Raw genomic sequence first — 52,376 nt, 5'->3', positions numbered from 1 at the left:
GCGAACTCTCGCGCGATCTCGTAGCGCAGCCGCAGACCCAGTTCGAGGCTGGAGACGCCCGCCGCGATCCGCTGGTCGGGCACGTCCTGCGCGGCGAAGTTCACCTCGATGCGCGGTTGCAGGATCGCGCGCTGGGTAAGGCGCTGGTCGATCCAGGCTTCGGTCCGGGCGAGCAGTTCGCCCTTGTCAGACAGGAACAGCGCGCCCTCGACATCGAACCAATAGGGGGCCAGCCCCTCGACCCCGACCACCGCATAGGTCCGCCGCGCCCCTGTTCCGATATCCTGCCGCACCCCCGCCTGCAAATTCCAATAGGGATCGATCGCCCTGGAATAGAGCGCCTGCACCTCCGCCGTGCCGATCCGGTCGCGCAACGTCCCCTCGCCCTCGCTCTTCACGACCAGCCGGTGGATGTCGCCGCCGAACCAGCCCTCCCCGTCCCAGCGATAGCCGTCGCGTCCGTCGCGGACCTGCACCTCGGCCAGGTTGAACAGGATCTGCGAGAAGCGCATTCCCCCATGCTCCATCCGCATCTGCCGGTCGGCGACGGCCATGGCGGCAGGGTTGTAGAAACGGTCGGCGGCGCGATCGGTCGGGGCCGGAGGGGGTGGCGCGTTACCGACCGCCCCCTGCCCCGGTGTCATACCCGCCATCGCACCATGATCCATGGCCATGCCGGGCATCGCGCTATGATCCATGGAAGCATCCGCATCCGGCGCTTCCTTCGCCGGGGCGGTCGGTTTGCAATGCCCCATCGCCGCATGCTCGGGCGGACAGGGGTCCGCCGTCGTCGGCATGGCCCCCATGCCCGGCATCGCACCGTGATCCATGGCGGCGGGCGCATCGGACGGCGTGCAATGGCCCATGGCGGCATGTTCGGCCGAACACGCCGCCGCCCGGGGCTTGGTCGCCGCTTCGGTCTTGCGAAGCGTACGCCCACGTCTGGCCGCTTTGCGGGGGGGCTTGGCCGGTTTCGCCTTGGGTGTCGCCGCAGGCGCCATGGTCATGCCGGGCATCGTCATGCCGGGCATCATGTCATGTCGGTGCTGCGGTTCGGCGAGCAGCAGCAGCGCAAAGGGGATCATGCCGCCGCTCCCTCGTCCGCGTCACGCCGGACGGTGACGACCTGCATCATTCCGGCATGCATGTGATAGAGCATGTGGCAGTGGAACGCCCAGTCGCCCTCGGCATCCGCCGTCAGGTCGAACGTCGCGGTGCCGCCGGGTGCGACATTGACGGTGTGCTTGCGGGGGGCATGGTCGCCATGGCCCGTCACCAGCTCGAAGAAATGGCCGTGCAGATGGATGGGGTGCGCCATCATCGTGTCGTTCACCAGCGTCACGCGCACCCGCTCGCCCAGCCGGAACGGGATCGGCGCGGTCACGGCGTTCAGCTTCACCCCGTCGAACGCCCACATATAGCGCTCCATATTGCCGGTCAGGTGAATGGTCAGCGCGCGCGACGGCGTGCGGGTGTCGGGATTGACCCTGGCGCTCATCAGGTCGCGATAGGTCAGGACGCGGTGGCCGACATCGGCCAGCCCCTGCGGCGGTTCGCCGGTACGGTCGACCGGCATCGGCGCAACCGTCTGGACCACGGGCGTGCGCGGCAGGCCCGGCGCGTTGGCGAAGTCGCGCATGTCATGGCTCATCGTGCCATGGTCCATTTGGGGCGCGGCACCCGGCTGGCAATGCCCCATCGCGGCATGCTCCGGCGAACAGCCACCCGCCATGGCGCCGTGGTCCATGCCGCCCATCCCCATATCCTTCATCGTCGCCAGCGGCCGGGGGCGCAGCGCAGGGACGGGCGCGGCCATGCCCGCCCGAGGGGCGAGCGTGCCCCGCGCCATGCCCGATCGATCCCAGGTTTCGGCGACCAGCGTATAGGCACGGTCCTCGGTCGGGGTGACGATCAGGTCATAGGTCTCGGCCACCGCGATCTGGAGTTCGTCGACCGTCACCGGCCGCACATCCTGTCCATCGGCCTGCACCACGGTCAGCGGCAGGCCGGGTATGCGAATATTGAAGTTGGTCATCGCCGAGGCATTGACCAGCCGCAGCCGCACCCGCTCGCCCGGCGCGAACAGCCCGGTCCAATTGTCCGCCGGACCATGGCCGTTGACCAGATAGCGATAGGTCGAACCCGTCACGTCGGACACGTCGCTGGGGTCCATCCGCATCCGGCCCCAGTCCAGCCGTTCGCGCAACGGCTGGCCCTTGCCCGCCAGCAGCCCCGTCAGCGTCTGCTTCTGATAGTTGAAATAGCCGCCCTGCATCTTCAACCGGCGAAAGATCGCATGGGGGTGAAGCGGGCTGGGATCGGACAGCAGCACGACATGCTCGCGATCCGACGTGATCGGGTCCGCCCCGGCCGGATCGATCACGATCGGGCCGTACAGCCCTTCCTGCTCCTGAAGCCCCGAATGGCTGTGATACCAATAGGTCCCGGCCTGGATGATCGGGAACTCATAGGTGAAGCGCCCGCCCGCCGGGATGCCCGGAAAGCTGATCCCCGGCACCCCGTCCATCTGGAAGGGCAGCAGCAGCCCGTGCCAGTGGATCGAGGTCTCCTCGTCCAGCGCATTGACCACGGTGATCCGCACCCGCTGCCCCTCGCGCAGGCGGATCAGCGGGGCGGGGGCCGATCCGTTGATGCCGATCGCGTGATAGGGCTTGCCGTCGATCATCATATGCTGACGTGCGATGGTCAGGGTGATGTCGGGGCCGGTCAGCGTGGCGCGCGGCGAGCCCCCATGCTTCTGTGCCCAGGCAGGCATGGCGGCGAGGGTGGTCAGGCCGACGCCCCCGGCCAGAAGGTCACGGCGGCATATCGCGGTCGTCTGGTCGATCATGCCCCTTATACGCATGGGGGCGGCCCTCCCCTCACCCGGCCCCTCACCCCGTCTGCTTGCGCAAGGCGGCACGGGCGCGGCGGATACGCAGCTCGACCGCCTTGCCGCTCAGGCCCAGCGCCTCGGCCGCCTCGGCCTGGCTCAATCCCTCGACCGCGCACAGGATCAGCGGCTCGCGCAAAGACGCGGGCAAGGCATCGAGCGCGGCCAGCGTACGGGCCAACGAATCCCGCTCGATCGCCGCTGCCTCGGCCCCGATGCGGTCATCCGCCACCTCGGCCGCCGCCTCGACCGGCAGCACCCGCGCCAACATCGCGCGCACCCGCCGCCGCCGCGCCCAATCGCGGCATTTGTTCAGCGCGATGCGGCTGAGCCACGCGCGCAAGCTCCGCGTCTGGTCGAACCGACCCAGCGCGCCATGCGCCGCGACGAAACTTTCCTGCACCAGATCGAGCGCCTCGTCGGCGTCACGGACCTGCGCCAGTATCAGGCGATACAGCGCCGCCTTGTGCCGCGTGACGATCGCAGCATAGGCGCCCGGCCGCCCGCCCATGGCCAGCGCGACCAGATCGCCGTCCGCCAGCCCCGCCAGATCGCGCTCCCCCACGCGGCTTCGCTATCGGCCTGTGTCGGTCAGCTTGGCCGCCACCAGCCGGTCGAAGGTCGCCGCCTGGTCGGGGCGAAGGACTCTGCGCATCGCAAAGACATGCGCGAGCGTCGCCTTTTGCAGATCGCCCATGCTGTGATGCACCGCGTCGATCGCCTGGGTGACCTGCGGCCCGTCGCGATGCTCGGCCTCGATCGCGGCGGCCAGCCGGGCATTGTCGCCGCGCAGCCGCGCCTCGAGTGCCGCGCGTTGTACCGCGAACCGCCCCTCCAGCCGGTCGAGCGCGATCCGCTGCCCCGGGTCGAGCGCGATGTCGCGGTGGACCAGCATATGGATGTCGCTCGCCTGAGGTGCAGCGGGCATCAGCAACCGGCACCCGATCGCTACCCCCGCCAGCGCCGCGACGAACGCGATCGCCAGCGTCAGCAAGTTCCGCCGCACCGCCCCGCTCATCGGCCGAGCAGCAAGGTCGAGGGTGCCAGTCCCGTATCGAGGGCCGCTATCGCCACCGGCCGCTCCCGCGCCTCGCTCCGTCCAGCCACCACCCCGCCGCCGACGATCCCCAGCATCAGCGCCGCACCGCCTGCCAGCGCCAGTCCCCGGACCGACAGGCCGCCCGTGTCCGAGGCCCCCGCATCGATCGCGGTGGCCACGCGCCACTCCAGCTGGTCCAGGGTCGCGGGCGGGGTACTGTGCGCCAGTCGGGCGAGATCGCGGTCGAACGGATCGGTCATGATGAACCTATACGCAAAAACGGTGGCCGCCCCTCATCAAGCGGATAGGATCAGCATATGGACATGGCCACGCTTCGCAACATCGCCGCTTTCGCCCCCATTCTGGCCGCGCCCGATTTCGTGACGGGCGCATGGACCGAACCCCGGCGCTCTGCCGAGGGGGTCATCACCATGGCCTGGTTCAATCTCTCCGAGCCTGCCTCCGCCTTCGTCACGACCATAGCGACCGAGGATATCGCGGCCCATTACCGCAAGCCAATGGACGAAGAAGCGCGCGCCGCGCTGATCCGCATGGCCGAGCACCCCGGGGCGATCGCCGGTGCGAGCATCGACCAGATCGCCTGGATCCTGACGTTCCTGCTGCGCGCCGATCGGTTCTCGGAAGGATCGCTGGCGCGAGCGTTCGACACCGGCCTGATGCGCGCCATCGCCGAACGCGCGGTGATTCTCAGCGACAGGGACCGGAAAAACCAAAAACCCCGCTAAGCCGTTGGCCTAGCGGGGTTTTCGATGGTGGGCGTGGCAAGGATTGAACTTGCGACCCCTGCGATGTCAACGAAGGCCCTAGCCCGGATTTCCGCCATTTTCGGACCGGGTGAGGCCCCTTTGACCCCCGTATAAGTCGCAGTTTTGCGTGCGTCGTTACCGACGACGCCGAAAACGCGCCGAAACCCCACGACCCCAATCAAGGCCCCCCAGGGGCCTCCATCATGCACAGCGCGCGTCTGAATAATGCGATTCAGGCGGCGCTTTCGTGCATCCAAATTACTTCGGTTGGGGAAGCCGAAAGATGACGTTCGCGGCCGCGCGGGAGACGCGCCAAATCACTAAGGCCCTGGCAGCAAAGCTGTCCGGAAAAGTGCGAGGAGAAGACCGCACGGTCCGGCGCGACAGCTATGACGTCGACGATAAGCGGGCCAATGTCTGGCGTCCGATCGGCGACGGCACGGTCGGGGGCGCGATGGATTGGCGGGATTCATTCCTCCAGACCGCCCGCGAATATGACGATCATCACCGAGGTGACCGTGGCGTGCGACCGCTCGGCTGGACCGGCATCCGCGTCCTCGAGATGCTGCTCGGCGTGCGTGGCGTGCCGATCTGCTTCAAGACCGGCCGCCTGGAGCCCGCGATCGACACGCTTGCGCGCATCGGCCGATTGTCCAGGACGACGGTCATCCGCGCCCTTGCCCGGCTGAAACAGCACAATTTCCTGCGCTGGGTGCGCCGATCACAGAAGACCGACCGCAAGGGCGAGTTTGCGCCCCAGCGCGTCCAGGTCACGAACGCCTATTTCTTCGACATGGGCAGCCTGCCCAAGAACGTCCGCCAACGCTTCCGCGACCTCATGAGCCGTCGTGCCCAGCGCCGCGCCGCCCACGCCACCCGGCAGCACTCCACGCCGCCTTTGCCCCCTGCGCCGCCGCCAGTGCCGTCGTCTCCGGACCTGCGAGACGCCTTGGCGCGCCTCGGCGCGCAGGTCGAGAGCGCGAGTACACCTAAGGGTCAGTATCCGGCTCAAGGGGTTAGATGAAAAGGAATGGACCCGCTTTGGGCGGGTCCATGCGCAGTTTGTTAGGTCCCCCCCCAGGTCTGACCGGCCTACCCAAAGCACCCGACGGCCAAGAGGCGTCCGTCGGGACCGGGCGGCTGTGCCGCCCGTGGGCTATCGAGGGGGGGACGGCACGAACCGTGCCATTCTCACTCCGGCCGATCGCCCGGCGCTGGCGTATCGAACAGGATTTCCGCCCACCGATCGAACAGCCACCGTCGCCGGTCGAGATGCTGCGCCCGATTGTACGCCGCCTCGACGGCCGACGCCTGGACGTGGGCCAGGGCGCGATCGATGGCGAAGCGATCGTCCGGAAAGCAATCGTTCAGCGCCGTCGAAAAGGTGGCGCGCCATCCGTGAGGCACATGACGCCCGCCGAAACCGCACCGCGCGTACAGCGCGCCGATCGCGCCCTCGCCGATGGGTCGGCCCCCGCGATGAAAGATCAGATCCGCGCCGCCGATGGCCCGCGCCTGGCGCAGCACCGCGACGGCCGCCGCCGACAGCGGCACGAGGTGATCATTCGCCGCGTCGGCCTTCTTGGCGACCGCCATCTTCATCCGCACGGCCGGGATGCGCCACAGCGCCGCCGGTGCGGGCGCGTCGGTCGACCAGTCGACGCCCTCGATCTCGTCCCACCGCGCGCCCCGCACGGCCGCGAGGCGGACAGCGGTCAGCGCCAGGAATCGCGATGCCAGCCGGATCGCCGGGGCGACACGCGCGCGATCGGCGGCATCGAGGAGCGCGCGGGCCTCGCCCAGATCTTCCAGCGCAGGCTGGCGCTGGACGGGCGCGCCGGTCGCCAGCTCGCGGACTAGGCCAGCGGCCGGATCGCCATCGACGATACTTCGGGTACGCGCGAAGCGATAGATTGCCGAGAGGCGCTGCGCGATGCGCCGCGCCGTTTCGGCCGCGCCGGTGCTCGCAATCCGGCCGAGCAGACGCAGCAGCTGCGGCGTGGTGATCGCTGTCGCCAAATCCCCGCCGATCGCCGGGAAGACATGGCGCTCGAGGCTGGCCAGGACGTCGGCCGCGTGGACCTCGGTCCAGCGATCGCGCCGCGTCTCGTGCCAGTTGCGGGCCAGCTGCTCGAGCGTGATCGCCGACTGCGCCAGCCGCTCGGCCACCTTCGCCGCCACGCTCTTCGGCGTCGAACCCTGGATTATCATGCCACGTGCGAGGCGCGCCGACTCGCGTGCATCGTCGAGAGACACGTCGGGCCAGCTGCCCAGCGAAATGACCGCCTCGCGGCGATCGGCCCTGATCCGGACGCGCCATGCGCGCAGGCCGGTGGGGGCGACGAAGAGGTGCAGACCCTGCGCATCCCAGATTTTATAGGCGCGCGGCTTCGGCCGCGCGCTCTTGAGAGCTGCGTTTGTCAGCATACAATACCTTTGAAGGGAAAGAGACCATGGACATGCAGTGGCTGATCGACACCGCAGGAAAGGTCGGTCCGGCTACCGTCGCACTCGCGGTTCTGGCAGCGACAATCGCACAAAATCGATGGAATAATGCCGTAGCTCGCCGGAGCGCAGCGGTTGAAGACCAAAAGGTCAGATTAGCGCTTTTGGAACGACGTCTGCAGGCTATCGCCGACTTAGATCAGTTTCGGACGAAGCTAGATTTGCGTGACGGTATTGATGAGGACGGACTACAGAAATTCAACAATGCAATGGACCTTGCGGAGTTGGTTTTCCCGTCTGCCGAAGAGCATATGCGGAACTGCCACAGCCATGCTTTTGCCTATGAGGAGAGCCATCTTCATGTTGTGCGGGCTGCAATGCGTGGTGATACGGAGCGCTGCGCGCAGGCTAAACAGGTTATGGACGCGCGAAGAAGGGAACTAGATGTGACGCTCAGCCAGATGCGCGAAATCATGATAACGAGGGCGCGCATGGATGACGTAAGCCCCCTCCCGCCGCCCTTGGCAGTCAGGATTGGCCGGGCGGTCTGGGGGCGTCGTTTTTAATATCTGAAAGCACGAATAGATTTTTGATCCCGGTAACTAAGCGTTCACCCCAATGGGCGAGGTTCAAGGGCAAGTTCTGCCGGAAAACGGGGCGGAGGGAGTGTCCGCCCCGGTTTTGCCGAATCGGCAGTTTTCCGCCGTTCCTGCTGGCCACCAGAGGGAGGCTGTTCCCCCGCGATTACCCCCGGAAGTTCGACACGATCAGTTCGCCGACACGTTTCGTGGCTTGGGAGCTGACCGTATACGTCGTGTCGACGTCTTCTATGTGGAAGCGGGAGAAGACGGCCCGTGCGCCGTCGGTCGCATTGATCGACAGGATGAAGCGCCCCCGAATACCAGCGAGCCGGTCGGCCAGGCGCTCGAAGTCGGCACGTTCAAACACTCCCGGGCCATAATCTCCCTCGCAATCCCAATAGGGCGGGTCGAGATAGAACAGCGTACGCGGATCGTCATATCGCTCGATGACGGACGCATAGCCCAAGCGCTCAATCGTCACGCCCGCCAGCCGGTCGTGCAGTTTCCGTAGGAAGGGGCGAAGCTGCCGGTGATCGTACCGGCTCGCCGCCTCACGCTTCACGCCGAAGTTGCGCCCGACGACCTTACCACCGAACGCCAGTCGCTGGAGGTACAAGAACCGCGCAGCACGCTCGATGTCGGTCAGGGTGGTCGGATCGACCAGCTTCAGCCGGTCGAAATCCTCGCGGCTGGCGAGCTGCTGCCGTACGGTGTCGTCCAGCGCGTCGGGATGCCGTTGAGCGACCCGGAAAAAGGTGACCACATCGCCCGAAATGTCATTGATCACCTCGGCCTTGGCGGGCCGAGCGCGGCGGAGGAATATTCCGCCCATGCCGACGAACGGCTCGACATAGGATCGGTGCGGTGTTGCATCGATCATGGCCGTGATACGCTTTGCCAGATTACGCTTCCCACCGAGATAAGGAGCGGGAGTGTTGATAGTCGAAATGAGGTTGGTCCTTCGCGATCACACGTCGGCTACGCGCGCGAGGGTGTACCGCCTGGGCGACGTGCCCAGGCGGATCGTCCGGCGCTCTGTCGCCGGGAGAATATCAAAGCCGGCCGGGCCGTCCCGGCCGGCAGCGCGGGTCAGTCGCCGCGCAGATCGTCAAGCGTCCAGGTGGTGAGCAGTTTTGAGAACAGCCCACGCGAGCGCCGCAGCCATGCTGCATACTCCGTTACCGGCTCCCCGGGTGCGCTCCACCCAATCGGCCAGCCCATCGTCTTCTCGTAGAATCGCGGGTTGGGCGTCAGGCTGCTCAGATAGGAGCCGTCCCCATGCTTCCAGCTCACTCGGACCTGGGGTGAAGATGGCGAGGCGGTCGACGTCGGCTTCCATCCCATCGCCTGCATGGTCGACCACAGGGTCATCCAGCTGCGGGACGCCTCGCTCAATGAGAATTGGCCGCCGCTCTCCGTCGAAATGTCGAACGGTCCCGTAAAGCGGATCGAGCCCGCCTGCACGATCAGGTTCGGCACATACCCCCCGTTCGACGCGGTCGGCGTGGGCCAGGAGGAAGAGCCGCCGGCGCCGGTGGGAAGCGCCTGCTTCTCGCGCTGTGAACAGGCCCGCCTTTGTCGTGTAGCCCAAGCCTTGTAGGCTGGCGACGACGTCGGGGAAGCCCAGCGACAGGTGCCCCTCGACGTTTTCGCAGAAGACCCATTCCGGCGCGACCTCTTCCACGATGCGGGCGATATCGGGCCAGAGATGCCGGGGATCGTCAGCTCCGCGGCGCACACCCGAGAGGCTGAAGGGCTGGCAGGGATAACCGGCAGTGAGGAGATGAACGCGGCCGCGCCATGGTCGGCCGTCGAAGGATCGCAGATCGTCCCAGATAGGTGCCTGACCCAGGGCCTGGTCTTCCATCCGCGCCACGAGAGCGGCCGCTGCATGGCCTTCCCTCTCGACGAAACCCACAGTCCGGTAATGGGGCTCGGCGATGTGCAGTCCAAGGTCGAGGCCCGCGTAACCGGCGCAGAATGACAATCCTCGGAAATCGACGTCTTCAGGTTGGAAGAGGGTACGTAGATCCACAATGTCCGCTCCATAGGTCGCTGGTGGCGATCGCTGGCACGTCGGCTACGCGTGCGGATGGTATTTGCGCCGATCGACATGATCGGACGCGGCCCGCGCCGACGCTCTGTTCGTCGGTGGGGATCTGGGGGCGCTGGCGGGGCCAGCGGCGATTTCATGCGTGGTGGGGCGGTCTCTGCCTATCGCGCCACCCGGCCGCGTACCGGGCGGTTAGCCGCGCGGAAGAACAGAGACCGCGCCCTGCTTATTCCCCCCGGGGGGGTCTTTCATTCAGCAGGCCACCCGGCAAAGCCGGTGCCTGTTCTTGCCGCGCACGGGCTGCTCCTTTCGGCTAGTCCAGAGCAGCAAGTCGGCCTTGCCGTCCGGACCGTCGATCGTCAACCGCCGGTGACGAAGCGGTAATCGGCCGTCGCCTTCTCGGCGGTGCGCAGCGCGTCATTGCGCTCGGCCGTACTGGACGCGCTGCGCGCCGTCGCCAGCGCCTGGCGGACCAGCTCGGCCGCCGCGCGCACCAGGTCGGCACGCTCGGGCGGCAGGAAGCCCAGGAATGGCGCGGCGAATGCCTGGGCCTTGGCGAATTGGTCGCTGATCCGCGCCAGCCGCTGCATCGAGGTGGGCGCGCCGGTCGGGGTGGCGCACGCCGCCAGGCCCAGCGCCAAGCCGATCGCCGCGATCCTCGCGCGAGCACCCATGCCCGGAGGCAGCGTGTCGGTCGCGATGACGTGGGTCGACCGGAAGCGCAGGATCAGCGTCGCGATCGCGACGAAGCCCATGATCGCGCCGACCAGCTGGTCCTGCTCGATGCCAGTGGGCAGGATGTGGAAGGTGGACAGGGCAGCGAAAAGCGCGGCGACGATTTGCAGCCAGATCGTCCGGCTCTGCCACCAGTATTTGATATCGGTCATGGGTGTCTCCAGGGGATCAGGCGGGGCGGCCGACGCGCGCATATTCGGTCAGCGCGTCGAAGCAGGGGCAGGCTTTCAGCCATTCGGCGGGGCTGATTTTGCCGTCGCCGTTGCGATCGGGCGAATAGTCGCGGTGGCCCTTGATGACGGCCGCCGGGTGCGCGCCCTTCAGCTCGGCCAGCAGGTCGAGCAGTGCGGCTTTTTGCGCGGGGGTGCGGGTGTCGAGGGGCTTGCCCGCAGCGTCGGTGCCGCCGACATAGACCACGCCGACCGAATGGGCGTTGAAGCCCTCGACATGGGCACCGGCCATCGCCTTCGGTCGACCGATCTCGATCGTGCCGTCCAGGCCGACGACGAAGTGATAGCCGATGTCCTTCCAGCCCTTGGCCAGGTGCCAGCCGCGGATCTGCGCGGCGCTGACCGCGCGCCCGGCCGGGGTGGCGGTGCAGTGGACCGCGATGCTGCTGATCGAGCGGGTGATGGGCGCGCGCGCGGCCGCGCGCCACGGTGCGAGTGGCGTCGTCATAGGTTTATCCAGGTGATGGCGCGGCCGACCGGCCGAGCGGGTTACAGCGCGGGCGTTTCGCCGGTGTGCAGCTCTTCGCTGACGCGCTTCATGAAATGCTCTCGGACCAAGCGGACCAGGCGGTCGGAACAAACGGCCGCCAGCGATCCAACCAGGACGCGGTAATCGGTGCCGACCGTCACGCCTACAACCCGCGCCGCGCCGTCACTGATGGCGATTGCCAGAAGGCCCAGCATCCCAAGTAAAAGCAGATCCGCGAGCACGCCGCGCCACGTCAATATGCGCCCTTCGGACAGAGCCAGGCCGTACCGTGCGGCAGTGCCGATCGCCAGTCCGGCGATCGTGGCACCGTATTTAGCTCCAGCGACGCTGGCGATGCTCACGGGCTCTGTCATGATACCTCCAGACAATCGATAGACGCGGAGATACAGTCGGTGACGTCGCCGATGGTCGCGCTGGGGGGCATCATCCACAATATGGCAGCCGTGCTGATGACATGGGCGAGGGCGGTCATTTACGAGAACCGCCCCTGCCCGGCTGCCAGATCCGCCGCGATTAATTCGCCGATGGGCTTCGATCCCGCGACGTCGAGACGCTGGAGCATCACTCGGCCGATCGCGCCCCGCATGGCGTCGGGGACAAAATTCCAATACTGGCCCAGCTTGGCCGGGCGGTCAGGCTGGGACAGCGCACCCGCATAGCCCACGGCAGCGGTAAAGCGCAGCGCGCCGTCAATGTAGAATTCGATCATCGATGCAGTCGCGGAGGTCGCACGCCAGCGCAGCGCATAATGGTGCGCGGCCGCATCGTCGGGGAATAGGGCGGCAGGGACCACCGGTCCTTCGTTATTGAGGCCGAGCTGGAGGCCGGACAGCTGGCCGGTCGCCGCGTCGTAGAGGACGAGGAAGCTGTACTGAATGACACCCCCTGAAGCGCAGCCAAGAATCTGCGTCGACTTCTGACCTGTTCCGCCGCTGGGATAGCCCGAGCGCGGAATGCGCCCCGTCATCGAAATCGCGAAATCGGTCGTCGACGGGGGCAGCTTCCATTCTGCGGGCAGCGTGATCGACTGACCCAGCCCGTCGAATTTTACCATCCCGCCCGACCACGGGATGGCGGCATCCGCAACCGCGATGCCGCCGTCACGGTCATAGTTGCGTAGCTGCGCCCCCGCCGCGACCGGGCCGACCTGGGCGAGATAACCCCAGCCGTGACCGAAATCGAACAGGCCAATGGTGCCGTCGTCCACCACGCTGTCACGCTGGAGCTTGGGCAGGTCGGTACGGCCCGAGGAATAGCCGACCAGACGTCGAAAGATGCCGCTCATGCTTGGGTCCATCCTTTCGCGGTGATGAAGGGTGCATAGCCGTACTGGCCCGCGATCGACCGGCCGGCTGCATTGAGGTGAAGGAAGTCGGTGCGGAGCGAGCGGGGTGTGAAGCCAGCTGCGATGTCCGCATTATCGCCTGCGCTGCCGTCGCCCCGCGCTTGCAGGATTGGCAGGAGGTCGAGCGAATTGTCGGGGAAGGCCGCCTTGATCGCGGCGTTCATCGCCTCGATGCGCAGGCGCCGCTCGCTGCCGGTCGGCTCGATCGGGTTGACGACGCTGCCGTCTTGGGCATAGCCCACCGGCAGGACGAGTGGGATGATGAAGCGCTTGGACAGCGACGACAGCGTGGAGACGAGGTCCCGGATCGCGGCGACATTCGCCTCGATCGTATCGAAGTTGTTGCGGCCGACCTGGATGATCGTGACGCAGTCGCGCGGGAGGTCGACCGGGTCCTCGTTGCCAAAGCGCGAGCAGGCAACGGCGCGAGCAAAGACGCTTGAAGGCACCGCCACCGCCGCGCCAGCGCTATCACGGGTCAGTGTGTAGGCGCCGCTGCCGTTGGTATCGCGGGTCAGCGTCATCCGCACCCCGGCGACCGAATAGCGGACCTTGATGTCGGGCTGTCCACCCGTGATCGGGTCGGCACCCAGAACGAGCACATTCACCACGGCTCCGGCCGCTGCCGGGATTTGGCCGCCGACGATGAGCATTTGGACGCCGTACAGGCGAGCCGCAGTCTGCTGCGCCGATTGACCACCGACGCCCCACTGATTGGCATAGGCCCAGCCGAGCTTTTGGGCAGCGACCAGACCCGCGCCGGTCCCGTCGTCCGCGCCCATGCCGACCTGGCTGTCGCCCCACATGGCGATGGCGAGGTACGGCAGGACCGACACCTCGGCACCGCCAGCGACGGGCACCGCGAAAAGTCCACCGGCAGGCTGCCGCGCGCGATCGGACCGATACAGCGCATTGCCGCGCTCGACGCGCACGAGGGTATGATTCGACCCTGCTGGCGAAAGCTGCATTCGCGCGCCGTTGCTGCGCCGTTCCGAATAGACCTGGCGTCGTCCAGCGGCATCGGTTTGCTCGACCACCATGTAATCGGCCGCGTCGGCTGCCACTGGGGCAGGTGCCGACACCGGTCGCGTTCCGGCCACGACCCGCCAGCCTCCATCGACATCCGCAAGCAGGTAGCCCGACCGATCATACTCCAGCGGATCGAGCGCCAGATGGTCGAGCCCGACATTGCGGGCGGTCAGCTCGAGCAGCGTGAAATCGCTATCGACCAGCGCATCGACCGCGCCGGAGCGCTCATACTCGAGGCTGCCCAGGTCCTCCACCAGCTGACCGCCATAGCTGACCGCGATCATGCTCAGCGTCGCGCGAGACACCCCTTTGATTACCCGGGCCTGCTCGTCGATCGTCGCTTCAAGATAGCCCGAGCGATCATATTCGAGCGGGTCGAGGTCGCGCGCCGTGATCGCCGCAAGCGCTGCTTCCGCGCCGCGGCGCGCTGCCTGTGCTGCCGCAACTCCGTCATCGATGCCCCCCCGGGCATCGTCGATGATGAGGCCGAGCAGATCTGCGCCATCGATTACCACGCGGGCATCGTCGCCGCTGTAGGTCACTCGAGCATTGGTCCAGGTGGACGTCTGGCCGCTCTGCCCGCCTTGCGACCGATTCGCGGGTGCGCTGTCCATGCCATACACGGTCGGCAGCGCCGTGAAGGTGCCGTAGACCAGACGCCGATTGTCCTGACCGAATGTGGCAATCAAATCGTAGCACAGTGTCGAGGAGCTACCCTGCTCACCAGAATATGGGACCTTAGCAGCATCCCGCATCGTCGATTGGGCGATACGGATGACGACTTCGCTTGTCGGCACGCCTTTGGAGCGAGTCACGTTGACGACGCGAATGCCCTCTGCATCCGCCATCGATACATTGCCGAGCGAAATTGCCGCAGGGCCGGGCGTCTCGGGACCAAGACGAATTTCCATCGCCAGCTTGAGCCCAAAGAGGTCGAGGCCCTCGAAGAAAATGGTGCGGACGCAAGGACCCGCCCGATCTGCCGCTATGGGCAGACAAGCCGCAGTTGCCATTCGATATGCTCCCGAATTGTAGGGGTTACGGCTCTTGCGAGGCGTCCTCGAGCGCCTTCACTCGAGCCGTGACTTGGCTCAGCGCATTCTGCTGCTGCTGAATGAGTTGCGCCTGTTGGTCGATCGTTCGGGTCGCCTGATTGAGCTGTTCGGAGCTGGCGGCGGCTGCGATCGCCTGCGCTATGGGATCTAGCGCGGGATTGAAGCCGTAATAGGCCCCGCCAGGAACGGCCGCGCGATCGGCGATCGGCGCATAGATTGCCGCATCCTCGACCGTAAGGGTCATCTGGCAGGCACCACCCTCGGCATATTCCTGCTCAGTCACACGGAAGAGCTTTCGGTCGAAGGCGAGTGCTGAAAAGGTAAAGGGAACCACCGCCCCTACCGGCCAGCGCCAGGCGCGAATGTCGAACAGCGCGGTGAAGGTCCGCGCCCGCTGCCGCCGTTGCAGGGTCTGGGATGCGATCTGCTGGGCCTGACGCGGACTCTCGACGATCGGTAGATCCAGCGACAAAGGGCGATCGATCCCGTCTGGGCTGGGGACCTCTACTTCGGGGAAATCCATCATCTGGTACAGACCGGCCGGGGTCGCATCGACATAGCGCCCACGGACGACATTGGGTGTGGCGTCCAGCGCCGGGTCCGGGTTCCAGGTGAAGGACCCGATCACGTCGTCGTCCATCAGGCCGTCGTCGGTCGCGGCGGCAGCCAGATCATTATGGGCGAGGATCAGGTCCAGCTTGCCACCGGCATCCATGATCCGCCCGCAGCATCCACCGCAGAGGGTATCGAGCATTTCCTTTCCGCTCGAGCCTTCGGATAAAACACCGGCCCCCTGGTAGCGCGGTTCCGTCCCTCCCCCAGCGACGCGCGGCACCTGCTCGTCGGCATGATTGGCAGCGACGATGAAGGACGGCCGACCGATCCGCTTGATCGGCAGACCCATGCCCACCGCCAGCTTTTTTGCCCCCGTCACCGGATTGGTGATCCGCCAGCCCAGAAGCACGCGCAGGATTTGAAGGGGCAGATTCTCGCCGATGACCGCGCCGTCGTCAGTGACATAGCGCCAGGTGCTCTGATCGTCCGCCCGCATTGGCCCCGAGCCACCCGGCACAGTGCTGTCACGGCGTGGATCGTATAGCATTGCTCCCCGGCCGATGATGGTGATCCGGCTGGGCGGTCCACCGGAGAAGGGACTATCGGTGCCTTTGGAATTGCCCGTAATCTTGAATTGCAGGTGGCACCAGGCGCAGCCGGTCAGGCGATGCGCCGCATTCCATTGGCCCGAGGCAAAGGAATAGCCGACGCCTGCCCATCCCTCGGTGACGATGCGCGGCACGGAAAAGTATCCGGCGAATTTCGACGTCACGCCGCGAACGGTCGACCAGGCCAACTCATCGTTCAGCCAGATCTCGTCGACGGCGTGGATCGCGTGGCTGGCAAGTGCGACGATCCACGAGCAGTAATCCTGCTTCGCGCCGTGCCACTCTTCATACCGGATATCGGTCGCCATGGCCGTCTGGCCCAGCACCGTCGTCCGGAACGCGCGCGGGTCGATCGTCGCCGAGAGGCGCTGCGTCTGGGACGCGGGAACGTCGGTCTTCTGCAGCAGCGACGACGCAATCGACAGCCCGGCACTGGCGAGGAACAGCGTCTGCACCGATACCCCGGCGATCGCCAGCGATCCGGCCAGGCCACCCATCGCGATCGCGCCGACGCCGGTCGCGAGCAGCGCCGCGCCACCTAGCACCATGGCACCGATCTTGAGAGCCTTTGCCATCCGTCAGGCTCCGTAGGGCACGCGCCAGGCGCGCGGGTCGCCCCAGCTCCACCGCTCGATACGGATCAGCCCTTCCCGCTCGCCTTCGCTGCCGACCGCGAACATGAAGTCGGTCCAGCAGATCCCGAGCAGGCCATGCGACATGACGACATCGCCGCGCTGGGCCAGGGCGGCCGGTATCGGCTCCAGCTTTCGATCTATCGTCGCTTCAAGCGTGCCGGCACCATAGCGCTTCAAGACACGCGCCGCGCCGATCGGCGTCGAGTACCGGCCGACAAACTCGCCCATCAGCGAGGTGTCCGTCATTGCGACGATGCCACCGTCCGTGAAGACGCAGCAGTCATATGTGCCCCAAGGGCCGAAGGGCCGAAGGCGCAGGGGTTCGAGGTAGGCGGCAAGGCGCGCCTCCCAATCGGGCTTGCGATACATAAAATCTGCCCCGTCAGGTGCGCTTGCTGGCGCCGTTGGCGATGGCGATGGCCAGCTCGGCCGAGCGATCGCCCGGATCGAAGCTGGCCTGATCGAGGTACGTCCGGTTCGACGCCTCGCCGAAAAATGCGAGGTAGCTTTCCACGTCCAGGCTGATCGTCTGGCTTGTCTGATCGCCAACGACCTTGGGCACCGACATTACGCCGGTGTAATAGCCCCAGATACTCAGGATGCGGGTCGGGTCGCGGGGATCGAGCAGCGCCTTCCAGAGTCGCACATCGCGGCCTTGGTACAGTGCCTTTGTGCTGATCTCCTCGAGCAGCTCGGCATCGATGCCGGGCAGACCTGACAATTCCAGCGTGACGGTATCGGTGCCGCCATCCTTTTTCCGGACCGCGCTGACCGACACGACGCTGTTGTCGACCGCGTCGAAGGTGAAGCCATCCAGGTCCTCGTCACCCGTGCCCGCAAAGCTGAAGCTGTACGGCGCATTGGTCACGCGGACCGGATCACCCGCGATATCGAGATAGCAGAAAGTGACGGGACGACGCAGCGACGCGGCAAGCGCCATGTTGCCCGCCGCATCCGGCCCGCCGATCACAGCGCCTCCACGACGGGGAATGACACCTTGTATTGCTGTCCGACACCGACGGTCCAGCCCTGCTCGTCGGTGTCCAAAGACATCAATGCATAGGGCAACCGCACCTCGACGTGTGCGCCGTCTGCCAGTCCCTCGGGAATGGTCGGCAGGACGGTGACGGTCAGCTTGCCGTCCGCGCCAACGATCGGATGATCGCCGATGACCTGCAAAAGCCGGTCCCCGGCGGTGATGAACATGCCGTCGAGCAACCGCGCGCCTGGCTGCCATCCGCGCGTCTTAAGCGTGCCGCCCTTCTGGCCCGTGCCATCGATGACGACCACCTGGTGGAATTTGAATTGCGGCCCCTCGACGGCGACCAGCTTGAAGGCGTTGGCCCGCCCCTGGAGCTGTGCGAGGAAAGACCGCCAGGGCCGGAATGAAGCCTCGCCCCGAATGACCGGCATGTCGACCTCGGCCGACCAGCGCGCGGCCTCGGGGAGGATAGTCGTGCGCCGCTTTCCCTTCCAGCCACGATTGGACTGGCTGGGCTGCTTCAGCTTCCACGGGATCTCGCTGGCCGCCGTGGGGCTTGTCGGCATCGGTACGATGATCATCCGGTGTATCCTCCCGGCAGAGTGGGGCGGCGCATCCGCGTCATCGTGCGCATTTCCGCGCCGGCCATGATCGGCTCGGCCGCCGCGCCGACCGTCCGCATCGTCGTCTCTTCGACCTGGGCCATCAGCAGCGGCGACGCTTCCACCTTCGTCCGGACATTGACGTCGACGCGGTCACGCCCACCCGCCCGCAATCGGGTCATATTCGGCCGGGGTTCGCGCAGGCTTGGAAAAGATGGGGTCGACAGACTCAGCGACCCGCCATCCGCGAATTTGCGCAAGCGCCCCGAATTGATCGCCGCCAGCTCGGGCAACCATTCCTTGGTCGCGGCCGCGTTGACGATGAATTCCCGGTTGGACAGGCGCACCGCCCCGCCCTTTCCGCCCAGCAGGGCGAGGATGCTGTCCGACCGTCCCGTGCCCGGCCCCTGGATCAGGCCACCCAGCGACCCGCCATCGGCCCGGCCGGGGATATCAGCGAGCGAGCCACCATCGGCGAACCCGAAGAAGCTCCCGCCGATCGAGGCAACGATCGCCTTCTGGATCGCCAGCCGGGCCAGGTCCTGGATGACGCTCCCGACCACGTCGGCCGCCGCACCCTTCAGCCCCAGCAGGTCGGTGACGGCCTGCGCGGTGGCGCGGCTGCCCTCGTCCTCCAACTTGCCGAAGCCCTGGACGGCGATGCTTTCCAGCGCGGTCTTGGTGTCTTTCGACACCTCCATGACGCGCTGACGATAACGATCGAGCGGACTAGCGGTCTGCTGCTCGAACCGCCCGCTTTCCGCCTTCTCGACCTCCGGCAACCGCGCCAAGTTGTCCTTGGCACGCTGCACCGCCTGGGGATCGTCCGACGTAGCGGCGACGCGCTCCAGTGCCTGACGGCGCAGCTGCTGCTCCAGCTCCAGGATCTCGCGCCCGATGCGCTGGCGATCGCGCTCGGTGACGGCGCTGTCCTGCTGGATGCGCAACACTTCCAGCCGCGACGAATTGGTATCGGCAACGCTGTCGTAGCGCTGCTCGATCAGGCGGCGGGCCTTATCGGCATCGACATTGGCCAGCCGCTGCTGGCGCGTCGCTTCGTTGACCGCGTGCAGCTGCAATGCCTGGGCGACAGTCAGGTCCCCGGATTGAAGCCGGTTGCCGGTGCGGGTCCGCTGCGCATCCGCCTCGGCATTGATCTCCTCTCGCAAAAGGATGTCGCGCTGTTCCTCGCTGGTGGCGCTGCGGCCGGTCGCTTCCAGCAGGCGTCGGCGGGCACCGAGAAAATCGTTCGTAAAAGCCGTATCGTCCGCCAGGACCGCGCGCTTGGCAGCATCCTGGCGACGCTGCATCGTCTCGGCCGAGGGGCCGCGACGCGGGGCCTGGCCCCATTCGACATGATAGACGCGCTGCGTCGGCTCGTTGAGCACCTTGCGCAGGCGAACGCCAGCATCCTCGAACGCCTTGCGGATCGACGCGACCGAAATTCCCGGACCGTAGGCGACGTCGAGCGCCTGGCCGCGCTCATGCGCGCTAGTGCCGGGGCGGGCGACCGGCCCGATATGGCGGCCCGCCTGGGCATCGGCGAAGATCCGCTCCTGTTGTGCGCGTGAACGCGTGCCGCTGGTGACGCGCCCGCCGATCGAGGCGATGATCGACCGCGCGCCCGCCTCGTCGACGTCCCGACCGAATTGGCGGTTGGCCGTGCCTGATCGGCGCTCGGCGCTAACACGCGCTTGCGCCTTTTCGACTTCCTTCTTCTTCTCGGCTTCCAGATCCTTCAGTCGCTGAAACGACGCCGCGCCCACCTGTCGGCCGAGCTTCGCTTCCTGCCGTTGCAGATCCTTCACCGCCTTGATGCGGTCGTCGTACAGCTTCGTGACGGCCCGGACCGGATCGATCGCGATTTGCGCCTGCTCGGCCGCCAAGTCTACGCGTGTGAGGTTCAGCGCCGCCTGCGCATCGTCAACGGCCTTTTGGGCAGCGGTGGCATCGACCTGCAGCTTCGCGACCTTGCGGTCCAGGGCAGCGCGGGCCGCGTCTGCCGTGTCCGGGCTGACATTTCCAAACCCGCCATCCTCAAAGAGCTGACGGGCAGCCACCGCGTCCGCGAGCCGGGCGGCGGTCTTGCGGCGGATATCCAATGCTTCCTGAGCATGTTGCTTTGCCGCAATATTTGCCCGCTCGGCAGACGTCCGCTCCGCTTCAGCCGATTCCTTGAGCGCGTTCGCCTGATCGCGGATCGCCGCCGTGACGCCTTCGATGGTCGATTTGAAGCGCTCTTTCGCTTTAGCGGTCGTCTCGGTTTCCCGCGCATCTTCCTGCAATTTTTCGAGAGCGTCGGCGGTCTTGTCGCTAAACAGGTCCAGATTTTTGGTCAGCGCGCCCAGGACAAGCATCCCGGCGGTGATCGCGAGCCCCCAAGGGCCGAGCATGAAATTGCCGAACGCCTGCGCCTTCCCGGTCATGAGCGTCATCTGTCCGGCCGCCTGCGCGCCCTGGATCGCGACGACCTGGAACAGGTTGGCGTTCATCGACAGCTGGGTGAAGGTGTCCTGCGCCTGATAGCCCAGACCCTGCATGGCGATGCGGTTCCGGTTGATCTGCGCGATCGCCTGATTCTGTGCCTGGGAACCCGGGCCAGCGACAGTCTGGGCATAGGCACTCAGGTTGTTGCGGGCGAGCTGCTGGGCCGCCGCATACTCGCGCATCGTAATTGCGCCGCGCCGGAACAAGTCATCGGCGCGGTCCATCTCCTGGTCGAACCGGAGCTGGGCGACGTACATCGGATCAAGCGCGCCACGGACCTGCTGGACCGCCAGCACCAGCTCGCGTTCCTGCCGAGCCGATTCACCGATGGCGAGGGCGTGTTGCCGCTCGCGATCCACGGCCCCGCTGACCTGGGCGGCATGGGCCTGAAGGGTGGCGCGCGCCAAGTCCTGCGCCGCCTGATACTCGCGGACGCTGATCGTCCCGGCCGCATACAGGGCCTCGGCGCGGTGCAGTTCCTCGTCGAACCGCTTCTGCGCCACATACATTGGGTCGAGCGATGCGCGCAGCACGTCGGCCTGCGACGCCAGCTCGCGCGAGGTGCGGGCAGCCAGGGCCTCAGCTTGGGCCAGGCGCTCGGCTTCGGCCGCTGCCTCGGCGACGCGCTGGTGACGGCCAACGAAATGCTCGGCCGCCTCGGCGCTCTGCATCAGCTCGATCTGGACGCGCTCCAGCGCGCCAGCCTCGGCCAAGAGGGCTTGCGCCTGCCGCTCTGCCTCGATCCGTGACGCGTTGGACGCCTGGATGAAAAGACGGGTCGCTTCGGTGGTATCGCCAACGGCGCTGGAGGTACGCTGGGCGGCCGCGACGATCAGCTCGAACGACCGGGCGCGGTTCTGAGCCTCGGCCGCCTGGCTGCGCAGATCATCCACGCCCAGGTTGACGCGGCCGTCAACGGTCGGCCCCTTGATGGCCTGGGCGGCGATGCGCTGCACCTGGCTGAAGCTGCCCTCGAAGCTCGCCTGGGCGCGCTTGGCGGCATCGTCGGCAAGGCTGGCGAAGGCTCCAAACTTCGATCCCATCCGGCCGATCGAACGGTCGACATTGTCGGCCATCCGATCGGCGCGGCGCTCGAAACGGTCGAGCGGCTGCTCGGCCTCGGTGAGGTGGCGGCGCAGCAGCTCGGTCGCGGCATCGACCTGCAACAGCAGGCGTTCGGTGACGTCGGCCATGCGCGCCTCCCTTATTCGTCAGGTACGGCGTGGAAGCGCTCATACCCCTCGATCGCCGCCCAGAATTCGGACGGCGTCGCGGACCAGAATTCATGCGGCCGCCACGACAGCGCAGCGGCCGCCAGCCCCATCAGCCGACGACGGGGGCTTCCTCGGTCGTCGTGATCGTCGTCGGCTTCGGATTTCCCTCGGCGTCATAGCCGCCGGTGACGGCGACCGAGAGGACGCCGGACAGCTGCTTCTGCACGACGAGCAGACCACCGTCCGCCTCCAAGATCAGGCGACCAATGCGCGCCGCGTTGGCACCGGAGAGGTTCTTGTCGGCAGTGGCCCGGCCAAAGGCGCGGACCAGCCCGCAGACGATCTGGGCGACGGCCGCCAGCTTCAGCTTCAGGTCGATGGCATCGCGCGCCAGGTCGACCAGGCCGCGATCGAGCGTGGCCTCGATCTCCTGGATCGCCTCATAGCTGGGACGGAGGCCCATCGACTCGCCGCCAAGGATGAGGATCGATTCACCGCGGTCATCGACCGCCGGGCGGGTGGTGGTGTCGGTCATGCAGCCTCCGGATCATGGGTCGCTTCGGCGACGGCCTCGACAGGCTCGGTCGCTACGACAAGGGCCACGGCATAAAGCGCGCGGATCAGGCCAATCGCTGCCGGGTCGGCTGCGATCAGGCGGGCCAGCTCGACATGGTCGACCGGCTCGGCGAGGAAGGGCTCCAGCGCCCGGGCGGCCCGATCGGGACCGGATACGAGCAGCTGCTCCACCTCATGGGCGGAGCAGCCGGTCATATCGATCAGCCGGGCGTTCAGGTCGGCGGGGACCGGTGCCAGTGCGAGGGTCGCACCGGCAATAGTCAGGGACGTGACCATCGATCAGGCCAGCGTGTCGACGGTGGGCTGGGCGGCGGGCTGGAAGGTCAGGCTGGCCTTCAGCGAATTGCCCTGCTCGAAGTCATTGTTGTCGAGCGCCGTGTACATCGAGCACTCGAACACGACATCGCTATTGGCGAAGGGCTTCTTGCGGACCTGGATCACCTCGGTCGCATTCGACTTGTCCAGCGTCTCCAGCCGGGTGTAGCCGTTGGCGTCGGGCAGGTCGGGCACGATATCCTGCTTGATCGAGATGGTGCGCAGGCCGGGCGTCTGGGTGTCGACGCCCTCGGTATCCTTAGTCGCCGAGGAGCTGAAATTCTTCGAGCGGTTGATGGTCAGGTTGCCTTGCCCGCCGGGCTGGTTGAACGCCGTGCCGTCAGCCGCGCGGACGAACAGGCGGTAATCGCTGCCGAGCTTTTTCGCCATGATGGGGTCTCCACAAATGAAAAGGGCCGCGCTGGCGTGGCGCGGCCCGGGGGGCATTCGGATGGGTCGGGGGCGTCAGGGGGCCAGCGCGATCGCGTCGAAGGCGCTGATCCCGGAATAGGAGCCGCCACCTTCGTCCAAGACCGCGTCGTCGTCCTTGAACAGGAAGGCGACGGTCCAGCCCGCCTCGGTGAAATTCTGGCCATCGAGCGCCTTCTCAATCTGACCCTGGAGGGACAGGAGCGGCGCACGCTCTTCGGCGACGACCAGGGAAATAATATTGATCTCCACCCGGCGATCGTCGCTGTTGCCCTTCCCGCCCATCGAGAAGCTCTTCAGGTCGCCCAGGATGACCAGATCACCCTTCGCATTGACCGGCGCGTCCTGATAGACGGTCGCCTTGCTGATCGCGGCCGCCAAGGCGCGGAACGCGACCGCCTCGACGATCGCTTTCGCATCACTCATCACCGGCTCCGATCTTGGCGAGCGAACGGCTGAAGATACCGCGCATATTGGAATTCAGGGCCGCTCGAAGGTCCGGATAGCGGCCGGTAATGAAGCGCTTCGGCTCCATGGCAGGCACCTTCATGCGATAGGTGGCCACGATGTCGGCCCGTTCCTTGCGGCCGCGCGCATCGGTGCGGAGCGTCGAGTAGGTCGAGCCGTCGCGTCGTGATAGCGACACCCGGCGACGGCGCTGGACCATCACGACCTGCGCCTTGCGGCCCAGATCTTGGATGCGGCCATAGAACAGCTTCGCGCGCCCGGCAGGCGTGCCGATCAACCCGATCTGAAGCCGCAGCGAGGTGGGCAGCACCTTGGATTGCAGCCCGGCCCGCAGCTTGCCAGTCAGGTCCGGCGCGCGGGCCTGGACGGCGCGCAGCATCTCGCGTCCGGTGACGTGCAGCTCGACGAGGATCTCGCCGCGCACGGCATCGGGCAGGCGGCGCAGCAGGCGGCGAAAGCGGGCAATGCCCTTGATACGCTGACGCGCCATTACGACGCCTGCCCACTCTCGCACGAAAGCACCAGGCCGTCGCGTGCGTCGGTCGGGGCGATCGCGGTGATCGTCAGGATCGAATCGCCGTACACGATGCGGTTGGCGATCGTCAGGCCCGATCGATTACGGATCGTGACCTTCCAAAGCTGGCGCTGGCGCTCGACCAGGTGCTGAAGCGCGCGATCGCCGCGCAGGGCAATGACCTCGGCGGGCACGCGATCGGCCAGCGTCTTCCATTTGGCCTGGCCAGCGGGGGCCGACCGGCCACCCTTGCCGTTGTCGACGAGATTGGGCTCCTCGATGCGGACCCGGTGGCGCAGCCGACCGGCCGACAGGCGTCTCATTCGACCGCCCAGGACGCGATGGGGTCCAGCAGCCAGGTAACGCCCAGCGGCAGCTCGGCCCCGCCCCGGCCGTCGACGATCACGCCCTCGGGTATTGCGTACCAGGCCGCGACGATCAGGCTGATCGCCTGGCAGGCCATGGCCAGGTCATCCCCGGTCATGGTCGGATTGGGTCCGACAATCGTCCGGCGGGTGCGCCGCTCGACGGCCCGGCGTGCGGCGGTGATGAGCCGCAGCAGCCGGGCGTCGTCGTCCGTCGCGCTGACGTCGAGCCGCAGATCCTGCTTGATCGCCTCCAGCGTGACGGGTTCGGCCATTACGCCACCTGCCGTTCAGGCTGGGCGATGGCGCGCACCGCTCGCATGAAGGCGTCCTCACCGGCGGTTGCCGCCAGTGCGACATGGCGCTGGTCCAGCGACGGGGTGGCGCGCAGACGATCGATCAGACCGTTGAAGCGTGCCTCATAACCCTTCACCTCGTTCATGAGGCCGATCTCGGTTTCGGAAAGCTCCCGATACCCTGCGATCTTGCGATGCTGGTTTTCCATTACGCGGCCAGCGACTTGGCGTAGGCGACCGCCTCGGGATGGCTGTCGATATAGCCCTCGCGCTCGAGCTGGTCGACGCGATCGGCGCGGACCTGCACGACCTCGTTGACCACATGGCCCTCGAATTCGAGCGTCACGCGCGCTTCGACGACCGAGCCAGTGACGACCGTCTTGATGCCCGTCACATTGCCGTCGCCGTTGAGCGCGAGTTGTGCGGCACCGCTGTCGCCGGTGCCGTTGTCAGCGCCGGAGGCGTTCGCGTTCGTGTCGGACGGGGCATTCGTGCCGTTCGTATCGGCGGTATCGGTGCCGGTAGCACCGGCGGGGGTGGGAGTGCGAGCCATGTTCGCTCCTGTCGTTGCGTGGGAAGGGGGGCGGGCGGCCGGTCAGCCGCCCGGGGGCGATCAGCTCGCCGACTGCTGGAAAGCCTTGTAGGGCTTGCCCGCGCTGACCTTCTTGCCGTCGCCGCGTGCCCAGGCGAGGAAGCCGACCTGGCCGCGCGAGGTGTAGACGCTGTCGTCGAAGCGGAAGAGCGTCACTTCCATCACGTCGCGGATGAGGAAGCTCTTCAGGTCGCCGAACAGGATCGACTTGGCGTTGGCGGCCTGGACCGGCATGTCCTGGTTGATCTGATAGCGGTAGCGCAGGAAGGTGTCGGGGTCCTTCGCCGACAGGCCCGGCAGCCACAGCGGATGGCCCTGGCTGTCCTTCAGCTTCTTCAGGTTGCGCAGGGTGGTGTCGTGGAACATCCAGCCCACGCCATCAGCGGTGCGATAGGCCGGGTCGATCGAATGCTCCAGGTCGACCATGTCGTCATACTGGACGAAATTGGTCTGCCCGGTCGCAGCGACCTTGCCGACCTCGGCCCCGGTCACGATGCCCTCCGGCTCGCCGATACCCGAACCGACCGTGTACTTCTGGTTCTGGATGCGGCCGATGCGCGTGGTGGCCGAGCGGCGAACGAACGCCTCGACATTCATGCCCGGCCCCTGGTCCTGGAGCAGCTCGAACGGCAGGGTGAAGATCTTCGACGACCACTTGTAGGCACCGATCTGGGTCGTGCCGAACGACGGGTCCGAAGTGGTCGCGGCCTGATTTTCCGGCACGATCTCGCCCATCTGGCCGGTCTCGTCCACGGTCGGCCACGGCAGCGCAGCGCCCGAGCTGGTCTGGATCACCTCGGCGACCTGACGGATACCGCCGAACGCCTTCAGCGCCTCCAGCAGCTCGCCGCCGAAGCCGGTGGGGACCAGGAAACCGCCCGCCGAGCCGGTCTGGGCCGACGATGCGTTCTTCGGCTGGCCGGTGCGGAGGATTTCGACATCCTCGCGCGTCATGGCGGCGACACCGTGGATCAGGAAGTTGCGGAAGGCGGCGCTGTACCGCTGCTGGCGCTCGCGCGCCTCGGGCGACAGGTTGCGGACCTCGCCCGCGCCGCGCGCTTCGATCTCGCCCTCATTCTCGGCCGCCGACAGCTCGCCGTCGATCTTGGCCTGCTTTTCCAACCGATCGATCTGGGAGTCGATACCGTCGATCTTGCCATAGATGGCGTCGACCTGGGCCTCGATATCCTTCGACCACTTGTCGCCGGTGTTGGTGTCGAGGAGGTTGCGGGCCTGCTTTGCCAGATCGGCACGCTGGTCCCGGAGCGCCTTGATATTCATCGGGGGATTTCCTCAAAAGAAAAGCCCCGCCGGATGAGGGCGGGGCTTTGGGGTGCCGGGGGGACCGGCGCGGGGGATGCGCGGCCGTCAGGCGGCCGTGCGGTCGTACAGCGCGAGACGGGCCATCGCCCGGTCGCGGGTGCTGGCATCGATCTCGGGCGGACGTTCGGTCAGCGCCTTGGGCACATTGGCGAAAGCAGAGAGGTTGAAGGCGACGGCCCGGGCCTTGGCGTCGGACTTGGCCTTCTTGTCCTGGACGGCGACCATGCGGTCGACGAAACCGGCATCGATCGCCTCGGCCGCGTTGAACCAGGTCTCCGCCTTCATCCAGGCTTCGACCTCGGCCGTCGTCTTGCCGGTCTTGGCGACATAGCCGTCCGCCAGCACGCCATCGATCTTGCCCAGGAGCGACGCCGTGGCGGTCATGTCCTCGGCATTGCCCATCGCAAAGGTCCAGGCGCGGTGGATCATGTAGAAACCGCCCTCGGCGATCTCGACGCTATCGCAGGCCAGAGTCAGCGCAGTCGCGGCCGACGCGGCCAGGCCGTCGATGACCGCAGTGAATTCGGCCGCATGCTCGCCGATCGCGGTCATCATAGCCCGCGCCTCGAACACGTCGCCGCCTGGCGAATTGACGCGCAGGCGAACCTTCGGCGTGGTGATCGCCGCGATTTCCTTTGCGAAGTCGGCCGCCGACACGCCCCAGAAGCTGTCGATCACGTCATAGACATACACGGTGGTGGTGTCGGCGTCCGTGGCCTCCGCGCGCAGGCCGGAGCCCTTGCCGCGATTGCCCTGGGCAAGGTTAAGCAGCTTGCGCGTCATCTGCGGCATCGTCGTCGGGCTCCATCGGGGGGCCGCCGTTGTGGCCGATCGGGGCCGGTGCGGGCGGGAAATAGACCTTGTCGGCATCGGGACCGGGCAGCGGGGGCAGATTCTTCATCCGCCGCACCTCGTTCTGCGTCATCCAGCCGGGCAGTTGGTTGCCGCCCAGGGCGGCCTTGAAATAGTCGGCCTGCGACCTGCTGTCGCCGACCTGCATCGCCTCGACGTCGAAATCGACGAAGAAGCGCGATGGCTTCGCACCGATCACGGGGAACAGCTTGCGGGTCAGCTCCTTGGCGAACCGGCGCACATGCGGGACACAGGTGTAGAGCTTGAAGCCCACGGTCATCTGCTCGATGCCGGTGCCCCAGGTCGTCGCGGCCGACGTCTCGCCGATCATGTGCGGGGGCGTGCCGAAGATCCGCGCGACGTCGACCACGGAATATTGCAACAGCTCGAGCAGCTGCGCGTCCTTGGCGCTGACCGAAACGCGCTTCCACTCGCCGCCATTCTCCAACAGCAGCGGATTGTGAGCATTGGCAACGCCCTGCGCCTTCTTGCGCAGATACTCTTTGAAGTCGGCGCGCTGCTCCTTCGATATCTTCGTCCCCTCGGGGAACGAGAAATAATCGTTGGTCAGCAGGCCCCGCTCGAACTGGCCGCTGGTATATTCCCGGCTGGCCAGGTTGATCCCGATCGCCTGGGCATGGTGCGCGATCGCCGACAAGGCGCGGATGCCGTTGGTGTCGCGGCCCGGCCCCCGGAAGTGGATCACATAGGAGCCGTGATGCGTCTCCACCGACCCGTCGAGATTGGTGAACTGATACCAGACGGTATCGCTCGACCGGAACGGCAGGACGCGCGCCGGGTGGTAATAGTCGATCGAGGTGATCGTCCCGTTGCGAGCCTGGCGCATCAGACCATAGCCGTTGCCGCGCAACAGCATCGCCATCGCCTGAAGCTCGATGAACTCCGGGCCCGACATCTCCTCGTTGGGCTCGACCTGGAGGAAGCGGTTGTACGGATGATCGGCGACATACCGCCGCCCGCCGTTGGGCAAATGCTCGTACACGCCGAGCGGGGCCGACATCATCGTCCCGCTGATCAGCGTCACGCACCGCCACACCGCCGAGGAGCGCATCGCCGTTTCGGGCGTGACCTCCACCCCGGCCGCGCGCTGCCCCCAGCTCATCCATTCAAACTGCCCGAAGTCGCCGACGACGGCCGCCGTGCTGTCCACGGCGTTTTGCACGGGCGCGCCCAGGCGCGCGGCCTCGGCCGCAGCGGCACGATCCGACAGGCGATAGGACGATATGCTCATGCCGCGTCCTCCTCGCTGTCGTCGTCGTCATCGGCGTCTAGGTCGACGATAAAGCTGCCGGTGTAGGCGTCCTTGCCTTCAAGCGGCGCGTTGTCGGCCGCGCCCACGCCCATGGCGGTGGTCACGATGCCGTCGATACGGCCGCGCGATCGCTTCTTGTCGAAGGCGCGGTTCTTTTGGCCGTCCTCGGTGATCGCCGCGTTGGCCGCGCAGCTATAGGTGACGGGCGAGCTGTCGATCACGATCGTGTCCTTCAGGATGCGATCCTCGAGCCGCTCGATCGAGCGGGGCATGCAATATTGCCGGTCCTCGAACATCACGCGGGTGCCCTGGGCGTGCCGCACCATTTTCAGGCCGGAGCCTGCGGGCTTGTCCGGCCCCTCGAACTTCCAGGCGTCGAAGCCGATTTCCTCGCAGGCGCTCTCGAAGTCGGCGAACTGCGCGGGGTCGAACACCAGCTCGACGACGTCATGCTCGGCGCAGATCTCGGCGACGCGGGCGGCGACGAAGGTCTTGTCGATCGTCGCGCCAGGCACGGCGGTCAGGTGGCCGTCCGCGACCCATTCCTCGTAAGGGGCCGAGTCCCGCTTGGCCCGGTCGGGCAGGCCATCGGCGGTGGTCCAGTACCAGGTCTTGCACCACAGGATGCCGTCGCCATCCCGCCACACAGCGGTCAGCGCCGTCAGGTCGTTCTTCTTCGACAGGTCGAGCGACAGCCAGCATTGGCAGCCGCGCAGGATCTGCATCGCCGCGTCGTCGATCGGGGCCAGGATCGCGGCCCATTTCTCCTCGTCGATCCAGAAGTCGGCCGCGCCGGTCGGGATGCCAAAATACAGCCGCTTTACCGAGCTGGCGGTCGACAGCCGGGTCTGGGCGGTCTGCACCTCCTCGCGGATATTGGCGACCGGATAGGTGATGCCCAGCGCCGGAAGGGCCTTTTGCCAGCATGCCTCATTGGTGAAGACGGTTTCGCGATCGCGCTTGTCGACGCGCGCCACGAAGGCGAATTGCGTGTCGTCTCGCTTTTCGCCCTTGGCGATCAGCTGGGCTGTCTCCGAATAGGAGGTGCCGACGATCTGCGAGGTGGCGGGCGTGTTGGTGCCCAGCACCATCATCGCACTGCCCGCCACCTTCGTAATGGCCCGTCGCCAGATCTCGATCTGGGCGTCGGTCGTAAATTCGTGAATCTCGTCCGCCAGCACCAGGCGCGGTCGCGGTCCCGATTGCGCCGATCCGCCCGCCAGCGGCAGGAAGAAGGATTGCGAGGCGGGATGCTCGATCTTCCAGGTGTTGTCGCCCTCGCCGCGCAGGACGACGTGGCCCAAGGCCTCCAACGTGTCGCCGTCGTCATAGCCGGGCACCTGCGCCCGGCACATGGCGGTTCCGTCCTTGAACAGGACGTTGGCGGTCTGTTTGTTCGCCGCGATCGAATAGACCTGGCTGCGAGGAAAACCGCACCAGCCCATGACGTACAGGCCGAGGCCCGCCATCATCGGCGACTTGGCCTGCCCCTTCCCCGTCTCGACCCAGGCAGAGCGGAAGCGCCAGCGGCCGTCGGCGTTGACCCACCCCATGAGGGAGCCGACGACGAACACCTGGTAGGGCAACAGGGTGAACGGCTTGCCCGCCGCCGGGCCGTCCGTGATCGTGAACACGGACGGGAAGAAGTCCAGCGCCCGCTGCGCCAGCTCCGGCCGCCAGAAATAGCCCCGCTTGGCCGCGTCCCGCAGGTCGCGGAGGTGACGCTCGCAGGCATAGCGGACCAGGTCGCCCACGACGAAATCGCCGCGGACCGCCGCCTCGGCCCAGGCCGTGGTCGGATCGCTCGCCGCTGGGGCGCTAACCCTTCGGCCCAAGGAACGCGTCCGCCCCGGCGGTGCGCTGGCGCTGCTTGACGACCTTGCCCACCTTGCTGCGGCGGCCGGGCGACAGGCCGAGCTGGGCCTCCAAGCGCTCGGCCGTGCTCTCTGCCTCGCGCATCGCCTTGTAATAGATCGACAGGCGGTCGATCGCCTTGGCGTTCTCGGGGTTGGCCTCGGTCACAAGGCCGTTGCCAGCGACCTGGCGCGAGCAACGGTCGTACACGATGTAGGCCAGGACCAGGCGCTGAAGCGCGTGTCCGTTCGACGACGACAGGATTTCCCGCGTGGTCATCTCGTCGACGATGCGACGCCAATGGCCGCGCGCGACCATCTGTTCGTCGGCGTCGGTCAGCAGCGCCGACCAATCGGGCTGGCCGACGATCGTCTCGTCCACGGTCGGTTCGGCCACGGCCTGCTTTGCCGAGGTGCGGTTCGGTTTCCTTGCCATGGCACCTCACTTCCGCCCGAACTTTTTACTCTGGAAATGCTCGCGCAGCGCATGAAGGGGACCGCCGGTGTCCGGGGCGCCGCCTCGTCAGACTTTTGACCCCCCGGGGGGGGTGGGCATCCGCCGTCGCAGGATCGGGGGAGCGCGACCGGCTGGCTGGCAGTTCCATTGATGGCCAGCGTTGGTCGGCCGACCGTCTCGGCCGATGCCCTTCGCGCCGATCGGCGCGGCATGCCCGAACTGCTTAGCCGTCACCTCATGGTGGCACGGCTGGCAAAGGTTACGCGTGTTGTCGTCGACATCGAGCCCGCCCAGCGCCAAGGGCTGGATGTGGTCGACGACGACTGCCGCGACAATCAGCCCTGCAGCCTGGCAGCGCTCGCAAAGCCCGTTGGTACGTCGCAACCGGCGGAGCCGCTGACGCTGGCCAGCTCGGCCGCGTAGCCGCTCCGCCTTGCAGAAGGCCAGGCTATGCGACCAGGTCGGTCAGCTTGCCGCTAACCCGACCGATTCGGGCACCCTTGGCATCAGCCGCATCGGCTGCGTCCATCAGGGCCTGCGCCTGCTGCCGGAGGCCCTTGGCCCGTTCGTTCTGCTTCGCCTCCTCGGCAGCCAGGCGCTCGGCCAGCTTACCCAGGAACGACACCACGCCTTCGACCTTGGCGGTCGGCAGCAGCAACGCAAGAATCAATGCGATGAAATCCATATGCACCTCGTTACGAGCTGGGTTCGTCGCCACCCAAGCCCAGCTCGACGGCTGCGGGGGCAATGACGTCGATGAAGAAATCCTCGGTCTGCTTCGACCGGAAGCCCAGCGAGGCGAGCGGGGTAGCGGGCACATCATCCCCGACCAGCAGGCCCTGCTCGTCCAGCACCTTGAGGATCGCAGGCTTGTCGAGCGAATGGCTGACGCGGATCGTGATCGCCTCATAGGGCGTGCCCATGAGCATGGTGACGGCGTCGCCATCCTTGCCATGGTCATGAACCACCTTGGGCGGGCTGATACGATAGCCCAGCACGCAACCGCCAAGCTCGATCGACTTCCGCTTGCCGCCGGTCAGATCCTCGATCGACGCCGCCCACCAGGGCTTCAGCTGCTTGGCGATGTCCTTCAGCTCGGCCGCGATCGGCACCAGCAGCGCATCGGCCGCGCCGTTGACCCGCGCCATCAGTGCGGCGCGGCGCGCATCAATGGCATCGACCTCGGCCGACAGGACCGCATAGCGGGTCGCCAGCGCCGTGGCCTGCTGGACGGTCTGGGGCGCCCGCTGGGCGGGTGAGCGAAGCCGCGCCATTATGCCTTCACCGCGCCGCTACCGCCGCACGGCACGGGGATCGTGAACCGATCTGCGGCATAATGGTCATAGTCCAGCTTAACGGGCTGGTCGCCGCGCAATGTGGCCAGCTCGTGCCACACTTGGGCCAGCCAGCGGCGCGACACCGGGACATTGTCCAGGGGAAGGCCAGCATCGGCCACCCGCTTCAGCGCATCAAGATCGAGGGCCATCGTCACCATCCTGCGGAGCGGCCGTCCGGGCTGACCCAGAGCGGCGGATTGACGGGGCGGGCGTCAGGCCCGCGAAAGGGTTTGACCAGGTCGCGCGCGATCTGATGCGCCTCGGTTTCCTGGTCATGAAAATCGGCTTGGGATCGTGCGCCGTGACGAACGCGGCGGATCAGCCCTTCAAGGCGATCGCGTGCGGCTTCCAGATCGTCGGCCGGGTGGCGCCGCTGCTCGCCTCGGGGGAGGACGGCAGCGGCGCGGCCCGCGCAACCGGGGGGCGTGCTACGGTTGGGCTGGGCCATCTCGGCATCTCCAAAACGCGAAAAGGCCCGCCTCTCCCGGGGGGGTGAGAGGCGGGCCATGCGGTCGGGTCGCAATTCGCGCGGGGTCGAAATGGCCCTAAATGTGACCGTTTGTGCAGGGTCTATTTTGGTCCACTCACAAAATCCCAGCATGCGCAGCGGCCAGGGTCGCGGGGTCGACCTCATGGCGAGCTGCCGCCAGGGCGCGGGGCCAAAGGTTTAGTGCCACGATCAGCAGGCGCTTAGCGCGCCGATGGGCCATGCGGTTCCGCCGGGCGGCGACGGTGAAGCCCAGGCCCCCAACGATCATGTCCAAGACGACGGCCGGATGCGCAAGCGCCTCACGCCACCGGGTATAGGCGACCTCCGTCTGCACAGCGCCGAGCGCCTCATAGAAGCTGCCGTCACCCTGCGGGGATCGATCCACCCGCGCCTCCAGGCTGGCGATCGCAATGGTCACGTCGCCCACGACGCGCTGATGCGCGGCCGCGATCTGCTCGGCCGCCGCCAGCTGATCGGCGTCGACATCGCCGGTCGCATATAGCCGGGCAAGGCCACCCTCGGTGCGCGTGGCGACGTCACGCAGCGTTTCCGGCGTCGCTTCCTTACCCGTATATTGCCGATCGTCCTTCAGCTGCTCGGCGTGTCGGCGCGCAACCAGGTGGCGCGCGGCTTTACGTTCCTGCTTGTTAAGGCCCGCCGTATCGACGGGCGGCATCGGACGCGGTCGGCCGAGTACCAGGCGATTTACGCGGTCCGCCTCCCGCGCGCGGCTGCCCGCGATTGCTGCGAACGGATCCACATAACCACGGCTACTGGCGGGCAGTGCTGCGAGCCGCCGCGCCGCTTGTTCATTAAGCCCTGAAACCCCTGTCATGCAGAATTTACCCCTGTGTCACCCAGGGTCGTAATCCAGCTCCGGGGTCAGCGGCAGGATCGGAAATGGTCCGCGCACGATATCGTCGTCGACGACGTATCCGGCCGCGCGCAGGTCCCGCACGGCTTCGGCAAGACGGTCGGGCAGCATGATGCCCCGCGCACCAGGCCGCCGGACGATTTGCTTTTCCTGCTCGAGCGCGCGGAGGGCTGCCTGAACGCGGGTGCGGCTGGCCCCAATTCCCTGAGCGATTTCACCAATGGAGGGCGATCCGTTCCAACGATGGACGTAGGATCGGATGAAGGTCAGCACCAGTAGCTTCCGGCTCACCATGGCCGGTTGCAAGCGCAACGTCTCGTCCATTGATTTAGAATGTCCCCTGCCCGATTAATATAGGAAGAATCAGGGCTGTAGGAAAGCCATGGCCGATCCGGGCTCTCCATGCGGTCGCGTCGGATTGCCTATTTCCTACACGACCGCGTTCCGCTTCTGTTCGCGCATGGACGATGCCGAAGAATTAGTGGCGGGGTATTTCCACTTCATGCGGTCGCAGCGCCGCAGAAAGCCGGTCGAGTGGACGCCCGACGGCCAACGCCTGATGCGCGCGATCGAACTGCGCGCCGAGAATGAGCGCCGACGCGCGTTGCGCCAGGCGCGCCTCGAATGGGCCGAAGATCGCGACGCTTGGGAACACCAGTGGCGATAGCGGTTACGCTGCCTCCGGCTGACGCACCCGCGCGTGCAGCTCCAAGTCCAGCGTCCCCAGCACCTTCAGGATGGTGGAAAGGGTGGGATTGCCGCGCTTGCCCAGCGCCTTGTGCAGCGCCTGGCGCGATAGGCCGGTCTCCTCGGCGACCCGAGCGATACCGCGCGCGCGCGCGATAGTGCCGAGTGCAGCGGCGATATACGCGGCATCGCCTTCCGCCAATGCGTCGCTGAGCAGCTCGGCGTGATCCTCGGTGGAGGTGAGATATTCGGCTGCGTCGAAGGGAATGGTTTTGGTGGTCATGGTCGCTTCCGTGGTGGGGTGGGCGGTTGGCGCGGCCTATAGGCCGTCTGCCAATTCCTTGGCCTGCCGGATGTCCCGCGACTGGCTGGACTTGTCGCCGCCGCAGAGCAGGATCACGATCTCGCGCTGGCGGATGGTGAAATACACCCGATAGCCCGGCCCGACATGAACCCGCAGTTCCGACACACCCTCGCCGACCGAGGCCCAATCGCCCAGCAGGCCAGCTTCGACGCGGACCAGGCGCTTGGCAATCGCCTTCTGCGCGGTCCGGTCGGTGAGGCTGGCCAGCCAAGCGGCGAAGTCTTCGGTCTGGCGAACGGTGTAGGTCATGACGTAAACTATAGTTTACGTAAGGTCCAGATTTTTCCTTGGGTCGTCGCGAGGAGGTTGCAAGGTCAGCAGCTTCTGCGACCATCCGCCGATCGTCGATACGTGCAGAAATTCGATCAGATCATCAAAGGGTAGCGGCCTCCGGACCCAGAAACCCTGTAGGTCATCGCATCCCAGCGTCTTGGCGAAATATGCCTCAGCGCTCGACTCGATCCCCTCGGCCGTGACACTCATCCCCAACGAATGACCAAGGTCTATCACGGACTTTACGACGTCGGCGCCCGGGCTGCTGTTTATGGAGCCGATGAAGCTCCTGTCGATCTTCATCTCCCGCGCGCCGATATCTCTTATTTCGGAGAGTGACGAATAGCTGGTGCCGTAATCATCAATCGCGATGTCGACACCAAGTGGCCGCAGCTTGAGCAGGTTTTCTAGGAAGGCATCGCGATGGATCGCGATGTCGGCCTCGGTAAATTCGAAGCGGATGTCTGCCTTCTGTCCGGCGAGTATCCGCATACAGTCCTCGCAGAATGCCCTGTTCGCGACCGACGCAGCTGCCATGTTCACCGAAATCCCGATGATCACGCCGAGCTCCCGCATTTTGCGCTGGTCCTCCACCACGCGTTCAAGAAGCACATGGCCAAGGCGATCTAAGCCGCCCAGCTCCATCAGCATTGGAATAAACGTGGAGGCCGGAACCGGCCCACGGGTCGGATGGTCCCAGCGTGCAAGCGCTTCGACCCGTAGTATCATCGCCTCCTTCACCGACAAAATCGGCTGGTAGACGACCGTGATTTTCCCCGACGCGAGGGCCCTAGACAGATCGCGAAATAGGTCTTCGTCCCAGTATGGCCAGTCGGAATCTCGACGGCTGATCCAATCGGCGTCGTCCTCATCGAGCAGCGCCCGATCTAGTTTGGTGGATAGCCCCAAATGGGCGAACCGCAACCCGGTCCCACGGAGGTCGCTCCCGCTGAAGTCGAAGCCCTCCAATTCGGCATCTAGGAAATTCAGCGCCCGCAGATCCCGGTCGCGGAAATCGTCGGTCGGCCGCAGACCTGCCGCGCGAACCAGGGCGTGAAATCTGCCATCGCTTTCAGCGTACAAGGCGGCAAGTCGGGCTTCCAGCTCCTCACGCGCGGCGCCAGACGGCGTGTTGAAGGAATTGGCCCCGTGGAACAGGTCGTCCCGGCTCAAAGCGGCATCTCCTCGGCATCGTGGGCGGCCGAGCAGCGCACCGACACGCTGGCCAAAATCACTTCGGACAAAGATTGGCGTTCCCCGGTCTCGATGCACAAAGCGGCCATTCGATCCTTCATCGCAAGCACGGCACTTTCACGCTCGTTAGGTGAGGCTCCCGCTCCGTCCTCCCGCTCCACCCGAAGCCCGTCGCGGGTCGTTACATCCAGCAGGATCACGCCATCGCTCGTTCCTCGGGGAAATTGAACCAAGCAGCTATGCGGATGCCCCTCAACCTTGCGCGCAAAGTACGGGCCATCGAGCAACCCGCCGTCTTTCACCGGATCGCCGAACACCTTGTCTCCTACTCGCCAGCCCCCAGGCACCGCTTCGACTTCGTAAATGTCCCGGGTCGCCGCGATAACGCGCTCGGTCGTGACCTTGCCCTGCCATTGCGAGGCGGATCGAAAGCCAGCTTCCGCGGAAAGAGAGCTTTCTTTGGTGCCCGCTTTCGCGCCGAAGCCAGCGTTGCCGCTGACATCCTGCGTCGAGGCGGTCGTGTCCGACGTGTTACGCCGATCCGAATAGGTGCCGATCTCCACCGCGCTGCGATACTTTGAGCTGGTGGGGATGCTGACCCCTTGGCATTGGTAGCGGACATAGCAATGCTGCAGCCGAACGCGCAGCCTGATCGGGGTTGCGATCGGTTCGCCGCCACCCAGAAGCGGACTGGTCAGTCGCTGGAACAGGCCAGCTTGCCGACCGATCGTAAGCCAGCATTCGTCGACCTCGAGCCTGATATCCAAAGGGAAGGCGCGTTCGATCCTGTTCGCCACCGTCCTAACGTCCAATTGAACCAGGCCAGGAAAAATGCAGTTTTCCTGAGCGCCGAAATACCCGTCGGGATAGGTTGCGGGAGCAGGAAATGGTTCATCGCTCACAAATATCACCTCCCGTTTGTCAGCGTGGCAAATGCCGAACTTCACGCCATTACCTGATCTAAATCAGATTCCGCCTTCCACATCTGTAATGATTTTACGGATAGCAAACTCCATTGCATGGCGCTGAGCAGGGCTTTTCCCTGTCGCAGATACTACTATCATGCCTCTCGCAAACTCCGAAACAATGGCTTCTGGATATCTATCCAGAATTCGATTTGTTACTTCGGTAATTGCTATAGGTAGGACATTAAAGACATTGCTCAAGGCAACTTCAGAATTAGGGGCATAAAGGTCGACTTGCTTATCGCTAACGACCAGCTTGTCGCGAATGGTGTTTGGTAGACTCTGTTTCACTGCCCGCATTTCCGCAGCCAGGGTACTCAATTGGTCCAAAACAGCCTTACCCAATGGAACGGACTCATTTCCTGGCGCGCCAAGCTCTATTGGCCCAAAAGTCTTGATGTATGGGCGGTAATTTCCCTGCTGCACGACAGATTTAACGGCCTCTATCTTTGCGGCGAGCCGTACAACGAAATCCTCCGCGACTTGGAAATGAAGGCTCCTATCATAAGGCACATATTCTGCGGGGCCAATATCAAACGGGGCTCTGATAACGCCATCATTTACGATGATAGTCGGCTTGCCAAATGCCAAACGAATACCAAGCTCAAACATCACGTTTGGGTTCAATCCACTGACGTCGCAAACAGCATATGGCTGTTCGTACAGATTACGGACGATCCGCTCTTGTATCACATCGGCCGGACCGTTCGCCCAAACCGGCTGAGGTTTCATACCGGCCTTGCTCACCCCACGCGAAATCAATTCCAGCATCGCCTCCCAATGGCCTGCTGGATAATCCGGCATAGTTGCTATCGGCATGATGATCCCACACTCGGCGCCGATGTCTTCGCCCCCCTCAGCCCCTTTTGCTTCGTTCTTCGCCACGGGCATCCCCTTCAAATAGAATCGTAATTCGCCAGCTTCCATTGGTCGGCGAGAAATCTGTGACCATCCTATCGGCCTTGGCACCGCCCCACGCGGTTTCCGACATCCCAATCGGGCCTGTATCGTGCCTGTCCGCGCCGCAGCTGAACGCACGACAAATCCTCGCCACCGGCCGAAACGAACGCCAGTGTCCGGCCATATCTGTCGCGGCCGACGCGCTCGATGACGATCGGCGCAAACAGAGCGTTCGCCAGGCTGTCTCGAGAGGCAAAGGGGTCGCCAACCGCGCAGAGCCGTCCAGGGCGGCAGTGACCGGGCATCTCCGGCGCGTCGATACCAATCAGCCGGATGCGCTCACGGCCGCAACGCAGCGTGTCGCCGTCGATCGCACTACACCGGGGTTTTGCAGCGATCGCGGGCATAGCGAGCAGAAGTGATATGGTGATCGCCCTGATCATTTGCTTGGGGTAGATGTCGTATCTGGCAAAGCATCCATGTTGTCGGGTTCGATGCTATAAGCAGGGTCTTGCTCATTGGCTGGCATGATGCCCCCGACTTGCGCAGCACGGTCGCAAGTCGTTTCGGCGATCAGCACCTCGATCCGATAATTGTCGCCGTCCTTGGCATCCTCATAGGCTTTGGCGAGGGCTCGCTGTGCATCGCATAGCCCACCGACAGTGCCATGTTCTTCCTGAAACTTCACATTCTCCTTGGCCTGTTCCACCTTGCTGGCACAGCCGCAGAGCAACAGCACTCCTAACGTCAGAATAGCCTGCCTCATAGTTTCCCCCGTCACCGTCCCAGGCGGTTAACCCACATGAGTTAGTTCGCCGCCGCCTCCCGTCCGGCCACCATCTGGAGGCCACCTAATTCGTGAATGAGTATCTGTTGTCGAATCCCGCCTGCCCGTTGGCTTGCCCTGAATGCCCCCTAAGATGCGCCACTATCGCGAGGGTGCTGAGCGAGCGCCATGCGACGCTTCAGCACCTTCTTCATGCTTCACGGGCTGGTAGGCCCGATGCGACGGCCGAGCGGATCGCGCGAGCCCGAGCGCTTTGGGAAGCTGCACTGCTAACTCGCGAGCGAGTTCGTCCGTCGTCATCCCCTCCGATGCTAGAAGAAGCCCGGCGAACATCTGCTCCAGCGCTGGCTGGCTTGGGAACATGACCTCAAGCGTCAGGGGCTGAAAGTCCGGCTCAGGCGGCGGTGGGGCTGTATTTTCATCAGGATCGTCGGTGACGCCGAGCAGCCATTCGACGGTGGTCTGCAACGCCGTCGCAAGCTTCGGCAGATGCGGGGACCAGCGACTCGGACCGTTGATCAATCCGCTCAAGGTCGACTGCGGCATACCCGCGCGCCTCGCCAGAGCACTAATGCTTGGGATTTTGAGCGTTAATCTCCGCTCCTCTATGCGCTGCCCTAAGGTCACAAACCCGGTTTAACGACAGGTCGATAGATTAGAATAACGACATGTCGTTGACTGTCTAACGACATGTCGTTAGACGTGATTCGCATGGCGCTTCACCACACGTCAGATTCGGCATTGGCCAAAGCGGTTCGCAAAGCTGGCGGACAGACTGCGCTGAGTCGTCTGATCGGGTGCCCGCAAACGACCATCAACACATGGCTGAAGCGCAACTGGCCGGTAGCACCAGAGTATGTGCTGAAGACGGAGGAGTTGACCGGCGTATCGCGTCATGATCTTCGCCCCGATCTGTATCCGCTCGAAGATGCGACCCCGACGCCATCCGCCCCGCCGCTGATCGGCACCGATCACGGGGCGGACGCATGAGCCATGATCTCCCCCCTGCGGGCATCGCTGCAGACGCAGCGTTCGTCCGTCAGGCCCTCGTCCTGCTGGCCGACAGCGAATGCGCTGGCGCGGCCGAGCAGGCCCTCCGCGATCTGGAACGCGACGCGTCGGACGAATGCCTCGCCCAGTTCTGGAAGCTGACGCGATGACCGGGACACAGCCTCGCGACGTGTGTCCCGGCACGGTGGAATTGCGGTCGTCAGTTACCGATGGGCGCACCCTGATTTCCTTGGCCGTCCAGTCGGACGTACTTGGTGCCCAGGATATCGACGTAACCGAAGGCCTTCCCGAAGAAGTCGAGCAGCCCAAGGGTCGCTTCGCCACCTGCAATATCAAAGGTGACGTTGCCGTCCACGCGCATTCCGCCCCGGAATTCGAAGGGGCCGCCCTCGTTGACCAGCGTACAATTCCTGAAGAGGCAGCGCTCGAAAGTGTTGTGATCCAAGACGACGCGCTCGCCGTCAAAGGTACGCTCGATATAGTGCAATTTCCGACTCCTGTGGGTGTAGGCAACACCACAGTAGCCGAAGCCGGGGGCGCGTCCAGCGCCCCCGGTGGAGGGCACTGACATGCTATCCGGGGAGATTTTCTTTTCCAGTCTCGCGCCCCAGTCGGGTGGCGAGCGCCAGCAGCACCTCCAACGGGGGTTGGTACAGCTGCTGGCGACCTGTTTCGCATCGCGTGGCGATACCGCCGATCTCGTTGCAATGCCTTTGCGGTCGTCGAGCGCTTCCGCAATTCGTCTCGGCGTCCGACGGGGCGTCGTGGGTCGGCGGTGGGTAAATTCATCCGGGGCTGCGCGCCGCCGACCATGCCCGGGCGCGGCACGATGACCCTCCCCCGCGACCCCATGTCTTTCGAATTCGCGCTCCAGGCGATCGAAAAGCGTATCGGCAGCGATGCGGTCCGCCAGATTGCCAGCCGGGCGCAGCGGACCATCGACGACTGGCGTCATCCAGAAACGCCGCGCACGCCGCCGATCGAGACGGCGCTGGCGCTGGACCGCGCCTGGCGCGCCGCCGGTGGCGCTGGCGCTCCCATGCTCGACACCTATCGACGTCTGTTCGAGACGTCGGCGCCGATCGTCGTCGGCATCGATGACGGGGACCTGCCCGACCTGACGGTGATCGCGATCAGGGAGAGCGCGGATGCCCATGCGGCGCTCCTCATCGCCATGCAACCGCAGGCCAGCGAGCGCGATCGTCGCGCCGCCGTCCGTGAAATTGCCGAGGGCATATCCGCTTTCGAAGCCACCCTCCCCCATCTGATCGGGCAGCTGCCCCCATGACCGCCGCCGCCGACCGTACTCCCACCGATCGTACTCCCTACAACCAACCGACCCAAAGCCGCCCCCGCCGATCCGACGTGATCGGTGGAGCGGTGAATTTTTGCCCGGAGCTCAGGCCGTCCCATGCTGTGTGATCTCGACGAACTGAACGTCGCACTCGCTGAAATGCGGGTCGCACGCGACCGCATTGCGCGGCAGCTGCCAGAAGGCTGCGTGGTGGATACGCCCGAGCAGACGGCTTTGCTCCCGCAGCTCAATGAGCTGTTCCTGAAGGCGTCGCGGCTGACGTTCGATCTCCGCAGCTTGCTGGACAGCCAGCAGGTGCAACGCCCGATCGTCGTCGACATCACGCCGGAGCGGCGCTGGTGATTACGCCTGGCGCTTATCTGAAGGCCCTGCGTCGCGGTCGCCGCATGTCGTTGAACGACATGGCAGCGGCGATCGACACGGTGCCCCACCTGACCGATTTCGAGCGCGCCGAATGGCTGCAGCGGATCGAGGCCGATATCGTGCCGATGGACCTCAGCACGCTGGCCGTCCTGAGCCGTGTCTATCCTTTCGATATCGCGCTCATCTACGAGCTGGAGCGGCATCGCTGCGGCATCGAGGCGGCAACCACGCCGATCTGCCTCCTTTGCGGCAAGACCGACCGCGCGGAATGCGCCGCCTTGGGCGTCTTGGCCCCGTGCATCTGGACCGCGCCACCCATGTGCGCCGGAGCCGCAGCATGAGCGCCGAGCTGCGTCACCGCGTCACCATGACGCTTCGCTTCGTCCACACCGCCTCACTGGTCGTCAACGGCTTGGCGATGGGCCTGCTGCTCAAGGGTTTCATGCGCGCGGCCATCGCGTCGCTCATCCTGACCCTCTTCCTGCAGATCGTCTCGGCCGAGACGGTCCGCGCCTTTGTCGTCAACCTGGCTCGGGAGCCTCGCCGATGAAAACGATCGCGCCCTCGTCGCTGCACGAGATGTCCTGCCGCTGTTCCGACTGCCGCCCGACCACCAGCTCGGCCGACAACCAGCTTTCGCTGAACACCATGGCCATGATCACGATCGCGGGTCTGATCGTCGGCCTGATCCTCGCCGAGCTGGTCGACTGGTGGATCAGCGGCCCCGGCGTCATTCCGGAGCTGGGCCTGTGAGGGACATCGAACGCAAGGTCGAAACCATGCCCGTGCTGATCACGAAGGCCGATGTCCTCGATCATCTGGCGGGGATGTGCGCCAATATGGCTAGTGGCCTAAAAATGGCCTCGCTGATCGTGGATCTGCCGTTGCCAAGCAACGGCGGTTACAGCGATCTGATCGCAGCTTGGAAGTCCAAGCTGCCCGCCCCCGACCTTCAGATCGCGGCCGCAAATGATGCGGGAAAGCTGCTGCGACAGCTTGCCGCTGAGGAGCGCATCCTCGCCGCCCGCGCCGCCGCCAACCAGACAAACAAGGAACCTAGCCGTGGCTGACGCCTTTCGCCGCGCCAAGCGATGCTTTGCGCTGGCGCGCTCGACCACGTTTATTCCGGAGCGTAACACCGCGATCGCGCGTGGCATGGCCATTGCCGAGGCGGCGGGGATCGACCTTGATCGCTTCGACATCCCCGGCCGCGCCCAGGCCGCGCCGAAGCACCTCCCGATGGGTTTCCGGTCCCAGCCCGCGCCCGAGGACTACAGCGTCAACGAGATTGGCGACCTGATGCGCGCCCATCGTCGCCACATGGAGGAGGCCCGCGCATGACGTCGTGCGTGACCGACCGCTTGAAGTGCCGCGTTCCGAATTGCCGCAGAACGATTACGGGTTGCTACACGAACTGGATCTGCATCCCCCATCGCAAGCTGATCGCACCCGCGACGCGGCCTGCTTGGGCACGCTTGCGCCGGTTGGCCTGCTGCTCGCCCGAACCGGCGATCAGCCAAGCCCGCTTCAACCGATTATGGCGACGCCTGGAGCGCGCCGCCGGTGTCACCCCCAACCCCAGGAGAAGGATCTGATGCACATTGTCGAACTCGACCGACGCGTTTCGCGCGCGTCGATGAACGGCCGTGGTGTCGACCTGACTGCCACCGATCTGGACTTGCTGGTCAGCCTCGGGCTGATCGCGATGCTCCACACGGCAAAAACTGAATATTTGGGGGAACAAGCACGATGCCGCCACGCCCGGCACCACTCTATCGCAGAGGCAAATACTGGCTCGACAAGCTCCGCCGGGAAGACGGAACGGAGCGTTCGCGCAGCTGGTACATCTTCTGGTACGATCCCGACGCGCGACGCGAAGCAAGCGCGTCAACGCGTACATCGGAAGACGAAGCTGCAATCTGCGCGCTAGATCAGCGCTATCTCGCGGATCGCGGGGAAGCCGCCGCCTATTGTCATGCCTGCGGCCAGCCGCTGGCGTCGGCCGCTGCCTACCTGCTGACCGACGCGATGGCCGATTATGAGATTGAGCACGGCGCGCTGAAGGATTCGGCGAGCAGCATTTCCGCACGGTTGAAGCACATCGCGGACTTCCTCGACGCCCAAGAGGCGGCGGGCGGAATGTTCGGCATCGAGACGACATGCGCCGTCGCGTGCGGGACGCCATTCATCGAAGCGTTCAGAGCCTGGTCGAAAGACCAGCCTGTCGTCTGGCGTAACAAAGATGGCGACATCACGGCTTCGCGGCCCCGAGCGGCTGCGACGACCGAGGAGTCGGTGTTGCAGATCGCGGCCGCCTTGAATCACGCGGCCGACGCCGATCCGCCCAGATCGGAGCGCAGGCCGGTTTACAAGCCGAAGCCCCGCAAACAGGTGTCGCGCCCGCGCAAGGTGCGTATCGATGTCGCGGCGATCGCCGACATGGTGGCCTATGCGGCCGAACCGGAGAAGAAGCGCGCTTCCCTCCACTCGTTCCTCGTCGCCTCGATCTGTACGCTGGCGCGCCCCGATAGCGTCGTGGACATCTGCGTCGCTCCCGAGCGGGAGCAATGGTATCGTGGATCGGCGACGCTCGACCTGAATCCCTTCGGCCGGGAGCAGACGAACAAGCACCGCCCCGTGATACCCGTCGTGCCGATTCTTCAGGAATGGCTTGCGGCCGAGCTTGACGCATATCAGCGCCTCGATGCCGACAAGCGCAAGGGTGCGGGCTTCCTGGTCAATTACTACGGGCGATCTGTCCTAGACGTCGACACGTCCTGGCGGACCATGCTCCGCGCGCTGAAGCTGCCCACAACGCGCGAGTGGAAGCCGTATGTGATTCGCCACAGCCTCGCGACGCTGCTGCGCGATCGCGGCGTGCACAAATGGGATCTGGAGGGCTTCCTCGGTCACGACGCCAACAGCACGACCGAAATCTATGCGGTCGGCCGCTTTGGCTCGGTGGCGAAGGCTCTCGAGGACATTACCGGGGAAATCGATGTGCGATCTGACGGCGCTATGCGCCGAAAGTGCGCCGAAAACATCGCTATCCGGTCCCTCCGGGGTGGGAGGTTTTTTATGACCGGATAGCAACGTTTTAGGGTGGTGGGCGTGGCAAGGATTGAACTTGCGACCCCTGCGATGTCAACACAGTGCTCTACCACTGAGCTACACGCCCGCCGGAGGCCGGGCAATTAGCAGTTTCGGCGGGGCTGGCAAGCCCTAAATCGCACCATCGGCCGATTCTTTTGCAAAAAGTCGGTCTACCTCCATCACCAGGTCACGCAGGTGGAAGGGTTTGGACAGGACGCGGGCGTTGGGAACCGCCTGCCCCGCCTTCAGCGTGACCGCCGCAAAGCCGGTGATGAACATCACCCGCAGGTCGGGGACCAGCGAAGCCGCGCGCTGGGCCAGTTCGATGCCGTCCATTTCGGGCATGACGATATCGGTCAGCAACAGGTCGAAGCGCTGGCTCTCCAACAAGGGAAGCGCCGCCGTGCCGCGATCGACCGCCGTCACCCTGTAGCCGGACCGCGTCAGCGCCCGTGTCAGATATTCGCGCATGACCTCGTCGTCTTCGGCCAGCAGGATATGGAACATCACGTCATCCCGATTCATGTTGAAGGGCAGCTTAGCGGCGGCGCGGTTAAGATTTCCAGACCATTGCCCCTGTCCGATTGCCGCCATAGGATCGCGGACAATGGCCAGCCCGAGCTTCGGCGCATCCTTTCAGAGCTTCGGCGATCCGGTGCCCCTGGGGCCGGTGGTGATCTCGGTGCCGCATGGCGGGCGCGCCTATCCGTCGGACCTGGTCGCGGCGCTGCGGGTGCCGATCGCCGCCGTGATGGGGCTGGAGGACCGGCTGATCGATAGGGTCGGCATGGCGGCGCGGGGTGACGAGCCGATGCTGGTCCAGCATATGCCGCGCGCCTGGATCGACCTGAACCGTGACGAGCGCGAACGCGATCCCCTGATCGATGAGGGCGCGCGGATGGTGCCCCGCGCCTCGGCCAAGCTGCGCAGCGGGCTGGGCCTGGTGCCGCGCCGGGTGGCGGGGCATGGCGATATCTGGATGCGGCGCTTCACCGATGCCGAGATCGTCCAGCGGATCGAGGCGGACCACCGCCCCTATCACCACGCGCTGGCGGAGCGGCTGGCGGCGGCGCGGACGCGGTTCGGGGTGGCGGTGCTGCTCGACCTGCATTCGATGCCGCCGCTGGGGGCGCCGGGGCTGGTGCCGCGCATCGTCATCGGCGACCGGCATGGCACGACGGCCGCCACCCGCTTCGTCCGCAGGATTGAGGCGGAGGCGCGAGGCGGAGGCTTTCCTGTCACCCGCAATGCGCCTTATGCCGGGGGTCATATCGTCGAGCGGCATGGCGATCCGCGACGCGGCATTCACGCCATCCAGCTGGAACTCGACCGCTCGCTCTATCTCGATGCCGCGCTGGAGGCGCCGGGGCCGGGCTTCGACGCGACGGTCACGCTGGTACGCCGCATCCTGTCCGCGCTCGCCGCCGAAGCGCTGGGCCAGCCCGCCGCGATGGCCGCGGAATAAAAAAACCGCCTCGCGCAAGGGGGAAGAGCGCGAGGCGGCCAAGGTTCAGGGAGGAGACACGCTGAAAGCGTGTCATACGACATCGCGAAAGGGGGGACACGACGTCGTACAGGATATAAATAAGAAGGGGCCTATTTGGTTCAACCCCAGCACGGGCGTTTCGTCATTTTTTCGTAACGGGTGGTGGCGGAACCGATGAACGCCCCCTCCGCAGGCGTTGGGGCGGCCCGCGATGTCGCTCCGTAAAATCCGGTCCTTCCCGTTTGCCCGTCTCCGGCCCGTCATTTTGGGAAAGGGCAATCGGGAACGGGTATTGGGAAAGGGCGTGTCTCGGACGGCTTTCACCATGATCGCCTCAGGGGCCGTCCCGCCATGTGTTCCCAATCGAGACGGCGAGTGCAGACCAACTTTTGCCGTTCAACGCCGCGGGCGTTAAGGACCGCTCCTGCCGCAACCAGCCATTGCTGCCCCATCAAGCCCTTCCGCCGCAGCGTGCCAAATGTTTCGATGCAAGCACATTCTGTTGCAGTTGATTCAAACTGCGAGGCGCTTTCTGTGCTTTTCGATTGCGGCAATGACCTCACCCGAGAAGGGGAGATGCGTCTTCTCCTGCTCCCAAAGCTCGTCAAACCGCTCTACTGTTTCCTTCGCTGTCGAGATCACCAGATGCGACGGCAGCCGCGCTTTGTCGGCGATCGTCCCCAGTTCGCGGTAGGTGAAGGACTCCCATGCGCGTGACCGATGAAATTTGAGGGCGGCATCCTCCTCAGGGATATAGGCGACGGTCGAGAGAAGATCATAGGCTGGCGCCAAGACAGGTCGGCGCTGATCGGGATAGATGAGTGACCAGTTCTTCAGATGCATGTCGCCATTGCCGATCAGCACGGAGTAGGTGAGCCGGCGAATGAATTCGACCGAGCTTGCCTCATCGGCTGCGATTGCGAGCACCGACAAAATTTGGCGGTAGCTTGCATTCTCATATTTGTCGTCGGCATAGACACCGTAGACTTGCGCGAAATCCTCGATGTGGACGGGTCCGGTATCGGTCCGGTCGAAACGGCGTATGGCATAGGCCGACGCCCCGTATCGGGTGATCCCATCGGGCAATCCGTCGATTGTTTCGAGCGGCAGAAGATCGATGTCGGGGACATCGATCCCGAGCTTGGAGGCCAAGCTCATGGCGGCGAATTCGTTTTCCGGAACGTCGGGGTGACGGGCTGACGGCAGTTTGACGATCCAGTCGCCGCCCGTGCCGCTCACCGGAATGGTGAGGCCACCATTCTTGCCCCTGTTCTTCAAGGCTGAAAATTTGAGCTGAACGCCAGCGAGCGAGAAGCGCAGTGCGCGTTTGGCTTCCGCTGCAACGCCTTCTTCGTCTGCGTCTTCAGGCTGCACGTCACGCGCCTCGACGGGCACGGCCTTGACTGCGCCTGGCAAGTCTCCGCCAAGCTGCGCGAGAAGGAGATATTCGCGCACGGACTTAACACCGGCGCGGCGCGCAAGATAATCGCGCAGGGTTCCTTCGGGCAAAAGGTTCGAGAAGAACGGCTCGATCTGTGTTTGATAGGCGCGAGGCGCATTGATGATCGCGCCATATTGGTCACGATAGGCAAGCGAGAGCGTCGGGCGATCTTCGTCGGCGAGATAGGCCTCGTCGAACGTGAAGATGCTGCGATCGCCATCGAGGCGCGCAAGCGTCCCGATACGGCGATCATGCAGAAGTATGGCGAGAGCGGCTGCGTCAATCATGCGTCATCCTCCTCCAGCCGGTAAGCGGGAAGCTGGCGTGCAGCCTCGATCAACGGCGCATGATGCACCTGAATGTTGCGGAAATGCCGGAGAGCCGAAGTCGCCTCCTCGATGCGTTTGGCGAGAGTCGCCACCCCGCCCTGCGTATCGATGATCGTCTTCAGCCGCTTTGCCGGCTGCAAGGCCTCGTCGAGGGCTTTGAGTTGGGCTGCATCGAATTGCAGTCTGGGGATGCTCCGGATCGCATTCTGGAAGCCGTCAAGCTGAGGCAGGTCTGGGAAATTTGCTTTGATCCGTTCTGCGATTTGCGCCTGTTCGTTGAGTAAGCGCACTGCGCGGCTTGTTTCGACGGTCGTGCCATGCGCGCGCACCGCTCCCTGAACGGCGGGCAAAGCCTTGCGCGGCACGAGCGTGATCTCAAGGTCGAGCGCGCGCGCGATCTCGACAAGGCTTGAAAGTTTGAGATCAACCGTGCCTTTTTCGATTTTGGAGATATGGCTTTGGGGTAAGCCAACGCGCTGCCCCAGCTCCTTCTGGGTTAGTGCCTTTGCGATACGTGCCTCACGGACACGCGCTGCTATCTCCTCAATTCCCGCACTCATTTATATATCCTGGCATATATTTTTATAGTGTTATATGCTTAAGCATATCAAACAGCACGGCGAACGCAATCATATATATGCTTAAGCATATCCTCTTTGAGGGTTATATGTTTCAGCATATGTATATTGCCGTTTTGCGCGGCTTTTGCCCCGCCTGACCAATGATCCGGAGAGAAGTAGAAGCCGTTAGAGAGGGCTTGGCTCCCGACGTAGCGGAAATGGCAGCGCGGGGCTAAAGACGCTTTAGAAGTGACCGCTTTCGGCATACGCGAACGATCCCAGTTGCAATGCGGAACGGCAGCTAGAGTCGAAAACGATCAACTCTGCTCACCCCTCCCCTGAAGGGGAGGGGCTAAAACCGTGCAATGCTGATCGCTTTCAACTCTAAGTCCCACATCACGCCATTCGGGATTATGGAACGCGTCCCGCTATTCCATCCTTTCCGGAATAGACTGGGGCGCTTTACCAGAAGCCCCGATTAGGAATTTCAGCCCCGCCGGAAACTCATCCGGGCGAGCAGGCCGTCGCGCAGCAGGAAATGGTGGCGCAGCGCCGCCGCGACATGGATCAGCACGAGCGCCAGCATGACCCAGCCGAGGATCTCATGCGCCTCGTGCCCGAGGCCGGCGGCGGCCTTGCCGATGGGCAGGGGCGGCACGTCGAACAGCCCGAACCAGCTGACGGGGCGCGGCACGTCGCGGCCGGAGCCCATCGCCCAGCCGGTCATCGGCATGGCGATCATGAGGAAATAGAGCGTGGCGTGGAGCGCATGGGCACTTCCCCGCGCCCAGCCCGGGATTTCAGCGGGCAGCGGCGGCGGGCGGTGGCCCATGCGCCAGACGATCCGTGCCGCGGTCAGCGCCAGCACGGTCAGGCCGATCGCCTTGTGCAGCGGAATGGTGCCGGGCAGCAGGCTCTCATGGAGCAGGCCGATGGCGAGGTTCGCCGCAACCAGGGTCGCGATCGTCCAGTGAAAGACGATCGCGACCTGGCTGTAGCGCGGACTGGCGGAAACGACCGGCCCGCGCATCGGATCAGCCGACCGGCTGAAGCTGCGGCTGCGGCATCTTGCCCAGCTGCGCCTGACGGGCGAAGATGTCGCGCATCAGCGAGAGCGAGAAGAGGTGCGCATAGAGCAGCGGGAGCATGCCCGACTGGCTCATCTTGCGCAGCTGGTCGCCGCGCAGGTCGACCAGCTTTTCCTCGTTGATCATCTGGAAGCCGCGATAGACGAAGGGCTGCTCGGCGCCGTCCGGCTGGATCGAGACTTCGCCGTCCATCAGCAGACCCATTTCGCCCAGTTCCTTCATGAAGTTCTGGGTGCGGGCGCCCGCCTGTTCGAACGATTCGTTGAACTGGAGGATGTTCTTGGTCAGCTCGCTCGGCTGGTTGCCGTCGAACAGCGCGTCGCCGTCGTCGAACGCGCCGATCGTCGGCGAGGTCGGGTCGAAGCACAGCGACAGCTCTTCCGATTCCGGACGCAGGCGCGCCAGCATGTACGGATAGCGGCGGATATAGGCGGGGACGTAGAAGTTCGTCTCGGTCAGGCGGCCTTCGTCATCGACGAAGACGTTCACCCCCTCGTTCAGGCCCATCAGCGCCAGCGGGATCGGCTGATCGCCGACCGAAAAGACGATCGGCATGAAGCGCTGCACCAGCGGGAATTCGTCCACGGTGACGGGGATGGCGTGCTGGCCGACCAGGAAGGGCGCGGTCTCCTGCGGGCGAACCTTGTAGTTCGCATGAGCCTCGCTCGAAAGCGGCTCCAAGCCGTTGTAGAAAAGCGGAAGGGACGGCGCGCTCGCCATGATATTCTCCAAAAAACTTGAACCACACGAGCCCCCCGGCCGCGTGTCCTGGCCCCGTGTCTATGGGCCTAGCGCCTCATGCGCAAGCGACGAGCTTGCCGGGATTGAACAGACCGTGCGGATCGAGCGCCGTCTTGATGGCGCGGATCGCCGCGACCCGCTCGGGCGAGAGGCGGGCGAGTTCATCGCGCTTCATCTGGCCGATGCCGTGTTCGGCCGAAATCGTGCCGCCCGCCGCCATCACCAGATCATGGACGAAGCGAGTGATCGTCGCGGCCTCCTCGGCATAGAAACGGTCGCGATCGGCACCGGGGGCGGCGCGAACGTGGAAATGGATATTGCCGTCGCCCAGATGCCCGAAGCCCGAGGCATGAGTGCCGGGGAAACGCGCGTCGCACGCCGCCGCCGCCTCGACCATGAAGCGCGGCATGGCGTCGACCGGCACCGCGATGTCGTGCTGCACCGCCGCACCCAGCGCCCGCTCGGCATCGGAGAGCGAATGACGGAGCAGCCAGAAGGCCTGTCCTTGTGCTTCCGAGGCCGCGATCACCGCATCGGCGGCGACTCCGTCCTCCAACGCGCGGGCCAGTTGCGCCTCCAGCATCGCGGCGGGGTCGGCATGGGCATCGCCCGTCACCGCCTCGATCAGGACGTGCCAGGGATGCGTGCCCTCCAGCGGCGCACGCGCGCCGGGCAGATGCGCGACGGCGGCGGCCAGGCTTTCGGCGGGCATGATCTCGAAGCTCTCGATCATGTCGCTCGCCGCCTGCAACCGGCGCAGCAGGGCCAGCCCCGCCGCCGGATCGGCCAGCCCGACCCAGGCGGTCGCGCCCCGCACGATCCCCGGCGCCAGCCGCAGCGCGGCGGCGGTAACGATGCCCAGCGTCCCCTCCGCGCCGATCAGCAGCTGGCCGAGGTCATATCCGCGATTGTCCTTCTTCAGCGCCGACAGCCCGTCATAGAGCGACCCGTCGGGCAGCACCGCCTCCACGCCCAGGGTCAGCCCGCGCATCGTGCCGAAGCGCAGCACCTGCGTCCCGCCCGCATTGGTCGAGACGAGACCGCCGACGGTCGCATTGCCCTTTGCCCCCAGGGTCAGCGGAAAGCGCGTCCCCTCCGCCTCGGCGGCGGCGTGGAGGTCGGCCAGGATCACGCCCGCCTCGGCCACCACCATGCCCGCCCCCGCGTCGATCCGCCGGATGCGGTTCATCCGCCGGGTGGACAGGATCATCGCCGATCCGTCAGCGGGCGGCGTCGCGCCCCCGACCATCGAACTGTTCCCCCCCTGCGGCACCAGCGGTACGCGGTGCTCGGCCGCCGCGCGCAGCACCGCCTGCACCTGGCCCGTGTCGGCGGGGGCGAGGATCGCGGGGGCATGGCCGGAAAAGCGGCGGCGCCAGTCCACTTCCCATGGCGCGATCAGCGCGGGGTCGGTGACGATGCCCTTGTCGCCCAAAATGGGGCTCAGGGCCTGGAGCATTGCGGTCTGGGCGGGAGTCATGACGTGGGTCAGTTAGGTCAGGTTCATAAAGCGTTCAATCATCGGCCCTATGAAGGGACTCTGCTGACATGCTGCGCCGCCATCGAAACCTTGCTGCCATCGCGCTGATGACACCCGCCCTGCTGGGCGCGAGCGATCGGCGCGAATCCGTGCATTATGCGCAGGTCGTCATTCGCGAGCGCGTCGTCATCCGCGTCCCCCGTGCCGCATCGGCGCCCGTCACCCCGATCCGTTGGAAGGAGCGCAAAGGCCCCCGCTGCATCGCCGCCCAGGATCTGGCGGGCGCGCTGCCCGCCGAGGAGGGTGCGGTCGATATCGTGCTGACCGGCGGCAAGCGGGTGCGCGCCCGGCTGGTCCGCGCCTGTCGCCAGCTCGATTATTATTCCAGCTTCTATATCCGCCCCGGCCCCGACGGCCGCATTTGCGCCGACCGCGACCCGATCCGCACCCGTGCGGGCCGTACCTGCGAGATCGAGCGGTTCCGTAGCCTGGTTCCGGCGCGCTGAAAAAATCCTACGAACCGCGGCACCTCCAGCCATT

General features: G+C 65.4%; 72 protein-coding genes and 1 tRNA gene (1 of these 73 cut by a window edge). 16 read left to right on the top strand and 57 right to left on the bottom strand.

All coding sequences use genetic code 11. The features are described from left to right. The 5 genes in view from SP5_RS06390 to SP5_RS06370 are tightly spaced (at most 43 nt apart) and all read right to left on the bottom strand, a layout consistent with a single transcriptional unit that may run on beyond the window. Nucleotides 1–1,085, bottom strand: partial view of a copper resistance protein B gene (locus tag SP5_RS06390; protein ID WP_042485686.1) — the 5' portion only. It extends 91 nt beyond the left edge of the window; 1,085 of the gene's 1,176 nt are visible here — the first part of the coding sequence; the start codon lies at nt 1,083–1,085; its stop codon lies beyond the left edge, outside the window. Further along, on the bottom strand, nt 1,082–2,851 hold the full coding sequence (locus tag SP5_RS06385) for a copper resistance system multicopper oxidase (RefSeq protein WP_084220590.1): 1,770 nt from the start codon (nt 2,849–2,851) through the stop codon (nt 1,082–1,084). The genes SP5_RS06390 and SP5_RS06385 overlap by 4 nt, the downstream gene beginning before the upstream one ends. Nucleotides 2,852–2,894: 43 nt before the next feature. Beyond that, nucleotides 2,895–3,458 (bottom strand): RNA polymerase sigma factor, encoded by a 564-nt coding sequence (locus tag SP5_RS06380; protein ID WP_369386069.1) that lies wholly within the window; start codon nt 3,456–3,458, stop codon nt 2,895–2,897. 9 nt (nt 3,459–3,467) lie between these two features. Beyond that, entirely contained in the window at nt 3,468–3,911 is a 444-nt protein-coding gene (locus SP5_RS06375; RefSeq protein WP_042485682.1) for a periplasmic heavy metal sensor, read from the bottom strand. Then, nucleotides 3,908–4,192, bottom strand: coding sequence for a hypothetical protein (locus tag SP5_RS06370; RefSeq protein ID WP_042485679.1), 285 nt, complete (start codon nt 4,190–4,192; stop codon nt 3,908–3,910). The genes SP5_RS06375 and SP5_RS06370 overlap by 4 nt, the downstream gene beginning before the upstream one ends. Nucleotides 4,193–4,255: 63 nt before the next feature. Here SP5_RS06370 and SP5_RS06365 point away from each other — a divergent pair, with 63 nt between their 5' ends. Next, the gene (locus tag SP5_RS06365) at nt 4,256–4,678 is read left to right on the top strand and encodes a DUF6508 domain-containing protein (protein WP_157013607.1); all 423 of its coding nucleotides are present in this window, start codon (nt 4,256–4,258) and stop codon (nt 4,676–4,678) included. A 304-nt stretch (nt 4,679–4,982) separates the two neighbouring features. Next, nucleotides 4,983–5,723 carry a hypothetical protein gene (locus SP5_RS06360; protein WP_052811435.1) on the top strand — a complete coding sequence of 247 codons (741 nt, stop codon included), beginning with the start codon at nt 4,983–4,985 and terminating at the stop codon, nt 5,721–5,723. A 167-nt stretch (nt 5,724–5,890) separates the two neighbouring features. Here the strand turns inward: SP5_RS06360 and SP5_RS06355 are convergent, their stop codons facing one another. Next, nucleotides 5,891–7,126 carry a tyrosine-type recombinase/integrase gene (locus tag SP5_RS06355; protein ID WP_042485672.1) on the bottom strand — a complete coding sequence of 412 codons (1,236 nt, stop codon included), beginning with the start codon at nt 7,124–7,126 and terminating at the stop codon, nt 5,891–5,893. Nucleotides 7,127–7,158: 32 nt separating this feature from the next. Here SP5_RS06355 and SP5_RS06350 point away from each other — a divergent pair, with 32 nt between their 5' ends. Continuing rightward, nucleotides 7,159–7,710 (top strand): hypothetical protein, encoded by a 552-nt coding sequence (locus tag SP5_RS06350; protein ID WP_157013606.1) that lies wholly within the window; start codon nt 7,159–7,161, stop codon nt 7,708–7,710. A gap of 178 nt (nt 7,711–7,888) precedes the next feature. On the opposite strand, the gene SP5_RS06345 is transcribed toward SP5_RS06350, so the two are convergent. The 34 genes from SP5_RS06345 to SP5_RS18440 form a co-directional block, all read right to left on the bottom strand. Beyond that, complete coding sequence (locus tag SP5_RS06345; protein WP_369386070.1) at nt 7,889–8,665, bottom strand: DNA adenine methylase; 777 nt, start codon at nt 8,663–8,665, stop codon at nt 7,889–7,891. A 168-nt stretch (nt 8,666–8,833) separates the two neighbouring features. Then, nucleotides 8,834–9,760, bottom strand: coding sequence for a DNA cytosine methyltransferase (locus SP5_RS18730; RefSeq protein ID WP_217995681.1), 927 nt, complete (start codon nt 9,758–9,760; stop codon nt 8,834–8,836). A gap of 377 nt (nt 9,761–10,137) precedes the next feature. Continuing rightward, nucleotides 10,138–10,665: a hypothetical protein gene (locus SP5_RS06335; protein ID WP_157013605.1), complete on the bottom strand. Its 528-nt coding sequence runs from the start codon at nt 10,663–10,665 to the stop codon at nt 10,138–10,140. Nucleotides 10,666–10,681: 16 nt separating this feature from the next. Continuing rightward, nucleotides 10,682–11,191, bottom strand: coding sequence for an N-acetylmuramoyl-L-alanine amidase (locus SP5_RS06330; protein WP_042485658.1), 510 nt, complete (start codon nt 11,189–11,191; stop codon nt 10,682–10,684). Between the two features lie 41 nt (nt 11,192–11,232). After that, a complete protein-coding gene (locus SP5_RS06325; RefSeq protein WP_042485655.1) occupies nt 11,233–11,586 on the bottom strand; it encodes a hypothetical protein in 354 nt (117 codons plus the stop codon). Between the two features lie 119 nt (nt 11,587–11,705). After that, entirely contained in the window at nt 11,706–12,518 is an 813-nt protein-coding gene (locus tag SP5_RS06320; RefSeq protein ID WP_042485652.1) for a hypothetical protein, read from the bottom strand. Next, the gene (locus SP5_RS06315) at nt 12,515–14,620 is read right to left on the bottom strand and encodes a hypothetical protein (protein WP_157013604.1); all 2,106 of its coding nucleotides are present in this window, start codon (nt 14,618–14,620) and stop codon (nt 12,515–12,517) included. Before SP5_RS06315 ends, SP5_RS06320 begins: the two co-directional genes overlap by 4 nt. 25 nt (nt 14,621–14,645) lie before the next feature. Then, nucleotides 14,646–16,400, bottom strand: coding sequence for a phage tail protein (locus SP5_RS06310; RefSeq protein WP_084220588.1), 1,755 nt, complete (start codon nt 16,398–16,400; stop codon nt 14,646–14,648). Nucleotides 16,401–16,403: 3 nt separating this feature from the next. Then, complete coding sequence (locus SP5_RS06305; protein ID WP_052811432.1) at nt 16,404–16,829, bottom strand: DUF6950 family protein; 426 nt, start codon at nt 16,827–16,829, stop codon at nt 16,404–16,406. A gap of 13 nt (nt 16,830–16,842) precedes the next feature. Then, on the bottom strand, nt 16,843–17,430 hold the full coding sequence (locus tag SP5_RS06300) for a hypothetical protein (RefSeq protein WP_042485644.1): 588 nt from the start codon (nt 17,428–17,430) through the stop codon (nt 16,843–16,845). Further along, nucleotides 17,427–18,023: a hypothetical protein gene (locus SP5_RS06295; RefSeq protein ID WP_042485641.1), complete on the bottom strand. Its 597-nt coding sequence runs from the start codon at nt 18,021–18,023 to the stop codon at nt 17,427–17,429. The genes SP5_RS06300 and SP5_RS06295 overlap by 4 nt, the downstream gene beginning before the upstream one ends. Beyond that, nucleotides 18,020–21,724 carry a hypothetical protein gene (locus SP5_RS06290; RefSeq protein WP_042485638.1) on the bottom strand — a complete coding sequence of 1,235 codons (3,705 nt, stop codon included), beginning with the start codon at nt 21,722–21,724 and terminating at the stop codon, nt 18,020–18,022. The genes SP5_RS06295 and SP5_RS06290 overlap by 4 nt, the downstream gene beginning before the upstream one ends. Before the next feature lie 11 nt (nt 21,725–21,735). Then, the gene (locus SP5_RS18725; protein WP_083706499.1) at nt 21,736–21,855 is read right to left on the bottom strand and encodes a phage tail assembly chaperone; all 120 of its coding nucleotides are present in this window, start codon (nt 21,853–21,855) and stop codon (nt 21,736–21,738) included. Then, complete coding sequence (locus tag SP5_RS06285) at nt 21,855–22,280, bottom strand: hypothetical protein (protein WP_042485635.1); 426 nt, start codon at nt 22,278–22,280, stop codon at nt 21,855–21,857. Before SP5_RS06285 ends, SP5_RS18725 begins: the two co-directional genes overlap by 1 nt. Beyond that, nucleotides 22,277–22,597, bottom strand: coding sequence for a hypothetical protein (locus SP5_RS06280; RefSeq protein ID WP_042485633.1), 321 nt, complete (start codon nt 22,595–22,597; stop codon nt 22,277–22,279). Before SP5_RS06280 ends, SP5_RS06285 begins: the two co-directional genes overlap by 4 nt. Before the next feature lie 3 nt (nt 22,598–22,600). Next, complete coding sequence (locus SP5_RS06275; RefSeq protein ID WP_042485631.1) at nt 22,601–23,026, bottom strand: phage tail protein; 426 nt, start codon at nt 23,024–23,026, stop codon at nt 22,601–22,603. A 75-nt stretch (nt 23,027–23,101) separates the two neighbouring features. Next, nucleotides 23,102–23,491, bottom strand: a complete 390-nt coding sequence (locus tag SP5_RS06270; RefSeq protein WP_042485628.1) for a hypothetical protein — start codon at nt 23,489–23,491, stop codon at nt 23,102–23,104. Beyond that, nucleotides 23,484–24,023 carry a hypothetical protein gene (locus SP5_RS06265; protein WP_042485625.1) on the bottom strand — a complete coding sequence of 180 codons (540 nt, stop codon included), beginning with the start codon at nt 24,021–24,023 and terminating at the stop codon, nt 23,484–23,486. The genes SP5_RS06270 and SP5_RS06265 overlap by 8 nt, the downstream gene beginning before the upstream one ends. Beyond that, nucleotides 24,023–24,370 carry a head-tail adaptor protein gene (locus SP5_RS06260; protein ID WP_042485622.1) on the bottom strand — a complete coding sequence of 116 codons (348 nt, stop codon included), beginning with the start codon at nt 24,368–24,370 and terminating at the stop codon, nt 24,023–24,025. Before SP5_RS06260 ends, SP5_RS06265 begins: the two co-directional genes overlap by 1 nt. Continuing rightward, a complete protein-coding gene (locus tag SP5_RS06255) occupies nt 24,367–24,687 on the bottom strand; it encodes a head-tail connector protein (RefSeq protein WP_042485619.1) in 321 nt (106 codons plus the stop codon). The genes SP5_RS06260 and SP5_RS06255 overlap by 4 nt, the downstream gene beginning before the upstream one ends. Then, a complete protein-coding gene (locus SP5_RS06250) occupies nt 24,687–24,917 on the bottom strand; it encodes an Acb2/Tad1 domain-containing protein (protein WP_042485616.1) in 231 nt (76 codons plus the stop codon). Before SP5_RS06250 ends, SP5_RS06255 begins: the two co-directional genes overlap by 1 nt. Further along, entirely contained in the window at nt 24,917–25,261 is a 345-nt protein-coding gene (locus tag SP5_RS06245) for a hypothetical protein (protein ID WP_042485613.1), read from the bottom strand. The genes SP5_RS06250 and SP5_RS06245 overlap by 1 nt, the downstream gene beginning before the upstream one ends. A gap of 60 nt (nt 25,262–25,321) precedes the next feature. Next, on the bottom strand, nt 25,322–26,581 hold the full coding sequence (locus SP5_RS06240; protein WP_042485610.1) for a phage major capsid protein: 1,260 nt from the start codon (nt 26,579–26,581) through the stop codon (nt 25,322–25,324). A gap of 87 nt (nt 26,582–26,668) precedes the next feature. Further along, nucleotides 26,669–27,415, bottom strand: coding sequence for a head maturation protease, ClpP-related (locus SP5_RS06235; RefSeq protein WP_042485799.1), 747 nt, complete (start codon nt 27,413–27,415; stop codon nt 26,669–26,671). Next, on the bottom strand, nt 27,387–28,727 hold the full coding sequence (locus tag SP5_RS06230) for a phage portal protein (protein ID WP_042485608.1): 1,341 nt from the start codon (nt 28,725–28,727) through the stop codon (nt 27,387–27,389). The genes SP5_RS06235 and SP5_RS06230 overlap by 29 nt, the downstream gene beginning before the upstream one ends. Beyond that, nucleotides 28,724–30,583, bottom strand: coding sequence for a terminase large subunit (locus SP5_RS06225; protein WP_042485603.1), 1,860 nt, complete (start codon nt 30,581–30,583; stop codon nt 28,724–28,726). Before SP5_RS06225 ends, SP5_RS06230 begins: the two co-directional genes overlap by 4 nt. Continuing rightward, nucleotides 30,567–31,037, bottom strand: a complete 471-nt coding sequence (locus tag SP5_RS06220) for a P27 family phage terminase small subunit (RefSeq protein WP_042485600.1) — start codon at nt 31,035–31,037, stop codon at nt 30,567–30,569. Before SP5_RS06220 ends, SP5_RS06225 begins: the two co-directional genes overlap by 17 nt. 87 nt (nt 31,038–31,124) lie before the next feature. Then, nucleotides 31,125–31,442 (bottom strand): HNH endonuclease, encoded by a 318-nt coding sequence (locus tag SP5_RS18720; protein ID WP_084220587.1) that lies wholly within the window; start codon nt 31,440–31,442, stop codon nt 31,125–31,127. A 64-nt stretch (nt 31,443–31,506) separates the two neighbouring features. Then, nucleotides 31,507–31,743 (bottom strand): hypothetical protein, encoded by a 237-nt coding sequence (locus tag SP5_RS06210; protein WP_042485598.1) that lies wholly within the window; start codon nt 31,741–31,743, stop codon nt 31,507–31,509. A 10-nt stretch (nt 31,744–31,753) separates the two neighbouring features. Further along, a complete protein-coding gene (locus SP5_RS06205; protein WP_042485595.1) occupies nt 31,754–32,332 on the bottom strand; it encodes a host-nuclease inhibitor Gam family protein in 579 nt (192 codons plus the stop codon). Further along, nucleotides 32,332–32,544 carry a hypothetical protein gene (locus tag SP5_RS06200; protein WP_042485592.1) on the bottom strand — a complete coding sequence of 71 codons (213 nt, stop codon included), beginning with the start codon at nt 32,542–32,544 and terminating at the stop codon, nt 32,332–32,334. The genes SP5_RS06205 and SP5_RS06200 overlap by 1 nt, the downstream gene beginning before the upstream one ends. A 2-nt stretch (nt 32,545–32,546) precedes the next feature. Then, complete coding sequence (locus SP5_RS19040) at nt 32,547–32,843, bottom strand: hypothetical protein (RefSeq protein WP_157013603.1); 297 nt, start codon at nt 32,841–32,843, stop codon at nt 32,547–32,549. A 136-nt stretch (nt 32,844–32,979) separates the two neighbouring features. Further along, nucleotides 32,980–33,645, bottom strand: a complete 666-nt coding sequence (locus SP5_RS06190) for a hypothetical protein (protein ID WP_157013602.1) — start codon at nt 33,643–33,645, stop codon at nt 32,980–32,982. A gap of 93 nt (nt 33,646–33,738) precedes the next feature. Further along, complete coding sequence (locus tag SP5_RS18440) at nt 33,739–34,083, bottom strand: LexA family transcriptional regulator (protein WP_052811428.1); 345 nt, start codon at nt 34,081–34,083, stop codon at nt 33,739–33,741. 58 nt (nt 34,084–34,141) lie between these two features. Here SP5_RS18440 and SP5_RS06180 point away from each other — a divergent pair, with 58 nt between their 5' ends. Then, nucleotides 34,142–34,426, top strand: coding sequence for a hypothetical protein (locus SP5_RS06180; protein WP_157013601.1), 285 nt, complete (start codon nt 34,142–34,144; stop codon nt 34,424–34,426). 3 nt (nt 34,427–34,429) lie between these two features. On the opposite strand, the gene SP5_RS06175 is transcribed toward SP5_RS06180, so the two are convergent. The 8 genes from SP5_RS06175 to SP5_RS06140 all read right to left on the bottom strand — a co-directional run bounded on the left by SP5_RS06175 (nt 34,430) and on the right by SP5_RS06140 (nt 39,556). Beyond that, nucleotides 34,430–34,729, bottom strand: a complete 300-nt coding sequence (locus SP5_RS06175) for an addiction module antidote protein (protein ID WP_042485583.1) — start codon at nt 34,727–34,729, stop codon at nt 34,430–34,432. Nucleotides 34,730–34,765: 36 nt separating this feature from the next. Beyond that, nucleotides 34,766–35,059 carry a type II toxin-antitoxin system RelE/ParE family toxin gene (locus tag SP5_RS06170; RefSeq protein WP_042485581.1) on the bottom strand — a complete coding sequence of 98 codons (294 nt, stop codon included), beginning with the start codon at nt 35,057–35,059 and terminating at the stop codon, nt 34,766–34,768. A gap of 15 nt (nt 35,060–35,074) precedes the next feature. Next, complete coding sequence (locus SP5_RS06165; protein WP_042485578.1) at nt 35,075–36,256, bottom strand: EAL domain-containing protein; 1,182 nt, start codon at nt 36,254–36,256, stop codon at nt 35,075–35,077. Beyond that, nucleotides 36,253–37,224, bottom strand: a complete 972-nt coding sequence (locus SP5_RS06160) for a hypothetical protein (protein WP_042485576.1) — start codon at nt 37,222–37,224, stop codon at nt 36,253–36,255. The genes SP5_RS06165 and SP5_RS06160 overlap by 4 nt, the downstream gene beginning before the upstream one ends. An 18-nt stretch (nt 37,225–37,242) precedes the next feature. Continuing rightward, nucleotides 37,243–38,127, bottom strand: coding sequence for a hypothetical protein (locus SP5_RS06155; protein ID WP_157013600.1), 885 nt, complete (start codon nt 38,125–38,127; stop codon nt 37,243–37,245). Nucleotides 38,128–38,195: 68 nt separating this feature from the next. After that, nucleotides 38,196–38,549: a thermonuclease family protein gene (locus SP5_RS06150; RefSeq protein WP_157013599.1), complete on the bottom strand. Its 354-nt coding sequence runs from the start codon at nt 38,547–38,549 to the stop codon at nt 38,196–38,198. A gap of 32 nt (nt 38,550–38,581) precedes the next feature. Continuing rightward, nucleotides 38,582–38,908, bottom strand: coding sequence for a hypothetical protein (locus SP5_RS06145; RefSeq protein WP_157013598.1), 327 nt, complete (start codon nt 38,906–38,908; stop codon nt 38,582–38,584). 162 nt (nt 38,909–39,070) lie between these two features. Beyond that, entirely contained in the window at nt 39,071–39,556 is a 486-nt protein-coding gene (locus SP5_RS06140; protein WP_281177310.1) for a helix-turn-helix domain-containing protein, read from the bottom strand. A 63-nt stretch (nt 39,557–39,619) separates the two neighbouring features. Here SP5_RS06140 and SP5_RS18715 point away from each other — a divergent pair, with 63 nt between their 5' ends. Together SP5_RS18715 and SP5_RS19035 are read left to right on the top strand one after the other, a co-directional pair. Continuing rightward, nucleotides 39,620–39,919 (top strand): transcriptional regulator, encoded by a 300-nt coding sequence (locus tag SP5_RS18715; RefSeq protein ID WP_084220585.1) that lies wholly within the window; start codon nt 39,620–39,622, stop codon nt 39,917–39,919. After that, nucleotides 39,916–40,089, top strand: a complete 174-nt coding sequence (locus SP5_RS19035) for a hypothetical protein (protein WP_157013597.1) — start codon at nt 39,916–39,918, stop codon at nt 40,087–40,089. The genes SP5_RS18715 and SP5_RS19035 overlap by 4 nt, the downstream gene beginning before the upstream one ends. 50 nt (nt 40,090–40,139) lie before the next feature. On the opposite strand, the gene SP5_RS06135 is transcribed toward SP5_RS19035, so the two are convergent. Then, nucleotides 40,140–40,427, bottom strand: coding sequence for a hypothetical protein (locus SP5_RS06135; RefSeq protein ID WP_042485568.1), 288 nt, complete (start codon nt 40,425–40,427; stop codon nt 40,140–40,142). A gap of 363 nt (nt 40,428–40,790) precedes the next feature. On the opposite strand from SP5_RS06135, the gene SP5_RS06130 reads away from it, so the two are divergent. The 7 genes from SP5_RS06130 to SP5_RS06100 all read left to right on the top strand — a co-directional run bounded on the left by SP5_RS06130 (nt 40,791) and on the right by SP5_RS06100 (nt 42,959). Beyond that, nucleotides 40,791–41,228, top strand: a complete 438-nt coding sequence (locus SP5_RS06130; protein ID WP_167334682.1) for a hypothetical protein — start codon at nt 40,791–40,793, stop codon at nt 41,226–41,228. A 123-nt stretch (nt 41,229–41,351) separates the two neighbouring features. After that, nucleotides 41,352–41,597, top strand: a complete 246-nt coding sequence (locus tag SP5_RS06125) for a hypothetical protein (RefSeq protein ID WP_042485564.1) — start codon at nt 41,352–41,354, stop codon at nt 41,595–41,597. Next, a complete protein-coding gene (locus SP5_RS06120; protein WP_042485561.1) occupies nt 41,594–41,959 on the top strand; it encodes a helix-turn-helix domain-containing protein in 366 nt (121 codons plus the stop codon). Before SP5_RS06125 ends, SP5_RS06120 begins: the two co-directional genes overlap by 4 nt. Further along, nucleotides 41,956–42,168: a hypothetical protein gene (locus SP5_RS06115; RefSeq protein ID WP_042485558.1), complete on the top strand. Its 213-nt coding sequence runs from the start codon at nt 41,956–41,958 to the stop codon at nt 42,166–42,168. The genes SP5_RS06120 and SP5_RS06115 overlap by 4 nt, the downstream gene beginning before the upstream one ends. After that, a complete protein-coding gene (locus SP5_RS06110) occupies nt 42,165–42,371 on the top strand; it encodes a hypothetical protein (protein ID WP_042485555.1) in 207 nt (68 codons plus the stop codon). Before SP5_RS06115 ends, SP5_RS06110 begins: the two co-directional genes overlap by 4 nt. After that, the gene (locus SP5_RS06105; RefSeq protein ID WP_042485552.1) at nt 42,368–42,688 is read left to right on the top strand and encodes a hypothetical protein; all 321 of its coding nucleotides are present in this window, start codon (nt 42,368–42,370) and stop codon (nt 42,686–42,688) included. The genes SP5_RS06110 and SP5_RS06105 overlap by 4 nt, the downstream gene beginning before the upstream one ends. Continuing rightward, nucleotides 42,681–42,959, top strand: coding sequence for a hypothetical protein (locus tag SP5_RS06100; RefSeq protein WP_157013594.1), 279 nt, complete (start codon nt 42,681–42,683; stop codon nt 42,957–42,959). The genes SP5_RS06105 and SP5_RS06100 overlap by 8 nt, the downstream gene beginning before the upstream one ends. A gap of 64 nt (nt 42,960–43,023) precedes the next feature. Here the strand turns inward: SP5_RS06100 and SP5_RS06095 are convergent, their stop codons facing one another. Further along, nucleotides 43,024–43,332, bottom strand: a complete 309-nt coding sequence (locus tag SP5_RS06095; RefSeq protein ID WP_042485546.1) for a hypothetical protein — start codon at nt 43,330–43,332, stop codon at nt 43,024–43,026. 35 nt (nt 43,333–43,367) lie between these two features. On the opposite strand from SP5_RS06095, the gene SP5_RS06090 reads away from it, so the two are divergent. Continuing rightward, a complete protein-coding gene (locus SP5_RS06090) occupies nt 43,368–44,708 on the top strand; it encodes a site-specific integrase (protein ID WP_042485542.1) in 1,341 nt (446 codons plus the stop codon). Nucleotides 44,709–44,721: 13 nt separating this feature from the next. On the opposite strand, the gene SP5_RS06085 is transcribed toward SP5_RS06090, so the two are convergent. Both SP5_RS06085 and cpdR read right to left on the bottom strand, forming a co-directional pair. Beyond that, nucleotides 44,722–44,796 (bottom strand) — tRNA-Val (locus SP5_RS06085). 44 nt (nt 44,797–44,840) lie between these two features. Further along, nucleotides 44,841–45,218 (bottom strand): cell cycle two-component system response regulator CpdR, encoded by a 378-nt coding sequence (gene cpdR, locus SP5_RS06080; RefSeq protein ID WP_042485783.1) that lies wholly within the window; start codon nt 45,216–45,218, stop codon nt 44,841–44,843. A 100-nt stretch (nt 45,219–45,318) separates the two neighbouring features. On the opposite strand from cpdR, the gene SP5_RS06075 reads away from it, so the two are divergent. Then, nucleotides 45,319–46,176, top strand: a complete 858-nt coding sequence (locus SP5_RS06075; RefSeq protein ID WP_042485540.1) for an N-formylglutamate amidohydrolase — start codon at nt 45,319–45,321, stop codon at nt 46,174–46,176. A 534-nt stretch (nt 46,177–46,710) separates the two neighbouring features. On the opposite strand, the gene SP5_RS06070 is transcribed toward SP5_RS06075, so the two are convergent. The 5 genes from SP5_RS06070 to SP5_RS06050 form a co-directional block, all read right to left on the bottom strand. Further along, nucleotides 46,711–47,925, bottom strand: coding sequence for a type II toxin-antitoxin system HipA family toxin (locus SP5_RS06070; protein WP_042485536.1), 1,215 nt, complete (start codon nt 47,923–47,925; stop codon nt 46,711–46,713). Continuing rightward, nucleotides 47,922–48,527: a helix-turn-helix domain-containing protein gene (locus SP5_RS06065; protein ID WP_042485533.1), complete on the bottom strand. Its 606-nt coding sequence runs from the start codon at nt 48,525–48,527 to the stop codon at nt 47,922–47,924. Before SP5_RS06065 ends, SP5_RS06070 begins: the two co-directional genes overlap by 4 nt. A 487-nt stretch (nt 48,528–49,014) precedes the next feature. After that, a complete protein-coding gene (locus tag SP5_RS06060) occupies nt 49,015–49,557 on the bottom strand; it encodes a cytochrome b (protein ID WP_042485531.1) in 543 nt (180 codons plus the stop codon). 4 nt (nt 49,558–49,561) lie between these two features. Continuing rightward, nucleotides 49,562–50,335: a SapC family protein gene (locus tag SP5_RS06055; protein ID WP_042485781.1), complete on the bottom strand. Its 774-nt coding sequence runs from the start codon at nt 50,333–50,335 to the stop codon at nt 49,562–49,564. Nucleotides 50,336–50,411: 76 nt separating this feature from the next. Then, nucleotides 50,412–51,836, bottom strand: a complete 1,425-nt coding sequence (locus SP5_RS06050) for an FAD-binding oxidoreductase (protein WP_042485526.1) — start codon at nt 51,834–51,836, stop codon at nt 50,412–50,414. A gap of 68 nt (nt 51,837–51,904) precedes the next feature. Here SP5_RS06050 and SP5_RS06045 point away from each other — a divergent pair, with 68 nt between their 5' ends. Further along, complete coding sequence (locus tag SP5_RS06045; protein WP_042485523.1) at nt 51,905–52,342, top strand: hypothetical protein; 438 nt, start codon at nt 51,905–51,907, stop codon at nt 52,340–52,342. Nucleotides 52,343–52,376 lie beyond the last annotated feature (34 nt).

Source organism: Sphingomonas parapaucimobilis NBRC 15100 (assembly GCF_000787715.1).
GTDB lineage: Bacteria > Pseudomonadota > Alphaproteobacteria > Sphingomonadales > Sphingomonadaceae > Sphingomonas > Sphingomonas parapaucimobilis.
The sequence above is the reverse complement of the archived record's forward strand: the minus strand, read 5'-3'. Positions and strand labels throughout refer to the sequence as shown.

What these genes read in the sequence shown, in the direction of transcription:
- SP5_RS06285 (WP_042485635.1), bottom strand. Translation starts at nt 22,280, where the DNA reads ATGACCGACACCACCACCCGCCCGGCGGTCGATGACCGCGGTGAATCG.
- SP5_RS06200 (WP_042485592.1), bottom strand. Translation starts at nt 32,544, where the DNA reads ATGGCCCTCGATCTTGATGCGCTGAAGCGGGTGGCCGATGCTGGCCTT.
- SP5_RS06230 (WP_042485608.1), bottom strand. Translation starts at nt 28,727, where the DNA reads ATGAGCATATCGTCCTATCGCCTGTCGGATCGTGCCGCTGCGGCCGAG.
- SP5_RS06175 (WP_042485583.1), bottom strand. Translation starts at nt 34,729, where the DNA reads ATGACCACCAAAACCATTCCCTTCGACGCAGCCGAATATCTCACCTCC.
- SP5_RS06065 (WP_042485533.1), bottom strand. Translation starts at nt 48,527, where the DNA reads ATGAGTGCGGGAATTGAGGAGATAGCAGCGCGTGTCCGTGAGGCACGT.
- SP5_RS06320 (WP_042485652.1), bottom strand. Translation starts at nt 12,518, where the DNA reads ATGAGCGGCATCTTTCGACGTCTGGTCGGCTATTCCTCGGGCCGTACC.
- SP5_RS06385 (WP_084220590.1), bottom strand. Translation starts at nt 2,851, where the DNA reads ATGATCGACCAGACGACCGCGATATGCCGCCGTGACCTTCTGGCCGGG.
- SP5_RS06110 (WP_042485555.1), top strand. Translation starts at nt 42,165, where the DNA reads ATGAAAACGATCGCGCCCTCGTCGCTGCACGAGATGTCCTGCCGCTGT.
- SP5_RS06360 (WP_052811435.1), top strand. Translation starts at nt 4,983, where the DNA reads ATGACGTTCGCGGCCGCGCGGGAGACGCGCCAAATCACTAAGGCCCTG.
- SP5_RS06330 (WP_042485658.1), bottom strand. Translation starts at nt 11,191, where the DNA reads ATGACGACGCCACTCGCACCGTGGCGCGCGGCCGCGCGCGCGCCCATC.
- SP5_RS06265 (WP_042485625.1), bottom strand. Translation starts at nt 24,023, where the DNA reads ATGGCGCGTCAGCGTATCAAGGGCATTGCCCGCTTTCGCCGCCTGCTG.
- SP5_RS06315 (WP_157013604.1), bottom strand. Translation starts at nt 14,620, where the DNA reads ATGGCAACTGCGGCTTGTCTGCCCATAGCGGCAGATCGGGCGGGTCCT.
- SP5_RS06055 (WP_042485781.1), bottom strand. Translation starts at nt 50,335, where the DNA reads ATGGCGAGCGCGCCGTCCCTTCCGCTTTTCTACAACGGCTTGGAGCCG.
- SP5_RS06130 (WP_167334682.1), top strand. Translation starts at nt 40,791, where the DNA reads ATGTCTTTCGAATTCGCGCTCCAGGCGATCGAAAAGCGTATCGGCAGC.
- SP5_RS06180 (WP_157013601.1), top strand. Translation starts at nt 34,142, where the DNA reads ATGGCCGATCCGGGCTCTCCATGCGGTCGCGTCGGATTGCCTATTTCC.
- SP5_RS06370 (WP_042485679.1), bottom strand. Translation starts at nt 4,192, where the DNA reads ATGACCGATCCGTTCGACCGCGATCTCGCCCGACTGGCGCACAGTACC.
- SP5_RS06235 (WP_042485799.1), bottom strand. Translation starts at nt 27,415, where the DNA reads ATGCCGCAGATGACGCGCAAGCTGCTTAACCTTGCCCAGGGCAATCGC.
- cpdR (WP_042485783.1), bottom strand. Translation starts at nt 45,218, where the DNA reads ATGTTCCATATCCTGCTGGCCGAAGACGACGAGGTCATGCGCGAATAT.
- SP5_RS06090 (WP_042485542.1), top strand. Translation starts at nt 43,368, where the DNA reads ATGCCGCCACGCCCGGCACCACTCTATCGCAGAGGCAAATACTGGCTC.
- SP5_RS06295 (WP_042485641.1), bottom strand. Translation starts at nt 18,023, where the DNA reads ATGATCATCGTACCGATGCCGACAAGCCCCACGGCGGCCAGCGAGATC.
- SP5_RS06245 (WP_042485613.1), bottom strand. Translation starts at nt 25,261, where the DNA reads ATGGCTCGCACTCCCACCCCCGCCGGTGCTACCGGCACCGATACCGCC.
- SP5_RS06070 (WP_042485536.1), bottom strand. Translation starts at nt 47,925, where the DNA reads ATGATTGACGCAGCCGCTCTCGCCATACTTCTGCATGATCGCCGTATC.
- SP5_RS06075 (WP_042485540.1), top strand. Translation starts at nt 45,319, where the DNA reads ATGGCCAGCCCGAGCTTCGGCGCATCCTTTCAGAGCTTCGGCGATCCG.
- SP5_RS06305 (WP_052811432.1), bottom strand. Translation starts at nt 16,829, where the DNA reads ATGTATCGCAAGCCCGATTGGGAGGCGCGCCTTGCCGCCTACCTCGAA.
- SP5_RS06210 (WP_042485598.1), bottom strand. Translation starts at nt 31,743, where the DNA reads ATGGATTTCATCGCATTGATTCTTGCGTTGCTGCTGCCGACCGCCAAG.
- SP5_RS18440 (WP_052811428.1), bottom strand. Translation starts at nt 34,083, where the DNA reads ATGGACGAGACGTTGCGCTTGCAACCGGCCATGGTGAGCCGGAAGCTA.
- SP5_RS06205 (WP_042485595.1), bottom strand. Translation starts at nt 32,332, where the DNA reads ATGGCGCGGCTTCGCTCACCCGCCCAGCGGGCGCCCCAGACCGTCCAG.
- SP5_RS06365 (WP_157013607.1), top strand. Translation starts at nt 4,256, where the DNA reads ATGGCCACGCTTCGCAACATCGCCGCTTTCGCCCCCATTCTGGCCGCG.
- SP5_RS06125 (WP_042485564.1), top strand. Translation starts at nt 41,352, where the DNA reads ATGCTGTGTGATCTCGACGAACTGAACGTCGCACTCGCTGAAATGCGG.
- SP5_RS19040 (WP_157013603.1), bottom strand. Translation starts at nt 32,843, where the DNA reads ATGGCCCAGCCCAACCGTAGCACGCCCCCCGGTTGCGCGGGCCGCGCC.
- SP5_RS06220 (WP_042485600.1), bottom strand. Translation starts at nt 31,037, where the DNA reads ATGGCAAGGAAACCGAACCGCACCTCGGCAAAGCAGGCCGTGGCCGAA.
- SP5_RS06260 (WP_042485622.1), bottom strand. Translation starts at nt 24,370, where the DNA reads ATGAGACGCCTGTCGGCCGGTCGGCTGCGCCACCGGGTCCGCATCGAG.
- SP5_RS06115 (WP_042485558.1), top strand. Translation starts at nt 41,956, where the DNA reads ATGAGCGCCGAGCTGCGTCACCGCGTCACCATGACGCTTCGCTTCGTC.
- SP5_RS06060 (WP_042485531.1), bottom strand. Translation starts at nt 49,557, where the DNA reads ATGCGCGGGCCGGTCGTTTCCGCCAGTCCGCGCTACAGCCAGGTCGCG.
- SP5_RS18715 (WP_084220585.1), top strand. Translation starts at nt 39,620, where the DNA reads ATGTCGTTAGACGTGATTCGCATGGCGCTTCACCACACGTCAGATTCG.
- SP5_RS06050 (WP_042485526.1), bottom strand. Translation starts at nt 51,836, where the DNA reads ATGACTCCCGCCCAGACCGCAATGCTCCAGGCCCTGAGCCCCATTTTG.
- SP5_RS06280 (WP_042485633.1), bottom strand. Translation starts at nt 22,597, where the DNA reads ATGGTCACGTCCCTGACTATTGCCGGTGCGACCCTCGCACTGGCACCG.
- SP5_RS06240 (WP_042485610.1), bottom strand. Translation starts at nt 26,581, where the DNA reads ATGAATATCAAGGCGCTCCGGGACCAGCGTGCCGATCTGGCAAAGCAG.
- SP5_RS19035 (WP_157013597.1), top strand. Translation starts at nt 39,916, where the DNA reads ATGAGCCATGATCTCCCCCCTGCGGGCATCGCTGCAGACGCAGCGTTC.
- SP5_RS06255 (WP_042485619.1), bottom strand. Translation starts at nt 24,687, where the DNA reads ATGGCCGAACCCGTCACGCTGGAGGCGATCAAGCAGGATCTGCGGCTC.
- SP5_RS06170 (WP_042485581.1), bottom strand. Translation starts at nt 35,059, where the DNA reads ATGACCTACACCGTTCGCCAGACCGAAGACTTCGCCGCTTGGCTGGCC.
- SP5_RS06290 (WP_042485638.1), bottom strand. Translation starts at nt 21,724, where the DNA reads ATGGCCGACGTCACCGAACGCCTGCTGTTGCAGGTCGATGCCGCGACC.
- SP5_RS06350 (WP_157013606.1), top strand. Translation starts at nt 7,159, where the DNA reads ATGCAGTGGCTGATCGACACCGCAGGAAAGGTCGGTCCGGCTACCGTC.
- SP5_RS06310 (WP_084220588.1), bottom strand. Translation starts at nt 16,400, where the DNA reads ATGGCAAAGGCTCTCAAGATCGGTGCCATGGTGCTAGGTGGCGCGGCG.
- SP5_RS06355 (WP_042485672.1), bottom strand. Translation starts at nt 7,126, where the DNA reads ATGCTGACAAACGCAGCTCTCAAGAGCGCGCGGCCGAAGCCGCGCGCC.
- SP5_RS06375 (WP_042485682.1), bottom strand. Translation starts at nt 3,911, where the DNA reads ATGAGCGGGGCGGTGCGGCGGAACTTGCTGACGCTGGCGATCGCGTTC.
- SP5_RS06335 (WP_157013605.1), bottom strand. Translation starts at nt 10,665, where the DNA reads ATGACCGATATCAAATACTGGTGGCAGAGCCGGACGATCTGGCTGCAA.
- SP5_RS06275 (WP_042485631.1), bottom strand. Translation starts at nt 23,026, where the DNA reads ATGGCGAAAAAGCTCGGCAGCGATTACCGCCTGTTCGTCCGCGCGGCT.
- SP5_RS06045 (WP_042485523.1), top strand. Translation starts at nt 51,905, where the DNA reads ATGCTGCGCCGCCATCGAAACCTTGCTGCCATCGCGCTGATGACACCC.
- SP5_RS06150 (WP_157013599.1), bottom strand. Translation starts at nt 38,549, where the DNA reads ATGCCCGCGATCGCTGCAAAACCCCGGTGTAGTGCGATCGACGGCGAC.
- SP5_RS06145 (WP_157013598.1), bottom strand. Translation starts at nt 38,908, where the DNA reads ATGAGGCAGGCTATTCTGACGTTAGGAGTGCTGTTGCTCTGCGGCTGT.
- SP5_RS06270 (WP_042485628.1), bottom strand. Translation starts at nt 23,491, where the DNA reads ATGAGTGATGCGAAAGCGATCGTCGAGGCGGTCGCGTTCCGCGCCTTG.
- SP5_RS06325 (WP_042485655.1), bottom strand. Translation starts at nt 11,586, where the DNA reads ATGACAGAGCCCGTGAGCATCGCCAGCGTCGCTGGAGCTAAATACGGT.
- SP5_RS18725 (WP_083706499.1), bottom strand. Translation starts at nt 21,855, where the DNA reads ATGGGGCTGGCGGCCGCTGCGCTGTCGTGGCGGCCGCATGAATTCTGG.
- SP5_RS06250 (WP_042485616.1), bottom strand. Translation starts at nt 24,917, where the DNA reads ATGGAAAACCAGCATCGCAAGATCGCAGGGTATCGGGAGCTTTCCGAA.